This window comes from Rhodopseudomonas sp. BR0M22, assembly GCF_010907035.1.
Classification (GTDB): domain Bacteria; phylum Pseudomonadota; class Alphaproteobacteria; order Rhizobiales; family Xanthobacteraceae; genus Rhodopseudomonas.
In genome coordinates this window covers 1-54,378 of the sequence record NZ_QUMK01000035.1, presented here as the reverse complement: position 1 = coordinate 54,378, position 54,378 = coordinate 1, and the positions used below count along the sequence as shown (strand labels likewise).

Sequence of the window (54,378 nt, the reverse complement as noted above, 5' to 3'; positions counted from 1 at the left end):
CCTTCTTCCGTGATCCTCACAGCCCCTGGCAGAAAGGCGGCGTTGAAAACTCGATCGGTCGCTTGCGACGCTGGTTACCTCGCAAGACGGATCTCGACGACCTCACCACGGCGGACATCAGAAAGCACGTCGAACGCCTCAACAACACTCCGCGCAAATGCCTGGACTTCAGAACGCCCGCCGAGGCATTCTCCAAACTCAAATCAACCGTTGCACTTCAACCGTGAATCCATCCTCCGCTTTCGCGGAGGGTGACGGCTATGGAGATATGACGGCCGCCTCGTGTAGTCTCAACGCGCTAAGTCTTCTTCGGCTTCACCGGCCGCTTCGGCTGCGGACGTTTGGCGGCGACCCGGCGGGGGGAGCGGGCGACGCGTTTGTGAACGCCGGTGGCGACTTCGCGCTTGGCCTTGGCTGGCGGCTTCGGGCCGCGGGCCAATTCCAACAGCATCCGCAGCGCTTCCACGACCGAGCGCTGGCGAACGTTGCTGCGGCCGATCGCGCCGAAACGCTGCTCGCGATGCGAGATCCGCCCGTCGCGCGCCGCCACGGCGAAGTGCACCAGGCCGACCGGCTTGCCGGGCGTTGCGCCGCCGGGACCGGCGATCCCGGTGATCGACACCGCCAGATCGACGTCGGCGTTCTCCAGCGCGCCGACCGCCATGGCGATCGCGGTTTCCTTGCTGACGGCGCCGAAGGTTGTGAGCGTGGCGTTCTCGACGCCGAGCAGGTCATGCTTAGCGGCGTTGGAATAGGTAACGAAGCCGCGGTCGATCACGTCGGACGAGCCGGGGATGTCGGTCAGAGCACCGGCGACCAGACCGCCGGTGCAGGACTCGGCGGTCGCGATCATCAGCTTCCGCGAACGGCAGAGGTCGAGCAACGAGCGGGCGAGGGCGCGGGCGTCGTTGCTGCTCATCGTCAGCCGGCCAGTCCGTCGGCGCCCCAGGGCAGCCGGATGGTGGCGGATGCGGTCGCCGCGATCCCTTCCTCGCGGCCGGTAAAGCCGAGCTTCTCGCTGGTGGTGGCCTTCACCGCGACGCGCGACACCGGCACGCCGGTGATCTCGGCGATGCGCTGACGCATCGCGTCGCGCAGCGGGCCGATCTTCGGCCGCTCGCAGATCATCGTCACTTCGAGATTGGCGACGCGGCCGCCGCGCGCGGTGACGCGGTCGATCGCGTATTTGAGGAACTTGTCCGAGGCCGCGCCCTTCCACTGCGGGTCGGTCGGCGGGAAGTGGGAACCGATATCGCCGTCCGCCAGCGCGCCGAGGATCGCGTCGACCAGCGCATGCAGGCCGACGTCGCCATCGGAATGCGCCAGGAAGCCGCGGGTGTGCGGCACCTTCAGGCCGCACAGCCAGACGTGGTCGCCTTCGCCGAACGCATGCACGTCGTAGCCGGTGCCGGTGCGGATATCGCCGAGCGCGGCCATCAGCCGGCTTTCCTCGCGCGCGAAATCTTCCGGGGTGGTCATCTTCATGTTGTTAGCATCGCCCTCGAAGGTCGACACCGTCAATCCCGCCCACTCGGCGATTGCGGCGTCGTCGGTGAAATCGTCCCGGCCGTCACGCGCGGCGCGGCGGTGGGCGTCGAGAATGACGTCGAAGCGGAACGCCTGCGGGGTCTGGGCGATTCGCAGCGCTGCCCGGTCCGGCGTCGCGTCGACCGCGCCATTGGCGTCGACCTGCTTGATCGTGTCGGTCACTGCGACGACCGGCAGCGCCGCGCCGGTAGCGCTGGCGGCGGTAATTGCGCGCGAGATCAGATCGGGGGTGACGAAGCAGCGCGCGGCGTCGTGGATCAGGACGATCTCGGGCTTCAACTCGGCCAGCGCCTCCAGGCCGGCCCGCACGGAAGCCTGCCGAGTTGCGCCGCCACCGACGGCCGGGCGGAAGTTCAGGCCCGCGACGGCCGAGTTGAACATCTCGGTGTCGTCCGGATTCGTCACCGGCTGTACCGCCAAGATCCCCGGATGGGCGCAGAACGGCTCCATCGCCCGGGCGATGACCGGACGGCCTGCAAGGGTGCGGTATTGCTTGGGGCCTCCCGCGCCGGCGCGCAGGCCGCGACCGGCGGCGACGATGATGGCAGCAGTACGTGGTGAGTTCGGCATCGGATCAATTGATACGGAATTGGGATAGCCAACGCTGGCCGCGCCGGCTCTCAGCCCTTACCACGCCAAGCCAGGAAAGCAGCATGATTCCATCGCAGCAGCCGCGAGCGTCCGGGGACAATTGCTGCAATGCACTTGCATGTCAGATATGATTGGCTAAACTGTAGGCAATCATCTACAATGCTTAAACATTGAGCGAAGCCCGGCCTGCAACTGAGCTGGCTATAGAATGAGCAACTTGTGACGCGCCCGACTGTAACAGGTTCGCCGCCTTTGAGGATCGGCAATATTGCGGTGCCTGACCCGGTGTTTCTGGCGCCGATGACAGGCATTACCGATGCGCCGTTCCGTCGGCAAGTCGCGGAGCTTGGCGTCGGTTTGGTGGTATCGGAGATGACTGCCAGCGAAGATCTGGTGGCCGGCCGTCGCATGTCGGTGCGTCGCTGCGACAAGGTCGGGCAGGGGCCGCACGTTGTGCAGCTCGCCGGCTGCGAGGCGCGCTGGATGGCCGAGGGCGCCCGGATCGCAGAAGCCGGCGGCGCCGACATCATCGACATCAACATGGGTTGCCCGGCGCGGCATGTGACCGGCGGCCTATCCGGCTCCGCGCTGATGCGCGATCTCGATCATGCGCTGACGCTGATCGAAGCGACGATCGGCGCGGTACGGGTGCCGGTGACGCTGAAGATGCGGCTTGGCTGGGACGATCGCTCGCGCAATGCGCCGGAGCTGGCGCGGCGTGCGCAGGATGCTGGCATTCAGCTCGTTACGGTTCATGGCCGCACCCGGCAGCAGTTTTACAAGGGCGAAGCCGATTGGGACGCGGTGCGCGCCGTTCGGGACGCGATCTCGATTCCACTGGTGGTGAACGGCGATATCACCTGCCACGCCACCGCGGTCGAAGCGCTGACGCGCTCCGGCGCCGACGCCGTGATGATCGGGCGCGGCGCACAGGGACGGCCGTGGCTGCCCGGGCAGGTCGGCCGCCAGCTCACCACCGGCCTGGCCGAAGCCGAACCGCCGCTCGCCGTTCAGCGCGATTACTTGCGCACTCTCTACGACGACATTCTGACGTTGTACGGCGTCAAGATCGGGCTGCGTCACGCGCGCAAGCATCTCGGCTGGTCGCTCGAAGTCGCCGCCCTGACTGCCGGCGCCTCGCCGGAAGTACTCAAAAGCTGGCGCGGCGCCATTCTGACTGAAGAAAATCCGGCCCGCGTGCACGGCGCGCTCGCCGCTGCCTACGATGATTTCGCCTGGAGGGCCGCCGCATGAACGCCATCGTCGAACCGCGCCGGGCGCAGCCGACCGACAGCGACGCGATTCTCAATGCGCTGCCGAATCCGGTGCTGCTGGTCGGTCCCGACGGCAAGATCGTCGATGCCAACATGGCGGCGGAATCGTTCTTCGAGATTTCAGCGCAATTGCTGCGTCGTCAGTCACTGACCGATTTGGTGCCGTTCGGCAGTCCGCTCCTGGCGCTGATCGAGCAGGTGCGGGTTGGGCATTCGCCCGTCAACGAATACAAGGTCGATCTCGGCACGCCGCGGATCGGCGCCGACCGCCAGGTCGATCTGCACGTCGCGCCGCTGAACGAGCGGCCCGGCCATATCGTGGTGATGCTTCAGGAGCGCACCATCGCCGACAAGATGGACCGCCAACTCACGCATCGCAGCGCGGCGCGCTCGGTGATCGCACTTGCCGCGATGCTGGCGCACGAGATCAAGAACCCGCTGTCCGGCATCCGCGGAGCCGCGCAACTCCTCGAACAGCAGGCTTCCGCCGAGGATCGTATGCTGACCCGGCTGATCTGCGACGAAGCCGATCGCATCGTCACGTTGGTCGACCGGATGGAAGTATTCGGCGATGACCGCCCGGTGGCGCGCGGTCCGGTCAACATCCATTCGGTGCTCGATCATGTGAAGCGGCTGGCGCAGTCGGGTTTTGCCCGCAACATCCGGTTCATCGAGGACTACGACCCGTCGCTGCCGCCGGTGCTCGCCAATCAGGATCAACTGATCCAGGTGTTCCTCAACCTGGTGAAGAATGCGGCCGAGGCCGTGGTCGATCTCGGCTCCGACGCCGAAATCCAGCTGACCACGGCGTTCCGTCCGGGCGTGCGGTTGTCGGTGCCGGGCAAGAAGACGCGGGTGTCGCTGCCGCTCGAATTCTGCGTCCGGGACAACGGCCCGGGCGTGCCCGAAGATCTGCTGCCGAATCTGTTCGATCCGTTCGTCACCACCAAGCCGTCCGGATCCGGCCTCGGCCTAGCGCTGGTCGCGAAGATCGTCGGCGATCACGGCGGGATCATCGAGTGCGAATCCCAGCCGCGCAAAACCACCTTCAGGGTGCTGATGCCGATGTTCAACACCGCCAAGGCCCTTCAATCCCCGAACGGCGAGGACGCGCCGGCGTCGTCCGATGCCTCACAGACTGCAAGATGAGGACTCCCAATGCCAGCAGGTAGTATTCTCGTCGCGGATGACGACACCGCGATCCGCACGGTGCTCAATCAGGCGCTGTCGCGCGCCGGCTACGAGGTGCGGCTGACCGGCAACGCCGCGACGCTATGGCGCTGGGTGAGTCAGGGCGAGGGCGACTTGGTGATCACCGATGTGGTGATGCCGGACGAAAACGCGTTCGATCTGTTGCCGCGGATCAAGAAGCTGCGGCCGAACCTGCCGGTCATCGTGATGAGCGCGCAGAATACCTTCATGACAGCGATCCGCGCTTCCGAGCGAGGCGCCTACGAATATTTGCCGAAGCCGTTCGATCTCAAGGAGCTGATCGCGATCGTCGGCCGCGCGCTGGCGGAGCCGAAGGAGCGCATCTCCAGCGCCAACGACGACGGTGAATTCGATTCGATCCCGCTGGTTGGCCGCTCGCCCGCGATGCAGGAAATCTACCGGGTGCTGGCCCGGTTGATGCAGACCGACCTGACGGTGATGATCACCGGCGAGTCCGGCACCGGCAAGGAATTGGTGTCGCGTGCGCTGCACGACTACGGCAAGCGCCGCAACGGACCGTTCGTGGCCGTCAACATGGCGGCGATCCCGCGCGACCTGATCGAGTCGGAATTGTTCGGTCACGAGCGCGGCGCCTTCACCGGTGCCAACACACGGGCTTCCGGCCGGTTCGAACAGGCCGAGGGCGGCACGCTGTTTCTCGACGAAATCGGCGATATGCCGATGGAAGCCCAGACCCGGCTGCTGCGCGTGCTGCAGCAGGGCGAGTACACCACGGTCGGTGGCCGCACCCCGATCAAGACCGACGTCCGCATCGTCGCGGCCTCGAACAAGGATCTGCGTGTCCTGATCCAGCAGGGCCTGTTCCGCGAAGACCTGTTCTTCCGGCTCAACGTCGTGCCGTTGCGGCTGCCGCCGCTGCGCGAGCACATCGAGGACCTGCCGGATCTGGTGCGGCACTTCTTCGCGCTGGCCGAAAAGGATGGCCTGCCAGCCAAGAAGCTCGATGCCGCTGCGCTCGAGCGGCTGAAGCAGCACCGCTGGCCGGGCAATGTCCGCGAACTTGAGAATCTCGCCCGCCGGCTGGCGGCGCTCTACCCGCAGGAAGTGATTACCTCCTCGGTTATCGATGGCGAGTTGGCGCCGCCGCCGGTCGTCGCGGGCGGGAGCGCGCCGCAGACGGTCGATAATCTCGGCGGTGCGGTCGAAATGTATCTCTCGTCGCACTTTTCGGGCTTCCCGAACGGCGTGCCGCCGCCCGGCCTCTATCACCGGGTGCTACGGGAGATCGAGGTGCCGCTGCTCACGGCCGCCCTGGCTGCGACTCGCGGCAATCAGATCCGCGCTGCCGATCTGCTCGGCCTCAACCGGAACACGTTGCGCAAGAAGATCCGCGACCTCGACATCCAGGTCTACCGCACCGGCGGCTGAGACGGGGCGACAAAGGGTTTTGTCGTTTCCGAGATTGACTGTGGACACGCCCGAGGTTGCTCGGGCGTTGCGCCCCGATATTGTCGCAATTGAGCAACATTGTTGTAGGAATGCATCACATGGCCTGCCGCCGTCGGCAGTTGCCGCTCGCATTCATTGATTATTGCCGGAATGAGCAGCGCAGAGACGTCGACCCAACCCGTTGACGACCCGTCGATCGCGGAGCCGCGGATGCGCACTTGGCGCAAGCTGCTGGCGCCGATCGCGGTCGGCGTGGCGCTGCTGTCGGCCTTTCTGACGTTCATCGTTCTGACCGGCCTGACCCCGATCTCGCCGAGTCGCGAAGTCGTCGTCACCTTCCTGCTGATCAACGGCGCCACGATTTTGTTGCTGGTGGCCATCATTGCGCGCGAGGTCTGGAAGGTGATCCAGGCCCGCCGGCGGGGCCGGGCAGCGTCGCGGCTGCACATCCAGATCGTCAGCCTGTTCTCGGTCATCGCGGTGCTGCCGGCGGTTCTGGTTTCGATCGTCGCCAACGTCACGCTCGACCGCGGTCTCGATCGGCTGTTCTCCGGGCCGACCAAGGCGGTGATCCAGAACTCGCTGATCGTCGCCAATGCCTATCTGCATGAGCACGGCCAGTTGATCCGCGGCGACATTCTCGGCATGGCCAGCGATATCTCGCATGCCCGCGCGCTGTTCGACCTCGACCGCAAATCCTTCCGCGAGTTCCTTACCAACGACGCAGCCACCCGCAATCTGCCGGGCGCGATGCTGATCGACAAAGATCGCCACATCCTGGAAGCGGCGCAAAACGGCTTCCGTCGCGACTTCGACGTGCCGGCGCCCGAGTTTCTGAAAAATGTCGATGACACCGAACCGCAGATCGCGGTGTTCATTGAGGCCAATTACGTTGCCGCCGTGATCCGGCTGAAGGGGTTCGAGGACACCTTCCTGTATGTCGCGCGATTCCTCGATCCGCATGTCGTGGCCCAGTTGCGTCAGACCCAGGCCAGTGTCGCCGAGTATTCCGAACTCGAAGCCCGGCGGCTCGGCGTCCAGGTCGCGTTCGCGCTGATGTTTACGGTGATCGCCCTGACCGTTCTGATGTCGGCGGTGCTGATCGGCCTGAATTTCGCCAACTGGCTGGTTGCACCGATCCGCCGTCTGATGGGCGCGGCGCATCTGGTCTCGACCGGCGACCTGCACGTTCAGGTGCCTGTCTCGAAATCCGAGGGCGACCTGTCGCAGCTCGGCATGACCTTCAACAAGATGACCCAGGAGTTGCGCACCCAGCGCGACGAGCTGGTGAGCGCCAGCGAGCTGATCGACAGCCGCCGCCGATTCATCGAGGCGGTGCTGTCGTCGGCCAGCGCCGGCATCATCGGCGTCGACGGATCGCTCAGCATCGGCATCCTCAACCGTTCTGCCGAAAAGCTGATCGGGCATGCCGAGGCCGAGGCGCTCGGTCATCCGCTGTCCGAGGTGATTCCAGAGCTCGATGAGATGATGGCGAACGCGCGCGAAGGCGCGCAACGGCTGGTGCAGGGCCAGATCACCATTACCCGCGACGGCCGCGAGCGTATCCTCAACGTTCGCGTCACCGCCGAACAGACCGGACACACCAGCGACAGCTACATCATCACCCTGGACGACATCACCGAGCTGGTGTCGGCGCAGCGCACCTCGGCCTGGGGCGACGTTGCCCGCCGGATCGCGCACGAGATCAAGAATCCGCTGACGCCGATCCAGCTCTCCGCAGAGCGGATCAAGCGCAAGTTCGGCAAGGTCATCGTCGACGACAAGAGCATCTTCGAGCAGTGCACCGATACGATCGTGCGCCAGGTGGACGACATCCGGCGCATGGTCGATGAATTCTCGCGCTTTGCGCGGATGCCGAAGCCGGTGATCGAGGGCGAGGACGTCGGCGACACCGTGCGGCAGGTGGTGTTCCTGATGCGGGTCGGTCATCCCGATGTCGACATCGAGGCTGAGATCAAGGACGAGCCGCTGCATGCCCGGTTCGACCGCCGCCTGATCTCGCAGGCGCTGACCAACATCATCAAGAACGCCACCGAAGCGATCGAGGCTGTGCCGGAGGAGGAACTCGGCAAGGGGAAGATCGAGGTGGTTGCGGCGCGCGAGGGCGACGACGTTGTCATCGACGTGATCGACAATGGCATCGGTCTACCGAAAGAAAGCCGCTCGCGGCTGCTCGAGCCCTACGTCACCACGCGTGAGAAAGGCACCGGCCTCGGTCTGGCGATTGTCGGGCGCGTGCTGGTCGATCACGGCGGCGGAATTGAACTCAACGACGCATCCCACGTTCGTCCTGGCCAGCGTGGTGCATGGATGCGCCTCCGATTCTCGATGTCCGGTCAGCCGGCATCGCCTCCCGGATCGGGTGAACCAAAACAGCAGGCCGAGAACGAACCAAGGATAGCGGCTGCCAGCGGCAGCTAAAGCGACAGGCGCGACCATGGCGAATGACATTCTGATCGTCGACGATGAAGCGGATATCCGCGATCTCGTTGCCGGTATTCTCGAAGACGAAGGCTTTTCCACCCGCACGGCGCGTGACAGCGATTCGGCGCTGGCCGAGATCGCCAACCGGCGGCCCAATCTGGTTTTCCTCGACATCTGGCTGCAGGGCAGCAAGCTGGACGGTCTGCAGTTGCTGGAGCAGATCAAGAAGGATCACACCGACGTGCCGGTTGTGATGATCTCCGGCCATGGCAACATCGAAACCGCGGTCGCGGCGATCAAGCGCGGCGCCTACGACTTCATCGAGAAGCCGTTCAAATCGGACCGGCTGATTCTGGTGGCGACGCGCGCGTTAGAAACGTCGCGGCTGAAGCGCGAAGTGCGCGAGCTGAAGCAGCTCGCGCCATCGGCGTCGACGCTGGTCGGCCGCTCCGCCTGCATCAATCAGCTCCGGCAGACCATCGATCGCGCCGCCAAGGCCAACAGCCGCATCCTGATCGTCGGGCCGTCCGGCGCCGGCAAGGAGCTCGCGGCGCGGACGCTGCACAATTCGTCCTCGCGCGCCGAGGGGCCGTTCGTTGTGATCAACGCTGCGGCGATCACGCCCGAGAAGATGGAAATCGAACTGTTCGGCGTCGAAGCCAACGGCGAGCATTCGCGCAAAGCCGGTGCGCTCGAAGAAGCGCATGGCGGTACGCTGTTCATCGACGAAATCGCCGACATGCCGCGCGAGACCCAGAACAAGATTTTGCGCGTGCTGGTCGAGCAGACCTTCCAGCGCTGCGGCGGCACCACCAGGGTCAATGTCGACGTCCGCATCATCTCCTCGACGGCGCGCAACCTCGAAGAAGAGATCGCAGCCGGGAGGTTCCGTGAGGATCTGTATCACCGGCTGTCTGTGGTGCCGATCCGCGTGCCGCCGCTGTCCGAGCGCCGCGACGACATCCCGGAGCTGATCGAGTACTTCATGGAGCAGATCTCGGCGGCGACGGGCCTGCCGCGTCGGCAGATCGGGCAGGACGCGATGGCGGTGCTGCAATCGCACGTCTGGCCCGGCAACGTCCGTCAGCTTCGCAACAACGTCGAGCGGCTCATGATCCTTGCTGGCGGTGGGCCGGATGCGGTGATCACCGCCGATATGCTGCCGCAAGACGTCGGCTCGATGGTGCCGACGATGCCGACCGGCAACAACGGCGAGCACATCATGGGACTGCCGCTGCGCGAGGCCCGCGAGGCGTTCGAGCGCGACTACCTGATCGCGCAGATCAGCCGGTTCTCCGGCAACATCTCGCGCACCGCCGAATTCGTCGGGATGGAGCGCTCGGCGCTGCATCGCAAGCTCAAGGCGCTCGGCGTCGGCTAAATCGTCCTTCCGTTCCGATCTCAGACCCGGATTCAACCGATGTCGCGCATCGCCTATGTCAACGGCCGCTATCTCGACATGCGCGATGCGAGCGTGAATATCGAAGATCGCGGCTATCAGTTCGCTGACGGCGTCTATGAGGTCTGCGAAGTCCGTGGTGGCAGACTGGTCGATATGCCGCGGCACTTGGCAAGGCTGCAGCGTTCGCTGGGCGAATTGCGGATTATCGAGCCGATGCCGCTGGCGGCGCTATCGGTGGTGATGCACGAGGTAGTGCGGCGCAACCGGGTGACGCACGGCATCGTCTATCTGCAGGTCTCCCGTGGCGTTGCCCGGCGCGACCACGGCTTCCCGACTCAGCCGGTGAAACCGGCCGTGGTGGTGACGGCGCGCAGTCTCGATCCGGCCAAGGGCGAGGCGAACGCGGCCCGTGGCATCAAGGTGATCACGCTGCCGGAAAACCGCTGGCCACGGGTCGATATCAAGTCGACGGCGCTGCTCCCGAACGTGCTGGCCAAACAAGCGGCTCGCGACGCCGGCGCCTACGAAGCGTGGTACGTGGATCGCGACGGGTTCGTCACCGAAGGCGCATCGAGTAATGCCTGGATCGTCACCAAGGAGGGGCGGGTGGTGACCCGCTCGGCCGACTCCGGCATCCTGGCCGGCGTGACCCGGGCGGTACTGATCGATGCGTTCGAAGCGCTCCAGGTTCGGTTCGAGGAACGGCCGTTCACGCCGACCGAAGCGGCCGGTGCCGCCGAGGCGTTCGTCACCGCGTCCAGCCAGATCGTGATGCCGGTTGTAGCGATCGACGGTCAGCCGATCGGTGACGGCGCGCCAGGCCCATTGGTCAAACGTCTAAGAGAGCAGTTTCACCGGTTTGCCGAGTTTTCCTGAGTTTTGCGGGGCAGAGAGCGCGGCTTCCGGGTTTTAGTTGCTTGCTTAAAAGCCATGCCTACCCTCTAATCGGATCGTGGGCTTCTGGAGGGGGATCTCGGAAGGAGCCGGCAACCGGTGTGAAACTCCAACAGAGAGACGCGCACCGGCAAGAAAAGACAAAACCAATTGCGGGATAAAAAATGGCGGCAGACCGCGCACAAAACCTTCAAGACACTTTCCTCAACCATGTACGCAAGACGAAGACTCCCCTGACGATCTTCCTGGTCAACGGGGTGAAGTTGCAGGGTATTGTCACCTGGTTCGATAATTTTTGCCTTTTGTTGCGGCGCGACGGTCATTCGCAGCTCGTCTACAAGCATGCGATCTCAACGATCATGCCGGGTGCGCCGATCCAGTTGTTTGAAAGCGGCGAGGACTCGCCAGCTTGAGGCGGGCCTGATTGGAACCGCGCAGCCTTGACGGGAGCGCCGATCGTCCGCGATCGGGGCAGGGTGGTGAGACCGGGCGAGTCATCGTCGTCGGTCCGTACTTGCGTGGACGCCGGGGCGATCCCGACGCATCCGAAACGGCCGTTCGAAACAGCGATGCACGGCTGGACGAAGCCGCTGGTCTGGCACGAGCGATCGACCTCGATGTCGTCGAGGCGGTGCTCACCCCGATCAGCCAGATCCGCCCGGCGACTTATCTCGGCAAAGGCAAGGTCGAGGAGATCGTCGGCCTGATTGCGGGACATGGCGCCGATCTGGTGGTGATGGATTGCGCGCTGTCGCCGATCCAGCAGCGCAACCTGGAGAAGGCCTGGAACGCCAAAGTGCTCGACCGCACCGGGCTGATCCTGGAAATCTTCGGGCGTCGCGCCAAGACCCGCGAAGGCACGCTCCAGGTCGAGCTGGCACATCTCAACTATCAGCGCTCGCGCCTGGTACGGTCCTGGACCCATCTCGAACGCCAGCGTGGCGGCTTCGGATTCATGGGTGGTCCGGGCGAGACTCAGATCGAGGCGGACCGCCGGCTGATCGGCGAACGCATCACCAAGCTCGAATCCGAGCTGAAGAAGGTGCAGGCGACGCGCCGGCTGCATCGTGCCGGCCGGCAGCGCGTGCCGTATCGCGTGGTTGCGTTGGTCGGCTACACCAATGCCGGCAAGTCGACGCTGTTCAACCGGTTGACGCGTGCCGACGTGCAGGCGGCCGATATGCTGTTCGCGACGCTCGACCCGACATTGCGCGCGATCCAGCTTCCTCACGGCGGCAAAGCGATGCTGTCCGACACGGTCGGCTTCATTTCCAATCTGCCGACGCAACTCGTCGCCGCGTTCCGCGCGACGCTGGAAGAGGTGCTGGAAGCCGATCTGATCCTGCACGTTCGCGACATCAGCCACGAGGATGCGGAGGCCCAGCAGCACGACGTCGACAACGTGCTGCGCCAGCTTGGCGTCGACGTCGCGAGCGGGCGAGTCGTCGAGGTCTGGAATAAGATCGACCGGTTCGAGCCCGAGCAGCGTGACGAGTTGAAAAACATCGCGGCCCGCCGGCCGGCGGAGCACCCGTGCCTGCTGGTGTCGGCGGTCAGCGGCGAGGGAGTCGACGACCTCCTGCTTGCGGTCGAGCAGCGTCTGGCGGCCACCCGGACCGTGCTCGATTTGTCGATTGATGCGGCGGACGGTGCGGGCGTGAGCTGGCTACATCGCAACACCGAGGTGCTGGCAAAGGATCTGATCGACGGTCGTTACGCCATGACGGTGCGGGTCGAGGACAACAAGCGAGACGTCGTGATCGACCGTTTCGGCGCCGTGCCGCGGCCGGATTGAGGGCGCGAATCGGCGCTTGCCAAGAGCGCCGCCGGCACCGATTTCGACACCTTGCACGAAGGCTTTTCGGGCGCTCCGAAAATTCCCCATAAGCCCTTGGAAAAACGGGCGGAAAAACCTTCGAAAACAGCGTCCGAAAGGGTGGTTCACAACACCCCGATACGCTATACGAATCCGATCAGATTCTGACCGGAATTCACCCTTGTCCGACAAAGACGACGAGAAGCCCGGGGAGCCGCAGGCGCCCTCGGATATTCGCCCCGTATCCATTCTCGACGAGATGAAGCGCAGCTATCTCGATTACGCGATGAGCGTGATCGTGGCGCGAGCGCTGCCGGATGCGCGCGACGGGTTGAAACCGGTGCATCGCCGTATTCTCTACGGCATGTACGAGAACGGTTTCGAGTGGAACAAGCCGTATCGCAAGTCGGCGCGAACCGTCGGCGACGTTATCGGTAAGTATCACCCGCACGGCGACCAGTCGGTGTACGACGCGCTGGTGCGCATGGCGCAAGACTTCTCGATGCGGGTGCCGCTGATCGACGGTCAGGGCAATTTCGGTTCGGTCGACGGCGATATGCCGGCGGCGATGCGGTACACCGAATCCCGCCTGACCAAGATCGCGCAGACGCTGCTCGACGATATCGACAAGGACACCGTCGACTTCCAGCCGAACTACGACAATTCGGAACGGGAGCCGCAGGTTCTTCCTGCCAAATTCCCGAACCTTTTGGTGAACGGCGCCGGCGGCATCGCGGTCGGCATGGCCACCAACATCCCGCCGCACAATCTCGGCGAGGTGATCGACGCCTGTGTCGCGCTGATCGACGATCCGGCGCTGTCGATCGACGACCTCAACAAGATCGTGCCGGGTCCGGACTTCCCGACCGGCGGCATCATTCTCGGCCGCGCCGGCATTCGCTCCGCTTATCAGACCGGCCGCGGTTCGATCGTGATGCGTGGCAAGGTCGAGATCGAGACCGTCCGCAAGGACCGCGAAGCGATCATCGTCACCGAGATTCCGTATCAGGTGAACAAGGCCACGATGGTCGAGCGCATCGCCGAGCTGGTGCGCGAGAAGAAGATCGAGGGCATCTCCGACCTGCGCGACGAGTCCGACCGCGACGGCTTCCGCGTGGTGATCGAGCTGCGCCGCGACGCCGTGCCGGAAGTGGTGCTCAATCAGCTCTACAAGTTCACGCCGCTGCAGACCAATTTCGGCGCCAACATGGTGGCGCTGGAAGGCGGCCGGCCGCAATTGATGAACCTCAAGGATCTGCTGACGGTCTTCGTCGCGTTCCGTGAACAGGTCGTCACCCGCCGCACCAAATTCCTGCTCAACAAGGCGCGCGACCGCGCCCATATTTTGGTCGGCCTCGCGATCGCGGTGGCGAATATTGACGAAATCATTCGTGTGATCCGTAACTCGCCCGATCCGAACACGGCGCGAGAAACCCTGATGTCGCGCGACTGGCCGGCGGCCGATGTCGCGGCAATGATCACGCTGATCGACGATCCGCGCCACAAGCTCAACCCGGACGGCACCGCGAGGCTGTCGTTCGAGCAGGCCAAGGCGATCCTCGATCTGCGGCTGCAGCGCCTCACCGCGCTGGGACGCGACGAGATTTCCGAAGAGCTCGACAAGCTCGCGGTCGAAATCGCCGACTATCTGGAAATCCTGCGCTCGCGGGCGCGGGTGCAGACGATCGTCAAGACCGAGCTCGGCGAGGTCAAGGCCGAGTTCGCAACGCCGCGACGGACCGAGATCGTCGAGCAGGAAGGCGAGGTCGAAGACGAAGACCTGATCCAGCGCGAGGACATGGTGGTGACCGTGTCGCACGCCGGCTACATCAAGCGGGTGCCGCTGTCGACCTACCGGGCGCAGCGCCGCGGCGGCAAGGGCCGGTCCGGCATGGCGACCCGTGACGAGGATTTCGTCAGCCGGCTGTTCGTCGCCTCGACCCACACGCCGGTTCTGTTCTTCTCGTCACGCGGCCAAGTTTACAAGGAGAAGGTCTGGCGGCTGCCGCTGGCGCCGCCGAACGGCCGCGGCAAGGCGCTGATCAACATTCTTCCCCTCGAGCAGGGCGAGCGCATCACCACGATCATGCCGCTGCCCGAGGACGAAGCCTCCTGGAGCGAACTCGACGTGATGTTCGCCACCACCGGCGGCAACGTCCGCCGCAACAAGCTGTCTGATTTCGTCGACGTGCGCCGTTCCGGCATCATCGCGATGAAGCTCGACGCCGGCGAGGCGATCGTCGACGTGCAGATCTGCACCGAGCGCGACGACGTGCTGCTGACCGCCGCCGGCGGCCAGTGCATCCGCTTCCCGGTGCCGGATGTCCGCGTGTTCAGCGGTCGCACATCGATGGGCGTGCGCGGTATCGCGTTGTCTTCGGGCGACAAGGTGATCTCGCTCTGCATTTTGCGTCACTTCGAAGCGACGCCTGCGGAGCGCTCGACCTATCTGAAGCAGTCCGGTGCGATTCGCCGCGCCGCGACCGGCGAAGAGAACGAGCCGATCGAGGCACCCGAGGTCGAGGCCGAGGAGGGCGATACGTCTGCGGCGCTGTCTCAGGAGCGTTACGCCGAGATGTCGGCGTCGGAGCAGTTCGTGCTGACGATCTCGGAGAACGGCTACGGCAAGCGGACCTCGTCGTTCGAGTACCGCACCACCGGGCGCGGCGGCAAAGGCATCGTGGCGATGTCGGTGAACGGCCGCAACGGCAAGCTGGTGGCGTCGTTCCCGGTCGAGGATTCCGACCAGATCATGCTGGTGACCGACAATGGTCAGCTCATCCGTTGCCCGGTCGAAGGCATCCGGGTCGCCGGCCGCTCGACCCAGGGCGTGATCGTGTTCGACACCGCAGACGACGAGAAGGTCGTTTCGGTCGAGCGCATCCCGGAGACCGACGACGGCGAGAACGGCAACGGCGTTTAGTCCGCTTTGCCGCTAAGCTCACGCGAGGCGAGGGCGCTCAGCAGCGCCTTCGCGGTGTCGTCGGGAAATTCCTCGTAGAACGACAGCTTACCTCGCGTCAGCACGGTGGTGCTGACGTTGTCCAGCGTCGCAAGAGCGGCCATCTCGGCCTTCGATTTGCGCGGAGTGGCCTCGCCATACAGCAGCAGGATCTTTCCTGGTACGCGCCGTGCGGCGGCCAGGTAATCGTCGCGCGTCGTGAACAAGTCGAGCTCGCCGGTGACGAAGCGGAACGACGCATGGCGTGCACCGCGAGCTTCGGTGACCCGGCGCTTATCCGCCATCCTTTCGCCGGTGAGCCATGCCGGATCGACGTAGACATGTCCGCGCGCCATCATGCCGATCACCGGCCGGTTGACGTTGAGCCCATAGAACGCAGCGCCTGCGACCGGCAGGTCTACGGCCTTGGCCAGCCTGCCGAACAGCGGCATTCGTTTGCCGGCCATGGTCGGCAGCGGCCCGCGCCAGGTCGGCGCCAGCAGGCCGAGGCGGCCGAGCGAGCCTGGACGATCGGCAGCTTGTGCCAGCGCGTAACCCGCAGCGTGTCCTGCGGCCACGGTGACGTCGGGCTTCGTGACTGAAGTCAGCACGAACTGCAGAAATTCAGCGTAGAGAGCTGGGCGCCAGTCCACCTTCGGACGCGGCAGATCGCCGAAGCCGGGCCAGTCGATCGACGTGGTTGAAAAATGCGCACCGAGCCGACTTTGAAGGGCACGCATTTCGCGACGGGTCGAAATCGAACTGAGTGCGGGCAGCAGCAACAGGGGCGGCCCGGATCCGCACCGGGTTACGCCGAGCTGCACCAGCCGACCATCGGCGCGCCAATCGATAACTTGTTCGGACCATTGCATCGCGTGACCATGCTACCGGTTCCATGATGGTGATCCAACGCATCTCGCGATGGCTGGCCCCAGAATCGAAAGACCCCCGAGGGGGCAACTCGGGGGTCTTCGGTACAGAGCGCCCTTGGAGGGAAGCGCTTTGCTTGAACCTAGCGTCTGGATAACGCCAAAACCTTAATTGCGTTCCGCGGTCACCAACCGGGCCTGACCGATCGGCGCGTGGCTGGAATTGGCGTTGCGCAGGCAGGACGGTTCGAAATTCGGCCAAGCCTGCTCCGAGCAGGCGGTTCCAAGCGGGCGGATGTCGAGCCGGTCACCCTTGGCCAGAGCCTGGGGAACGCTGGCCTCGACCTGAGGGGCAAAGCCCGGAAGAATAGTGACGGCCGCAGCCGCGAAGGCGGCGATTGCGATCACGGAAAGAGCCTTGATCATGGCGGTGTCCCCTGTTTTTCGATGTCCGGCCGTTTCGGCCTGGATTGCTTTGTCGCTTCCCAATGAGGCTGGTCTAACCAGCGCCCGTTTCAGAACGTCTTCTTCGCAGCGCAATTCAGGTTTCATGCGCCTTGCTTTTGTTTCTTGGCTTTCGGCCACACGAAACAATCCGGTAAAAACGTGAGTGTTTTCAGTCGCCTCGCGTTACCATTCAGAAGACGCGCGAACCTGCGATCCGGTTCGGTTCGCAGCGCGAAATAAATCGGCCGCTTCGGCGCGGTTTTGAAGGAACCACCGCCGCTTGCTCCATCCGGCGCGCCGCGCTAGACGGGCCGAATGTCACGCATCGCGCTTTATCCGGGTTCATTCGATCCCGTCACCAATGGCCATCTCGACGTCGTCCGCCACGCCGTGGCGCTGTGCGACAAGCTCGTCGTGGCGATCGGCATCCACCCCGGCAAAACGCCGTTGTTCACCACCGAGGAGCGCCTCGCGATGGTCGAACGGGTGTTCGGCCCAGTCGCCAAGGCGGCCGGCTGCGAGTTCGGCTGCACCACCTACGACAATCTCACGGTGACCGCGGCCGAGAAGGTGGGCGCCACCCTCATGATCCGTGGTCTCCGCGATGGCACCGATCTCGACTACGAAATGCAGATCGCCGGCATGAACGAGACCATGGCGCCGGCAATCCATACCGTCTTCCTGCCGGCTTCAGTCGGCGTGCGCCCGATCACCGCCACACTGGTGCGGCAGATCGCGAAGATGGGCGGCGACGTCTCGGCCTTCGTTCCGGCTGAAGTTGCTGCCGCCCTGACATCCAAGTTTGCCGCCGGCTAGCCGGCTTAACCGACCCGGAGTTTACATGACCCGTCTGATCGGCATCTTCGCAGCGCTGCTGTTCGCGCTGCCGGCGCTGGCGCAGCCGCTTCCCGCCAATCTCGACAAGCAGAACGCGCTCGTCATCGACACCACCAAGGGCCGTATCGTGATCGCGCTGCGTGCCGACATTGCGCCCAAGCACGCCGAGCGGCTGAAGCAGCTCGCCCGCGAAGGATTCTACAACAACGTGCCGTTCCACCGCGTGATGGGCGGCTTCATGGCGCAGACCGGCGACGGCCAGAACTTCAACGGCACCGGCGGTTCAAAGTACCCGAACCTGAAGCAGGAATTCTCCAACGTGCCGTTCACCCGCGGGGTCGTCGGCATGGCCCGGCGCGGCGACAGCGTCGACAGCGCCAACTCGCAGTTCTTCATCATGTTCGCCGACGGCCCGAGCCTGAACGGTCAGTACACCGTGATCGGCAATGTCGTGTCCGGCATGGATGTGGTCGACAAACTGAAGAAGGCCTCTCCGACCTCGCCCGGCGGCGCGGTGACCGATCCGGACAAGATGGTGAAGGTCCAGGTTGCCTCCGACGTCAAATAATCGACCTCAATGCTGCCGCGCCGGCGGAGTGCCGTTGCGGTAGCGTTGGTCGCCGTAGCGATCGGTGTCACCGATCGCCCCTCGTTGGCACAGAAAGCGCCGATCGAAAATCTCAACGCATTGTTTTCGGCGTTGAAGCAATGCTGGCGTCCGCCGCATCTGCCGGCCGGTGATCCCGGAAGGCAGATCACGGTGAAGGTCAGCTTCAAGCGCGATGGCGAGATCCTCGGCAAGCCGCGGATCACCTTTGAAAGCCCGGAGGCCGGCCGGGACGACAGCCTGGCCTATCGCGTCGCGGTGATGGAGACGCTGCAGCGGTGCACGCCGCTGCCGTTCACGCCCTCGATGGGGGGCGCCGTCGCCGGACGTCCGTTCACGCTGCGGTTCGACGACCGCAGGCAAAGTCCCAGAGCAACAGAGAAGAGAGCATGGCTGATAACGACAACATCCTGATCCTCGAGACCACCCAGGGCACCGTGAAGATCGAGATGCGCCCGGATCTGGCGCCGAACCACGTCGCCCGGATCAAGGAGCTGGTGCGCGATGGCTTCTACGACGGCATCGTGTTCCACCGCGTGATCGAAGGCTTCATGGCGCAGACCGGCTGCCCGCAGGGCACCGGCATGGGCGGGTCCGGCACGAAGCTGAAGGCCGAGTTCAACGCCGAGCCGCACGTCCGCGGCACCGCCTCGATGGCCCGCGCCGCCAATCCGGACTCTGGCGACAGCCAGTTCTTCATCTGCTTCGACGACGCCCGCTTCCTGGACAAGCAGTACACTGTCTGGGGCAAGGTGATCGAAGGCATGGAGAACGTCGACAAGATCAAGCGCGGCGAGCCGGTCAAGGATCCGGACAAGATCGTCAAGGCGACCATCGCGGCCGACGCTGCCTAAGCGTCGCTCGCGTCAGCCAACTAAGGCTGACATCACTACAATGAAGGTGTCATGCCCGGGCTTGACCCGGGCATCCATCTTTCGAAGAGGATGGATCGCCGGATCAAGTCCGGCGATGACGGGTACCGTATGCGCACCGATCTGTTCGACTTCGATCTGCCTGCCGAGAACATCGCACTGCGGCCGGTGAGCCCGCGCGATGCCGCGCGGATGCTGGTGGTGCGCCCGGGTGCGCCGCTCGAGGATCGGATTGTGCGCGATCTGCCGTCGCTGCTGGCGCCCGGCGATCAACTCGTGGTCAATGACACCCGGGTGATCGCAGCGCATCTGATTGGCCGCCGGATCGGCCGCGGCCCTGAGCCGAAGATCGAAGCGACGCTGATCAAACGGCTCGACGGCGGGCGCTGGCAGGCGCTGGTCAAACCCGCCAAGAAGCTGCTGCCGGGCGATGTCGTGCGCTTCGGTCACGACGGCCGGGTCTGTCTGCTCGGTCATCTCGACGCGACCGTCGAAGCCAAGGGCGAGGCCGGCGAGATCACGCTCGCGTTCTCGTTCCACGGCCCGGTGCTCGACCAGGCGATCGCGGAGATCGGCGCCACGCCGCTGCCGCCCTACATCGCCTCCAAGCGCGCGCCCGACTCGCAGGACGTCGCCGATTATCAGACGATGTTCGCCGCCAATGAGGGAGCTGTCGCGGCGCCGACCGCGGGGCTGCATTTCACCGCCGATCTCGAAGCTGCGCTGGCTGCGCGGGGCGTCGGGCTGCACCGGATCACGCTGCATGTCGGGGCGGGGACGTTCCTGCCGGTGAAGGCCGAGGACACCAGCGAGCATCGCATGCACGCCGAATGGGGCACGATCAGCTCCGGCACCGCGGATGCGCTGAACGCAGCGCGTGCGGCGGGAGGCCGGATCGTTGCAGTCGGGACTACCTCGCTGCGCTTGTTGGAAAGTGCGGCGCGCGATGACGGCCGCATCGCGCCGTTCGCCGACGAGACCTCCATCTTCATCACGCCGGGCTATCGCTTCCGTGCCGTCGACGTGCTGATGACCAATTTCCACCTGCCGCGGTCGACGCTGTTCATGCTGGTGTCGGCGTTCTGCGGCCTCGACACCATGCAGGCGGCCTACGCCCACGCCATTCGGACCGGTTATCGGTTCTACTCCTACGGCGACGCCAGCCTGCTGTTCCGGAACGACATCACCCCATGACCGTGCCCAATCACTTCGAACTGCTCGGGACCGACGGCGCCGCGCGCACCGGCCGGCTCACCACGCCGCATGGCGTCGTTCGCACCCCGGCCTTCATGCCGGTCGGCACCGCAGGCGCCATGAAGGGCCTGCACTGGCGCGAAGTCCGCGACGCCGGCGCAGATATTGTGCTCGGCAACACCTATCACCTGATGCTGCGGCCCGGCGCCGAGCGGATCGCGGCGCTTGGCGGCTTGCAGCGCTTCACCACATGGAACGGCCCGATGCTGACCGACTCCGGCGGCTTCCAGGTGATGTCGCTGGCGCAGCTGCGCAAGGTCAACGAACAGGCGGTGACGTTCCGCTCGCACATCGACGGCGCAGCGATCGAATTGTCGCCGGAACGCGCGATCGAGGTGCAGCGTCTGCTCGGCTCCGACATCGCGATGCAGCTCGACGAATGCGTGCGGCTGCCGGCGGACCACGCCGACATCGAACGGGCGATGCAGTTGTCGCTGCGCTGGGCCGAGCGCTGCAAGCGCGCGTTCGAGACCGCGCCGGACGGCTACATGCTGTTCGGCATCGTGCAGGGCGGCGACGTGCCTGCGCTTCGCCACGCCTCGGCGCGGGGATTGATCGACATCGGCTTCCACGGCTATGCGATCGGCGGCCTTGCGGTCGGCGAACCGCAGGAGGTGATGCTGGAGATGATCGAGGAGGCGGCGCCGATCCTGCCAACGGACCGGCCGCGCTATCTGATGGGCGTCGGCACGCCCGAGGATATTCTGGAAGCGGTGGCGCGCGGCATCGACATGTTCGACTGCGTGATGCCGACCCGCAATGGTCGCCACGGCCTGGCGTTCACGCAATACGGCCCGATCAACCTGCGCAACGCCAAGCATGCCGACGATCCGCGGCCGCTCGACGAAGAGAGCGACTGGCCGTCGACCCGCAACTACTCGCGAGCCTATCTGCATCATCTGGTGAAGTCGAGCGAAACCCTTGGCGCAATGCTGCTGTCGGAGATCAATACCGCTTACTATCAACGGTTGATGCGCGACATCCGCGCCGCGATCGCCGCGGGTCAGTTCGAAGAGTTCAGGCTCAGCACCCGCGCCGGGTGGGAGCGGGGCGACATCGCGGCGCGGGCGTAACGGACAGGTTGCCGCAGCGCTTAAGCTGCGGCCTTTTGAACAGCCGCACGCATTCATCGGGCCCTGCGTCGGTCATTCCCGACACCCGGCGGTTAATGCCCAGCGCTGAGTTTCCCAGGGTTAGAGAAGTCCTGCGCTTGATGGCATCGGGGCCGTGCCTGGGGGCTCGCAACAGGTGCTGCCTCATGGTGAGGAGGCGCACAGCGCCGTCTTGAACCACGCGCCGCAGGTGATGCGGCCCCCTCATCCTTCGACACGCCCGGCTTTGTCGGGCTCATCAGGATGATGACTTTTGGACCCGTGGCAAGGGCCAAGTTCGCTTCCGTCAATCAATGCAACGCTTGAGATGGTGGGCGCCGCAGAACACCGAGAAGCGGTCGCCGTAGCCATTGTCAACGTCGGCGACGCGGTGGATGTCACCGCTCTCTTCCTCGATGCAGACGAGCTCGGGCGTGGCCGCGAGCTGTCCGAGAACGTCGGGTATGCAGTCGAGGTTGGCCCTCTTTTGGACGATCTCGTTCGCTTCCGAAAAAGCATGGTGCTGGCCATTGCGGCCAGCGTTTGGACGTTGGCCTTCGCCTTGGGGGGCTATCGTTTGGCTCCGGCGGAGATTCCGTGAGCCCTCCAAACCCTCAGCAGCTCATTGTCATTGCGTCGCGTGTCTGCCTAAAATATAAACCGACTCGTCGGTCTATTAATTCGGCCGATCGCGCATGGGAGACCGCAAGATGTTCGAATTCGCCGAGCCAGCTTTGCCGGAAGGGGATCTGGCGCTCGTGAGAGCTCAGCTCCGCCGGTATGTGGACGAGCGGATTTCGCCGGTGGCTCAGTCGTGGGAAGAGGCCGGCGAGATTCCGCGCGAGATCTTTCGTGAGATGGGAAAGCTCGGCTTTCTCGGGATGCGGCATCCGACCGAATATGGCGGCGGCGGCATGGGGGCATTGTCGTCCGTGATTTTGGCGGAGGAGCTGTCTCGCTCGTCGTTCGGCGGAGTCGCGAGCGCGTTGACGGTGCATTCGGACATGTCGATCTCGCACATCGCGTATCGCGGCAGCGAACAGCAGAAGGAGCGCTATCTCCCGCCAGCCTGTGCCGGTGAAAAGGTCGGTGTCATCTGCGTGACCGAGCCGCATGCCGGCTCCGACGTTGCCGGCCTCAAGACCCGTGCGACGCGGGTCGATGGCGGGTGGTTGATCAACGGGTCGAAGACTTTCATTACCAACGGCGTTCTCGGCGACATTTACATCGTCGCAGCGCGTACCGATCCGGATGCGGCGGGCGCGCGCGGCATCTCTTTGTTCGTCGTGGAGCGCGGCACGAAAGGGCTGTCGGTATCCGGAAAGTTGCGGAAGCACGGCTGGCTCAGCTCCGACACGGCGGAACTGTTTTTTCAGGACATGCTGGTCCCCGAGGACGCGCTTCTGGGCGAAGAGGGCAAGGGCTTCTACTACATTATGGGCACGTTCCAGAACGAGCGCCTCGTGATCGGCGGGCTCGTCTCGGGCGCCTGTGCGAAGGCGATCCAACTCACGTTGGACTATCTTCGTCAACGAAAGGCGTTCGGGAAGTCGCTTTGGGATCAACCGGTGGTTCGCAACAAGATGGCTTGGGTGGCTGCGAAGGCCGCCGGTGTCCGGGCTCTCACCTACCAATGCGCGACGATGATCGACGACGGGCAGGACGTCGTCCGCGAAGTCTCCATGTTGAAGGCGCTTGCCGGCGAGACGCTGCAGGAAGTGGTGCACACTTGCCTGCAGCTTCACGGTGGCATCGGCTACATGTCAGGAACTCCGATCGAGCGGATGGTGCGTGACGCGCGGATTTTGACGATCGGCGGCGGCGCGACCGAGGTCATGCTCGAGGAGGTCGCCAAGCGGATGTGATCCGTCGTGTTCTGCTGCGCCGGTTGTGATCGTCGGCGCAACCGCGGTTGCGATTGACATAATCCGACTGGTCGGTCTATTTATTGATGGCGCGGATCTGGTGTGACCACTGCCGCGACGACCACTCACAAGAGTGGCGACAATGCTGAAAAGGGAGGAGCCGATGCAGACCGAACACGAGACGACGGTCGCCACATCGCTGCTGGTCGCCACGGGACCAGTCACAGCGGAGCTCCATCCCGACGGCGTTGCCCATGTCCGGTTGAACCGACCCGAATCCGCCAACGGGCTGAACATCGAGCTGCTCACTGCGCTTCATCAGACGATCATGCTGCTCCATGGCGACGACCGTGTGCGCGTCGTTCTGCTGACGGGCGAGGGCGCTAATTTCTGCGCGGGCGGCGACGTTCACACCTTCCTCGCCAAGGGCACGGAATTGCCTGCCTACATTCGAGTGGCGACGGCTTATCTCGGCATGGTTGCAAGTAGCTTGATCCGTCTGAAGGCGCCGGTCGTGACTGCCGTGCAGGGATACGCTGCAGGCGGCGGAGGCATGGGGCTGGTATGTGCATCCGATTTCGTCGTGGCCGCCGAGTCCGCAAAATTCATCGCCGGCGCGACGCGGGTTGCGATGGTTCCGGACGCCGGCGTGACGGTGACGCTGACGCAGCTCGTCGGCTTCCGGCGCGCGATGGAGATCCTGATGCTCAATCCGGTGCTCGATGCGCCACAGGCCCGTGACATCGGCTTGATCACGCGCGTCGTGCCGGATGCCGAGTTGCTCGATCAGGCATGGGCCTTGGCGCGCACGCTTGCCGGCGGTGCCCCGGCTGCGCTGGCGAACACGAAACGCTTGCTCTGGAATGGTCTTGGAGAAGGCGTCGAAGCTGCCATGCCGGAGGAAAACCAAGCTCAGGAAGTGCTGTCCGGGATGGCCGATGCTCGTGAAGGTCTCTCGGCCGTGATCGAAAAGCGCAGCCCGAAGTTCACCGGACGCTGAACGATGACGGTGCAGACCAAGCGACACGCACTAGTGGCGGGCGGCGCAAGTGGCATCGGTGCCGCCGCGGCGTCGCACTTGGCGGCGGATGGCGTCGCGGTGACGATCGTCGACCTTGATCAGAGCGGTGGCCGGCGCGTGGCCGAAGAGATCGGTGCCTGCTTTCTGACGGCCGATCTGACGAACTACGCGGCGGTCCGCGAGACCATCGCGACCCGCGGACCGTTCGACATTCTGGTCAACAGCGCGGGCGTCGATCAGCACGCCTTCTTCACGCGAACCAGCCCGCAGGAGTGGGCCAAGCTGATCGCCGTAAACCTGATCGCGGTGCTCAACACGACGCATGCTGTGCTGCCGTCGATGCAGGAGCGCCGCTACGGCCGCATCATCAACGTGGCGTCGGAGGCCGGTCGCCTCGGATCGCGTGGCGGGGCGGTTTACGCCGCGGCGAAGGGCGGAGTGATCGCCTTCACGCGGTCGATCGCCCGGGAGAGTGGCGCGATGGGGGTGACGGCCAATGTCGTGACGCCTGGTCCGATCGACACGCCGCTGCTTCGGCGTGCGGTTTCCGAAGGGGGCGACAAACTGATGGGGGCGATGACCTCCGCGACGCTGCTGGACCGTCTCGGCTCGCCCGATGAAGTCGCCGCCGCCATCGCTTTTCTAGCGTCTGAAAGGGCAGGCTACATCACCGGCGAAGCGCTCGGCGTCTCCGGCGGCATGGGATGCGGCGCGTGACGCAGGACTCGGTCGATGCGGTTGTCGCCAGGATCCGCCGGGTGTACTCGCGGTGGCGCCGAGATACTCCAGTTTCGCAGATGCGCGCGGATTGGGATGCTCTGTTCGATGTCGAGATCGATGCAGAGGTCGAGCCGGTCGACGCAGGCGGCGTGCCGTGTCACTGGATCAGGCCTGCACGACAACGAGCTGACGCCGTCATCGTCTATCTCCACGGCGGCGGCTATCGGGTCGGCTCCGTGGCGTCGCACCGTGACCTGATGGCGCGGCTTGCGACCGCGGCCGGCGTGCAGGTGATCGGGATCGACTATAGGTTGGCGCCCGAACATCCGTTGCCCGCGGCGATCGATGATGCCGTGGCGGTGCTGGATTGGCTGGAGCAGACCGGCTTCGCCGCCACGCAGACGGCCGTAGCAGGCGACTCTGCGGGGGGCGGCCTTGCGGTTTCAGCGATCCTGTCTCGACTGAAGGATGGAAAGCCGCGGCCCGCAGCCGCCTATCTGATGTCGGCATGGACCGATTTGACCGCGTCGGGCGTGAGCTACGCCGAGCGCGCTGAGCTCGATCCGATTCATCAGCGCCATCTCATCCAGGCGATGGCGCAAGGCGCGCTCGGGCCGGATGGCGCGACCGATGATCCCAGATGGTCGCCGTTACGGGCGCCTCGCGAACTCCTCAGCAGATTGCCGCCGATGCTGCTTCAGGTCGGCGAACGCGAAACGCTGGTCAGCGACACGGTCGATTTTGCGGCGTTGGCGCAGGCCGAGGGAGTGCCGGTGCAATTCGAAATCTGGCCGGGAATGATTCATGTGTTTCAGCAATTCGCCCGCGATCTGCCTCAAGCGGAAGAGGCGATCGCTGCCGGCGGCCGCTTCATCGCAGCGCATCTCGGCTCGGCCGCGAAGATCGAATGATGGCGGCCGCACCTGACCATATGGCCAAGACAGCCAGGAGGCTCACTTGAGTGATACATCAGCTCTGCATTTCGATGCTCTCGTGATCGGCGCCGGCGCCGGCGGCCTGACGGCTGCAGCGCGCCTGGTCGCTGCGGGCAAATCGGTGCTGGTTGCCGAACGTTTAGACCGCCTGGGAGGCCGCGCCTCGAGCGAAGTCATCGACGGGCACATCGTCAATGTCGGCGCGATTGCGATCGAGCGAGGCGGAGTCTTCGAGGAGACATTCGATCTGCTTGGCGTCCCTCTGGATATTCGTGAACCCAATCCTGCCACGGTGTTCCTCATCGACGGCAAGGTCATCAACGTCGCCAAAGGCGGTTGGGGAATGCTGCTGGGCACGTTCACCAAGCAAGCCGCGAAGATCGGGGCGAAATTCTCCGACGCCCGCGCCGGCGATCTGCCTGAAGCCAAGCTGACGACCAAGCAGTGGCTCGAGCAATACACATCCAATGCCACGGTACATGCGATCTTCCGCAACCTTTGCGCTGCCATCTTCGCCGTCAACGCGGACGAACTGCCGGCGCGCGCCTTTCTCACTTATTTCGCGGTGAAGGGAGCGTTCAAACGTTTCGGATTCTGCCCACGGGGCACAGTAGGCTTGTGGAACGACTTGGCGGAGGGCATCCGAAGCCGCGGCGGCGACGTGTGGACCGGAGCGGCGGTCACCGGCCTCGAGGTGCGCAGCGGCCGGGTCGTCGCGGTGACGATCGAGCGCGCGGGCTCGACCGTTCGAGTTGAGCCCGGCGTCGTGATCAGCAATATCGGTCCAGCAGCAACGGCCTGTCTGCCGGGCGCCGATGCGATGGGGACGGCCTATATCGATCAGGCCAAGGCGCAGCCGAAGCCGGCCGCCAACATCGTCATCAACTTTGCCACGCGCGAGCGTCTACTCGACGTGCCCGGTCTGGTGACCTTCGGAAAGACCCGGCGGCTGTGCAACATGGGCGAATTGACCGCGACCTGTCCCGAACTCGCCCCGGCAGGCTGGTATCAGTACGTCGCCTACGCCGTTCCGCGGCCGGCAATCGGCGATTTCGACGATCAGTCTGAAATCGATGCGTCACTGGCCGATCTCCGCGACCTGTTTCCGGCATTCGTAGATGCCAAGATGCTGTCGGTCCGTGTCATGAAGGGCGAGTGGCCGGCACAGCGGTCCTGCGCCGGGTTCGACTTGTCGCAAGACACCCCGCTGGCAAATCTCTGGCATGTAGGCGACGCGGTGAAAGACTATGGCGACGGCGGCACGCAGGCCTGTGCCTTCACGGGCCGTGAGGCTGCAAACAAGGCGTTGGCCGAACTTGCCGCTACCGAGGTCGCATCCCGATCGGTTGGCGGTCAGCGCCTGGCGGTGAAGACGTAGCGATCCTGTCGTGATACGACGTCGAGAATCCCGCGTCGCACCAGCCGATTGGCATGTGCGAGCGTCTCGGCGAACGCGAACCCCATTTGGTGGGGGTCCAGCGGACGGCTGAACAGCAGCGGAACGAGCTCCGCAATCGAATGCTGATGGGCGCTGCACGCTTCGGCCAGAATGCGGCAGCGGTTCTCGTGATGGTCCACCAACTCCTGCGCGCGCTGATGGAGACCGTAGAACGGTCGCCGGTGTCCGGGAAGTACGAGGACATCGTTGGGGATCTGGCTCGCCAGCAGACGGAGGCTGCGCAGGAAGTGCCCGAGAGGATCGCCGTCCGGCTCTCCGGCCCAGACGGCGACGTTCGGCGAAATCCGCTCCAGCACTTGATCCGCGACGAACAGCAGCCGGTCCTTCTCGCAGTAAAGCATGACTTGCTCGGCCGAATGACCGTCGCCGGTGAGCACGCGAAAGCTTCTGTCGCCGAGCGTCAGCATATCCCCCATCACCAGGCGCAGAAACGTGTCGGGCAAAGGGCCCACTTGTCGTAAGTACTCGTGGCCCTGCGTGCTGACGATGCGCGCAGCATCGTCGTCCATACCGTGACTCTCATAGAACAGCCGGTTCGCCGGCGATTCGAAAGCCTGCGGGTCGAGCGAGATCACCCGGCAGCTCATATAGCTCGACAGGCTGGTGAGGAGCGGCGCTTGAAAGCGTTTGCACAGCCATCCCGCAAGGCCGATATGGTCTGGATGGTGGTGTGTGACCACGATCCGCGTGATTTTGAATCCGCGCAATGCGCCGCCGAAATAGCCGTCCCAGACTGCGAGTGCCTCGTCCGCCGATAAACCGGTGTCGAGGATGGCCCAGCCGTCCGCATCTCGGATCAGGTAGATGTTCACATGATCGAGCTGGAACGGCAGCGGCAGACGTAGCCAGAGCAGGCCGGGACGCACCTCTGTCACCTCGCCAAACTGCGGCGGCTGGGGAAAGGGAAAGTCCAAGTGGGCCGGAGCAGGCGCGGCGGTGTCGGGCTGCATCATCGTCCTTCCGTGTTTGCTCGGTCCACGATCATTCAGTGTTTCGAACGATCGTCGATCTTCGTGCCGGTGGCGCAGATCAGAAATCCGCCTGACGGCGCGCCGGCATTGGCTCGTGCACCGATTGCGCGGCAGGACAATGTCGCGTCCATTCGGACAAGTGGCCCGCATGTTTGATCTGTGGCAAAATATAAGACCGACGGGACGGTTTATGTCAACGCGTTCAGCCGCGCTGGTGCGCGCTCACCGATGCACCAGATGACGCGCTCCGGACCGCAAGCTGCGATTGCAAATGCAAGAGGGGGCAGGAATGCCACGCGTTCGAGCCGACAACTACGATGACAAGTACCGAGCGATTCTCGACAGTGCCGCGGCTCTGTTCGCGAAGGTCGGCTACCCGAGCGCCAAGCTGCAGGATGTCGCGAAACTATGTGGCGCAACCAAGTCGATGCTGTACCACTACTTCCCCACCAAGGATGATCTGCTACTCGCGCTGCTGATCGATCATCTCGAGCGTCTTCTCGCCGAGATCGATCAGGCGCTGACCGAAAGCCGAGCTCCGGATGAACAGCTTCAGCGCTTCATCGACGTATTCGTGACGAAATCGGCGCAATCGCGTCAGCGTCATGTGAGCGCCATGAATGATGCCAAGTTCCTGCCCACTGAAAAGCGCGCGCAGGTCTTGCGGCTGGAACGAAAGGTGAGGCGAACGCTGGGCGGATTGCTTCGCGACGTCAATCCTGGCTTGCCAGACGAGGTTTATGCACCCTACGCAATGCTGTTGATCGGAATGCTGAACTGGACCGATCTCTGGTATCGGCCGGCGGGAAAGATGAAGCCTCGTGAGCTTTGCGACCGGATTGCGCGGCTCTATCTCGGCGGCTTTCTGGCCGAGACGTCGGAGGGGCGGTCGCCGGAGGACGAGGGACGGGCGCCGCGCGGCCACAAGGCGCGTGCTCACAAACTATCTCGAACTTGATCTCCGCTGCTGCTTAGAGCGCCGGTTGCGACCGTTGCTGTCACGCTCGCGATTGACAATTGTTTGCATTCTATTTATAGACCGACTGTCCGGATTATAAAGAAGAGACGGGAGAAGCGCCGGTGGAAGTTGGTCTGCACAGCCCTTGGGAGAAGCTCATTCGGCCAGGAATGGTCCATGGCTCTCTCTATTCCGACGCCACGATCTTCAAGGAGGAACTGGAGAAGATCTGGTTCAAGACCTGGGTCTACGTCGGGCATGACAGCGAGGTGCCCAACCTCAACGACTTCGTTACCAAGTCGATCGGACCGATGCCCGTCCTGATGGTTCGCAATCAGCACGGCGAGATCAATCTCCTTCTCAATCGCTGTCCTCATCGTGGCAATGCGGTGTGTGTGCAGGACAAAGGAAATCGCAAGTCGTTCACCTGCCCATATCATTCGTGGACATTCGCGAACGACGGCAAGCTGATGAACTACGCCTTCCCAGAAGGATATGCCGGAACCGACAAGTCGGGCCTCGGTCTGGCGAAGGTGCCGCGCGTGGCAAGTTACCGCGGCTTCGTCTTCGCCTCGATGGCGCAAGACGGACCGTCGCTCGAAGAGCATCTCGGCGGTGCGCGCCGAACGCTCGATCAAGCCTGCGAAAACTCACCGACCGGCGAGCTGGATCTCAGTGCCGGCTTCCTGCGTCATCGCGCGCGAGCCAATTGGAAGTTCATCCTGGAGAACGAGTGCGACGGCTATCATCCGGCATTCGTGCACTCTTCGATTTTCTCGGTCGCAGACAGTGCCATCGGCAGCCTGTATGGCAACGACGCTGTCGCTGTCACGCGCGGCTTTGGAAATGGCCACACCGAGGTCGACCCGCGGCCGGAATTCCGCCGCCGCGATCAGCCGATGAGCTGGTTCGGCACGACGGCCGAGAAGCTGCCGGAATACACCGCGCAGATGAAGTCCGCCTATGGCGACAAACGCGCCCGGCAGATCATGATCGATGGAATGCCACACGTCATGATCTTTCCTAATCTGTTCATCGCCGAGATCCAGATATTCGTCATTCAACCGGTGTCGGCCGTGGAGTCGATCCAGCACGTCACTGCGATCCAGTTCAAGGATTCGCCGGAGATCAACCGGCGGCTCAGGCAGCAGACGATGGGATCGGTCGGCCCGGCGGGATTCCTGCTCGCGGACGATACCGAGATGTACGAACGGAATCAGCGAGGGCTGGAGATCCGTTCGCCCGAATATCTCTATCTGAAGCGGGGCGAGCATCGCGAGCGGCGCGACGACGACGGATTCGTCGTCGGACATTCGACCGACGATCTGCCGTCACGTGAAATCTGGAAGCACTACCGCACGCTGATGGAGGCCTGCTGATGGATGCCGAGACGAGCGAACGCCCTGCACAGGACATCCTGAAGCAGTGGAGCGGCCGGGATCTGAGCTACGCCGACAAGGTCGACGCCGATCTCCATCATCGGGTGAGTCAGTTTCTCTATCGCGAAGCGCACCTGCAGGACACTCACGAGTACGATGCGTGGGAGGCCCTGTGGACTGACGACGCGGTGTATTGGGTGCCGGCCAACGGCGCCGATACAGATCCGGAGCGCGAGATGTCGCTGATCTACGACAACCGATCGCGTATCGCATTGCGTGTCCGCCAGTTGAAGACCGGCCGACGTCATTCGCAGACACCACCGTCACAGCTCGCACGTATCATCGGAAATATCGAATTGTTGCAGTCCGAAGGCGAGGACATCGGGGTCGCATGCAACAGTCAGATCTTCGAAACCAATCTGCGTGGCGACACGATGTGGGCGGCGCGCTGTTGCTATCGACTGCGACGACAGAATGGAATGTTGAAGATGGCGTTCAAGAAGGTCGTCCTCGTCAATAACAACAAGCCGATCTATACGATCTCGTTCCTGATCTGATCGCAACGTCGGTTCTCGCGTCCGATGATCGCGACGGGTGGGGAATCCGCGAAATTGAACGCGGTGCGACCGGTCGGAATGCGCGACAATTAAGCCGCGGCTTGCAGGCCGACAGGACGGAAACCGCGGCCAGGAATTAGACCGACGCGTCGGTCTAATGATGTGCCCCGTTAAGAGGGCCAATGATCGCCGCGCCGAGGCACCAAGCTCGGAATTCGCGTGATCGAATCGAGGGAGAACGACCAGGTGAAACTCAACTTGACCGATGGACTGCATCGTCAGATCCGATGCGCGCCCGACGCCGTGGGGACGATCTTCGGCGATCGGCGTCGAACATGGCGGGAACTTGCGGATCGGACTGCGCGGCTCGCCGCGGTCCTCCAACAGATCGGCATGGCGCCGGGCGACCGCGTTGCGATGCTCGCGCTGAATTCGGATCGCTATCTGGAGTACATGCTCGGCGTCTGGTGGGGCGGCGGTGCGCTCAATCCGGCGAATACCCGCTGGAGCGCGGCCGAAGTCGCCTTTTCTCTCGACGATTGCGACACCAACATCTTGCTCGTCGATGATCATTTCCTATCGTGGTGCGACGACCTTCGGGCGCTCAGCAGGTCGCTGAAGACGATCGTTTACTTCGGCGACGGTATCGCGCCCGAAGGCGTGCTGCACGCTGAGCAATTGATGCGGGAAGCCCGGCCGGTGGGAGATGCACGGCGCGGAGGCGATGATCTCGCCGGCGTGTTTTACACGGGCGGCACCACGGGGTTTCCGAAAGGCGTCATGCTGAGCCACAACGCGCTGCTCGGGAACGCGATCTGTAATCTGCTCGACGTGGCTTACGGTTCCGACGAGGTCGTGCTCGCCGTTGCGCCGATCTTTCACCAAGCCGGGATGTGTATCCTGATCCGAGCATTGGTGCGAGGTTGCAGAACCGTCTACGTAGAGGCGTTCGAGCCCGCGCAGGTGTTGCGGGCGATCACGACGGAGCGGGCGACGTTCACACTGCTGGTGCCGACGATGCTGCAGCGGCTGATCGAACATCCCGAGTTCGGCGAGTTCGACCTCGGCAGCCTGCGAAAGATCGTGTACGGCGCGTCGCCGATCAATGAAGAGCTTCTTGGGCGGCTGTTGAAGGCGCTGCCACAGGTCGACTTCTACCAGGGTTACGGCATGACCGAGACAGGAGGGCCGTACACGATCCTGCCGCCTCATTGCCATCGCTCGGACGATCCCGCCGACAAGGCCCGTCTGCGGTCGGCCGGGAGACCGGCGTGGGGCATCGAGATGCAGATCCAGGATCTCGACGGCGCGGAGAACCAAGTCGGAGCGGTGGGCGAGATCGTCGCTCGCGGCATCGGCGTCATGACCGGCTATTGGAATCGAGAGCAGGAAACGACGGACGCCTTTCGCAACGGGTGGCTGCGCTCTGGCGACATGGGCTACGTCGATCCCGAAGGTTTCTTGTTCATCGTGGACCGGCTGAAGGACATGATCGTTTCCGGAGGCGAGAATGTCTACTCCGCGGAGGTGGAGAACGCGTTGGCGCGGCATCCCGCGATCGCGAGTTGCGCAGTGATCGGCATTCCGAGCGCGCGGTGGGGCGAGCAAGTCCATGCCGTCGTCGTCCTTCGCACAGGCGCCGAGGCGACATCAGCCGAGCTGCGCGACCATTGCCGCAAGTACATCGCCGGCTACAAGTGTCCGGCGAGCGTCGAATTCCGCGACGCATTGCCGGTGTCGGCGGCTGGTAAGCTGCTCAAGCACGAGTTGCGTGGGCCGTACTGGGCCGTACGCGAGCGCGCCGTTGGTTGATGGAGCGTGGCGGCCGCAACAGCGGCCGTCCGTGACTGGCAATTAAGACCGCATTCGTCCCGTTAGGAGGTGCACCCATGCAACCAAGGAGTCGAGCGGATCTGGCGCGCTCGTTGTACGACGCTTTGTCTGCCGGAGACCGCGAGCATCTCGACCGGATTCTGCATCCAGATTTTGTCGGAGAGATCGCAGAAGGCATGCCGTTCCAGGTCGGCGGCAAGCACGACGGCGCGGCCGCGATGCGTCGCAACGGCTGGGGCGGAATCGCAAGGCATTTCGATGCTCGGGCCGAGCCGGACAATTTCCTCGAGATCGGCGACGATCGTTTGCTGGCAACTGGCCGTTATCGCGGGCGTAGCCGAAACGGTGGAGCGCTCGACGCTGCCTTTGCGCACATCCTGACATTCGACGGTGAGCGGATCAGCGCGCTCCAGCAATTCACCGACACCGCGCGTTGGCGTGACGCAGCCGGCCCGACGACGGGCGTGGTGCGGCTCGATATCGTGGAAGGCATCGCCACGCTTCGGCTGAACCGGCCAGAACAAGGCAACGCCATCAATGAAGCGATGGCGTCCGAATTGAATGCGGCCGTGAAGGCGATTGCGGACGCCAGCGGCGTGCGCGCAATCGTGATCGCAGGGTCGGGAGCCAACTTCACTGTCGGCGGCGACGTCGCATTGTTCGCCGGCACCGAGCCGGCCGAACTGCCCGCCCGTTTGCGCTCAATGATCGACGGATATCATCTCGCCATCGAGAGGCTGACGGGCTTCGATGCGCCTGTGATCGCAGCCGTTCGGGGGGCGGCGGCAGGGGGAGGCTTGGGCCTTCTTTACGCCGCCGACATCGTGGTCGCAGCCCACGATTCTCGGTTCGCGCTCGGCTACGCCGCGCTCGGCCTGACTTCTGACGGCGGCAACACCTGGTTTCTGCCGCGGATGGTCGGCATGCGCCGGGCTCAGGAACTCTTTCTGCTGAACCGCCGCCTGACCGCCGATGAAGCCCTCGCATACGGCATCGTCACCCGGGTTGTGGCCGATGGCGAGGTGGAAGACGAAGCCTATGGGATCGCCAGAAAGCTCGCGGCTGGTCCGACCAAAGCTTACGGCGCGATGCGCCGGCTGCTCCGCCAATCCTTTGAAACCGGGCTGACGGAGCAACTCGGCGAGGAATGTGAGACCATCGTCGTTTCGGCCCGAACCGGTGACGCACAGGAAGGTGTGGTGGCCTTCGCCAGTAAACGTCGTCCTCATTTCCGTGGTCTGTAAGCCGGCGTTCGTGCGCGCCTCAGGTTTCGTCTGTCTGCTTCCGCATGGGCTTCGGGCAGGGCGGTTCGAATGCCTCCCTAATCCGGTCGGCCGTTCGATAAATGATTGCACCGGCCGCGTCTGGGCAGTAACGGAGGCGCAAACAGACAACCGGTCCGACTCGCGGTCGGACGGCTCGAAAGGCTGTAATGGCGCGGACCCGCTCAGAAAACTACGACGACATCCAGAATGGGATTCTGACCGTCGCTTGCGAACTATTTGCCCGGCAGAGCTACATGCGGGCCTCGATCGCCGAGCTCGCGGACGCCTGCCGGTTGTCCCGTGGAGCGCTCTATCATTACTTCCAGTCCAAGGAAGCGATCCTGTTCGCCATCCTCGATGCCCACGTCCGGCGCATGATCGCGGACGTCGAGGACGCGATCGCAGCCGAGACGGACACGCTTGCTCAGTTTCGTGCCGCGATCCGCGCGATCGTCGAGCTCAACGCGCGTTCTCCTAACGAGCAGCGTCTCATCCTGAACGATATGGCCTTTCTCAGCGAGGCCGAGCAGACGTCGATCAGAGCGTTGGAGCGGCAGATCGTCGAGATCGTTTCGGAACTTCTGATCCGATTGGACAGCCGGCGCAAGATCGTGAAGCGGACCAAGACGGTCTACACCATGATGCTGTTCGGGATTCTGAACTTCAGTCACACTTGGTTCGATCCAGCCCGTGGACTGAGCCCGACCGAATTCGCCGACACGGTCGTCGACCTGTTTCTTTATGGGTTCACCAGCCCAGCTCCGGGCGAGGGGTGAGTGCAACTGAAGCGGCTGAGCGGGCCAGTACGGATACTCTCAGGCAATCTCAGGGTGGATTGAGCGTCTATGCTCCGTCATCGACGGCTGGCGGCTGGCATCGGTGCCGCTGCTCGCGTGGCCGGCGGCGTCGCTGCACGGCTCGGGAATTGCGCTGCGGTTGCGGTCAGCGCTGAACTCGGAGGTCTCGGCGGTATCGTTCAGATCCGGGCGTTCTGGGGCGGGCGTCGGAGCCGTTCCGAGCGAGCCACCCCAGGACTCGTATTTCTGCTCGCGAACAACATTCTCTGAGCGATAAGCGAGACTTTCACCGAGACCCTCGAGGCTTACCCCGCCGTTGCCGAACAGAACGTCTCCTCTATGTCGACCTACACGCGGTTGTATCGTTGGCTGACAAGTAGCTCCTTACTCCCAGACGAAGCACAGCTGTTCGCGAAATGCGAAGCGTTCGATATGGCTCACGACGACCTCCTGGAAGGTGGTCATGTTGGCCGCATTGGTCGCGGTCAGATCGATCATCAAAGCGTCGGACGTGGCGGTCAGCCGAGCCTCTCCCAGCGGCAAAGAAATCCGGCCCTGGCTCAAATCGAACTCGGTTTCGAATTTATGCGACCAGTGCTTGCAGAGTTGCTGAAGATAGCGGCTGGCGTGGACCGTCGGCACGGAGGCGTGGGTCGTTTGTGAGCCGGAGGTCGGGGATGAGTTCATGCACGATCTCGATGTTGATTGATTGATGAACGGCTCAGGCGGGGCGCTGCCTGAGCCGTTTCGTTTTGTTTGCACGGCGTCGCTGAACCGCGCGCCGCACGATCGGCGATCAGAAGTTGAAGGTCGCCGACACCATGTAGGTGCGAGGCGCGCCGACGGCCAGATAGCCGCGCGCAGCCGACAGATAATAGGCGGTATCTGCGACGTTCTCGATGGTGGCGCGCAGCACGGCGGGTTTTCCGTTCGGAGCCGTGAACGTGTAGCGGGCGCCGAGGTCGACCCGCGTCCAATCGGACACGGTCTGGGTGTTCGCCTGATCGTAGAATACATCAGCCGTGTGGATGACGCGGCCGGTGAGGGTGACGCCCGGAGCCATCCAGGCCGGCAGATCGTATTCGCCGTAAAGGGTCAGCGAGGTGGTCGGCACGCCGGGCACGTCGTTGCCGTTGTAGCGGCCGCCGATCGTCGATACCAGTTTGGCATCAATCAGGGCGATGCCGCCAAGCAGCCGGAACCCCTTGAACGGTTCGCCGAAGACGTTGAATTCGGCACCGCGGTTGCGCTGCAGCCCGTCGACCGAGAGGATGTTGGTGGTGGGGTCGGTGTAGGCACTGGGCTGCTCGATCTGGAACAGTGAGGCCGTCAGCGCCACGAAGCCGAAATCATACTTGGCGCCGACCTCTTGTTGCTTGCTGACCATTGGCGGAAACACCGTGTCGGAGTTTCGCGACGTCGGTCCGGCGTCGAGCGATTCGATGTAGTTTGCGTAGATCGACAGCTCGTCCGTCGCACGGATCACGGCGCCGACGGCGGGGCTGAAGCGAGCTTCGTTATAGTAGGACGAGCGGGTGCCCTGCGTGGGCCCAGCCGCGGTGACGAAGCCGGCGAGTGCGATGTCCTGCCAACGGCCGCCGAGGGTCAGAAGCAGCCGGTCGTTGAACAATGAAAGCGTGTCGGAGACCGCGACGCTGCGAGCGGTCAGCCGCGACAGCAGCGGCCGGTCGTCGGACTGCGCGAATCCGCTGGTCTGAAAAGCCCCGGGCAATGGGCGGACCGGATTGTAGATGTTGGTCGCGTAACTGTACGACTTAAAGCCGAGCGTTCCGCCGCGATACAGCTCGTTGTTGGCCTCCACTGCCGAGATGTTGAGCTGGTGGCCGATCACGCCGGTCCTGAATTTCGACCGCAGCCCGATCTCGCCCGTATAGCCCTGCAGCTCCTGCGGCTGGATTGCGAGCGTGTTGGTCGCCGTCCCGTTGTAATTGGTGATCCGGTAGGACGAGGTGAGAAAATCTTCATTGTAGATGCTGCCGCCACCGGCAAGATACAGCGTGGTGTCCGGCAGAATGTCGTATTCGGCGCGGCCAGCGATCATCTTGTAGCGGCTGTCGATGTACTCGTCCTTGCTCGCGGTGTTGATGCGGCCGTTCGGTGCGGGTGGGATGACGATGTTCGGCACCGCCGAGTTGAACAGCGACGTTGGGGCATTGATGTGCTGGACCGAGCTGTTGAGATCCAGCGAGGCGCGGAAGTCTTCGCTGCGATAATCGAGGCCGAGCGAGGCGACGCCGACCTCGACCGAATTGAGCTCCAGCGGCGTATCGCCATTGCGGTAGGAGCCGTTGAAGCGAACGCCCCATTCCTTGAAGTCGCCGAAACGGCGACCGACATCGATGTGGTTCCAGAACTGAGAGTCGCTCATCCAGCCGGTCGTCAGGCGCGTCAGCGGTTCGTCGCCGGCCCGCTTCGGGATCAGGTTGATGGTGCCGCCGACGCGGGCGGTGCCGCCGCTGAGCAGCGCGCTCGGGCCTTTGAGGATTTCGACCCGCTCGATGCCCTCGAGGAAGCTCCGCCGCGGATTGGCCAGATAGAACAGCCCGTCATAGGCGGTGTCGAGGTTGGTCACCGAAAAGCCGCGGATGAAGAACGAGTCGCGCTCGCTGAACGGGGGGGCGTCGTTGCGAACCGACGGATCGTTCGACACGACGTCTGCGATGCTCCGTGCCTGCTGATCCTCCATCAGTTTGGAGGTGAAGCTGGTGATGTTGAACGGCGCCGAGAAGATCGAGGTGTTGCCGAGCAGGCCGAGGCGCGCACCGCTGGCAACCTGGCCACCGGCATAGGGGACCGGCGGCTGTCCGACCGTTCCGGTCTGCGGCACCCCGGGGGTGGGGAAGACTGACGGGGGCGCGTCGGCTTGCCGCGCGCGAGGACGGGATGCCACCCGGCGCGGATTGGCGGCAGTGCTCGCAGGCCGGCTCGCTGCGCGCTGACGCGCTTGCGGTTCGAGGATCTCGATCGGAGGCAGGTTCGTCGAGCGCGCCGACGACGTTTGCGCCAAGGCGCCATCGGCAAGCGGCATCACGCCGAAGCCGGAAACGACCAGAGCGACCTGACCAACTTTCTTTCTCATCAATATCTCCGAGATGTTCTTTGTGGAATGTCGTGGAGGGCTATCGTCGCGCCGCGGAAGCTTGCGGGCGATCAGCTGTGATCTGGGGCCAGGTTTCGCTGCCGCGTTGAGCAGCGGGTCGAGGCCGCATGCGAGGGAGGGAGCGGCGGTTCATCGCAGCCGCGCCATGCAATGGGCGTCGACGAACTCACCGTCTCTAAAGCTGGCGGCCTTGTGGGTGCCCTCGATCGTGAAACCGAACTTCGCGTACAGCGCCAACGCTGCGACATTGTCGGTGAACACCGTCATCTCCAGCCGTTTGATGTTCAGCCAGTTGTCGGCGGTGTCGATCATCGCGGCGAGCAGCTTCGAGCCGACGCCGATGCGCGCGTAGTCTTCGTGAACGCCGATCCAGAATTCCGCTGCGTGGGCGCGGCGCCCGTAAAACGGGCGCAAGGCTGACGCTCCGATGATGCGTCCATCCAGCTCGGCCGAGTAGTGCAGGTCGCGCGGGGACTGCGGCTCCAGCCATTTGGCGATGGTTTCGAACGACTCGAAGGGAAGGGCGAGAGTCCAGAACCGAAAGGCGTGTTGATTGACGATGTCGTAGATGTCGGCGGTATCTTCCCGGCGCATCGCTCGAATGATCACATGCATGTCGTTGTCCATGGCGCGGGCCTGCTAGAACGTCAGCTTGGCGCTGACGAGGTAGGAGCGGCCTGGGTCATAGAGTGGCCGCACGACGCCGCTGCCGTATTCGAGGCCGTAGGTGCCGCGTGCCGCATAGGTCTGGTTCAACAGATTGCGAACCTCGCCGCGCAGCGTGAGCGAGGGCAGGGCGAACGGATGGTGTTCGGCAAAGACGTTGACGACCTCGTAGCCGTCGAGCCGTCCGATCCCGGTGAAAGGGTTCAGCAGGCTGTCGTCCTCGAAAGCGATCTCCACATCACCGCCGATCGTCAGGCTCGATGACGCGAAGCTGTGCGCGACCTGGACCGTCAGGATGTCGCCGATCGGAGCGGTCAGGTACTTGCCGAGGTAGCTGTCGGCGGGCCTGCCGTTGATCGTCGCGTCGGTGCGAACGAACTGCAGGCGAACAGAGCCAGCGTCCCAAGAGTAGGCGCCGGCGACGTGGAAGCCCTCGCTCTGCACATCGAAGGCGCGCAGCGCCATGTCGGCGCCCCACAGTGGGACGCGGGCATCCCGGATTCGAGTCCGGAATACGCCGCCCTCGATCCGGAAGCTCGTAAAGTGCGCCACCAGGCCGGCGGTGGCGTTGTCCGAGGTGACCGAACGCGGTCCGGTGCCGTAGTTCCAGGCCGGGTTCTGGACGTAGTTTTCTGCAAGCGGAACGCCGGCCCAGACGTTGGAGTAACCTGCTTTCGCGGTCAGGTGACTGGTCAGGGCGTAGTCGCCCGATACGTTGCTGCTCAAGCCCTGGTCGCTGGAGCGGAAGCCGTTGATGCCGCCGAACTGCTGATGGTCGCCGCGTAGCCCGAACGACAGCTTGGCGTTGTCCAGGAATGTCAGGCGGGCCTGTGCGTAGGCGCCGACATTGTTGGCGGTCTCGGCAGTTCGGTAAGTCCGTTCGATCGATCGGGCGCGGTCGCGATAGAAATCGATGCCGGCAACGATGTCGCCGATCGGCAGCGCGAACTTGTTCTCCAGCTTCCCGTTGAGACTGTCGGTGACGCCTTCGCTGGTGTAGCTGTAGGTCTCAGGCGTGGCGCCGGCGTACTGATCGACCGCGACCTGAGTGCGGTTGTAGCCAAGCACGACATTCGGATTCCACCACCCCTCCGGAGAGACATTAGAGTAGCTGACGACGGTGTTCTGCCGGTCGAGCTTGTAGGGGCGGACGGGCGGCGTCGTCTGGGGGCCGTAGATCTGCACCGCATTGGCGCGGAACGGCCGGATGGCGTTGTCGCGGATCTGCTCGTGGCTGATGGACAAGCGATGTCCGTCGGCGTTCTGATAGGCGAGCTTACCGAGCCCGCTCAAGACATTGGTGGCGCTGCCGAGCACCTGTTCGCCGTTACCGGCTCGAAACTCGCTGCCTTTGCCGTAAGTGAACGAGCCGAGCGCCTCGAATTCGCCCTGGCGGCTGTAGCTGGTGAGGTTGGTGGTCGAGACGTTGCCGTTGAAATTGAACGTCGACTTAATCGAGCCCCCGAAACCGTCCGCGGAGAGGAAGTCTCGTGCGTCCTTGGTGAAGTAAGCAATCGCGCCGCCGAGCGCGCCGGGGCCGGCATCGGCTGGTGCCACACCGGCATCGACGCGGACCGCCCTGAGCAAGCTGGGGTCGATCATCGTGGTGGCGTTGTGGTGGAATACCTTGTTGTTTTGGCGTGAGCCGTCGATCGAGATCGCCAGATTGGTTTCCTCAATGCCCTGGACATAGAGCTTCTGGGACATCGGCAAGGATGATCCGACCACGATGCTTGGTTCGCCGCGGAACACGCCTCTCAGGTCGGTCGCATTTCGGCGTTCGATATCGGCGCTGGTGATATCGATTTCGCTGATGCCGCCGCGCCCGATGCTGACCTCAGTCACACTGATTGTTTCGAGCGCGATGGCGGCGTCGGGCGCCGACTCGATGGTGACGGTGCGGGGGCCGGTGAAGCGATAGGCGAGGTTCGACCCAGCGAGAATCTCGCGCAGCGCGGTCTCGGCGGCGAGGCGGCCGCTGACGGCGGGTGAGGCACCACTGATTGCGCCTTCGCCGAGCCGAACGACCTGAATACCTGTTGTCGTCGTGAAGTCGGCCAGCGCCGACAGGCGCGGCTTGGGCTCGATCCGGAAGTCGAACGTCGCGTCCGCTTGCGGCCGGGCTTCGGACGCGGTCACGAGAAGTGCCAACGCACAGAGGGAGGTCCCGCACCTCGATCCGGCGACACTGGCAAATCTTCGCATGGTCTTGACGTCCCCCACGACGGTCGAGGGGTACGCGTTCAGAGCCCTCGCTGATCAACGTGCGTGCGAGGCAAAACCCGTAAAAATACTGAGAAGCATTACCGGTAGATCAGCGTGGCCACGCCGGGCACCGACAGGGTACGCACGCCAAGGGTGGCGCGCAGCGCCTCCAGCACCGACTCCCGATCGTCGGCGCGAAAAGTACCGGACAGCGTCGTCCTTTCGAGTTGCCGATCGACGATCAGCACGTGACCGGGCGCCATCTTGTCGAGTTCTTTGACGACCTGCGACAGTGGTGCGCGGTCGACGATGATCAGGCCGCGCCGCCACGCGAAAGCCTGGTCCGGTTCGATCGCGGTTGGCGTGCCCAGGCGCCCGTTCTGGAACGCGACCCGTTGCCAATCGGTCAGATCGACTTGGAGATCTGTCGTCTGAGGGTCTGAGACAGCGACCCGGCCGTGCTCGACAGTCACCGCCGCAGCATCGCGATCGACTTCGAAGGCGGTGCCGCGAACCTGAACGTCCACCTGTCCAGCGTGGACGGTGAAAGGACGTGCGGAGTCGGCAACGACGTCGAACCAAGCGCGGCCGCGCAGCAGGGTCACGACGCGGCGACCGCCCGCCATGTCGCTGTTCAGCGCCGTGTCGCCGTCGAGCACCGCCAACGAGCCATCGGCGAGGCGCACGTCGCGCCGTTCACCAGGGCGCGTGGCCGCATCTGCAAAGGCCCGGTCGATGAGGCCGGGATCACGCCACATGAAGATCGCCGCCACCAGCGCCACCACCGCCGAAGCGGCGGCGAACTTCACGTCGATTTTTGCTGGCTGGCGAGGGCGCGGAGTCGGGACTGGCGCCGGTGCGTCGCGGTGCCATCCGGAAGCGGCGAGCTGCGCCGCCGGCTGATCGAGCGCACCCCAGAGCTCCGAGACTTCGTGCATCGCCGCAGGATGCGCGGCATCCGACGCGAGCCAGATCTGGTAAGCGCGGCGGGTCTCGTCCGATACGAGCGGATTGTTGAGGCGGACGAACCACTCGGTCGCCTCCGGGAGCGCCCGCTGACGGTCGTCGTCATTCGATGCGGTGTTCATCTCCACGCCATCTCTCGCGCTGTGCGGGGGCATGATCGAGGTCGCGCGTCTCCAACGCGCGGCCGTCGCCGCATTCTCGCGTGGGATCGTAGGATGCCGTGTTTCAATGCATCAAGACTTCATAAGTGGTTCAGAACGATCGGCTTGCCGTGATAGCTTTCGACCGGCATCTCATAGCCGAAGATCCGCTGCAAGCTGGTTGTGTTTGCGATCAGCGCCGGAGGGCCGTTCGCGACCACCGCGCCGTGCTTCAGGGCGACGATGTAATCGGCGTAAGTCACCGCCTGATTGATATCGTGCAAAACGATCACGATGGCCCGCCGTTCGCTGTCGGCGATCTCGCGGAGGGCGCGCATCAGCTCGCGGGCATAAAACATGTCGAGATTGTTGAGCGGCTCATCCAGCAGCAACCATCGCGTGCCCTGACAGAACGTCATCGCCACCAATACGAGTTGCCGCTGTCCGCCGGACAGCGTGTCGATGAAGCGGTCGGCGAATGACGTCAGATCGAAGCGTTCGAGCGCGGCCTGGGTCAGTGCCCGATCTTCGTCGGTGATGCGGCCGCCATTGTGCGGGAACCGGCCGAAGGCGACCAGCTCACGCACGCGCAGCCGGCTGGCAATCGCCGGATCCTGCCGCAGGATCGCGAGCGTGCGGGCGAGTATGCGGCTCGGCGTCGCGCCGACGGTCAAGCCGTCAACCGTGATGGTGCCTTGCTGCAATGGCTGAAGCCGGGCGATCAGCGATAACAGGCTCGATTTGCCGGCTCCGTTCGGCCCGATCAACGCGGTGACGCCGGTCTCCGGGATTTCCAGATTGATGTCTTGGAGGATCGGCGCGCCCTGATGGGCGAGCGAGACGTTGTTCACGACGATCATCGCCGGACTCCGTGCAGAAGCATTACGAGGAACACCAGACCGCCGACGAACTCGATGACGACGCCAAGTGTTGAGGCGCCGCCGAGAACATGCTGCAGGATCGTTTGGCCGCCGACCAGCACGATCACGGCGACCAGCGCCGCGGCCGGAAGCAGGATCGCGTGGCGCCGCGTATCGATCAGCCGTTCGCCGAGGGCGACGACCAGCAGGCCGAAGAACGCCACCGGCCCGACGAGCGCGGTCGAGACCGCGACCAGCGCTGCGACCAGCATAATCATGCCCGCAACGACGCGCGGCCATTCCAGGCCAAGGCCGGTCGAGACATCGCGGCCGAGCGCCAATACGTCGAGGACGTGGCGCATCCGCCAGACGATGGCGATGCCGACCAGCGTCAGCGCGCAGGCGGCGATCAGAAGCTCGCCGTGGATCTTGCTGAAATTGGCGTAGCTGGCGCCCTGCAGCACCACGAAGTCGTTGGGATCGATCAGCCGGGCGAGCAGCGACGACAGGCTGCGGAACAGCACGCCGACGGTGACGCCGGTGAGCAGCATCAGGATCAGGTCCATGCGGGCCTTCAGCAGCGGCAGAAACAGCAGCGCCGCGAGGATCACCATCACGGTGGCCTCGCCGGCGAACTTGAGCCGCGGGTCCAGCACCGCGAAACCAAGCCCGCCGATGGCGAAGACCAGCAGCGACTGGCTGAACACGTAGAGCGCGTCGAGTCCCATGATCGACGGCGTCAGGATCCGGTTGGTCGTCACCGTCTGAAACACCACCGTCGAGACTGCGATCGAGACCGCAACTACGATCAGCGCAGCCAGGCGGACGGCGCGCAGTTCGAGCGCGAACCAGACGTTTCCACGCAGCCCGACCGTCATGTAGGCTGCGATGCAAGCGAGCGCGACCACGCCAAGCGAGGCCAGGACGATCGTCGATCTGTTACGCATGGGACGGACGGCGCAATAGAAGCCACAGGAATGACGCTGCGCCGACGACGCCCAGCACGGTGCCGACGGGGATCTCGTAGGGGAAGTGCAGCAGCCGGCCGATGATGTCGCAGGCGAGCACCAGCGCGGCGCCGCTCCCCGCGACCCAGGGGATCAGCGATCGCATATTGTCGCCGATCAGCCGCGAGACCATGTTGGGAACCACGAGACCCACGAACGGGATCATCCCGACGATCACCACGGTCAGCGCGGTGACGATCGAGATGATCAGCAGCCCGATTTGCATCATGCGGGCATAGTCCAGCCCCAGCCCGACACTGACGTCGCGTCCGAGCGACATCAAAGTGAGGCGGTCGGCGAACGCCCAGGTTACGGCGAGGACAGCGGCCGAGACCCACAGGAGTTCGTAGCGACCGCGCAGCACGCCGGAGAACTCGCCGTTGGTCCAGATCTCGATGAACTGCAGCAGATCGGTGTGCCAGGCGACGAAGGTAACGGCGGCGCCGACCACGCCGCCGTAGACCAGCCCGAACAGCGGCACCAGAAACGGCTGCGTCGGCGGCAGCCGATGGGCGATCGCCAGGAACAGCGATGTGCCGGCGAGGGCGGTCAGGCTCGCGACCAGTGTCTTGGTGGCGATCGAGGCCGAAGGGAGCAACAGCGCCACCAACAGGATGCCGAGCGCGGCGCTCTGGCCGGTCCCCGCCGTGGTCGGCTCGACGAACCGGTTGCGAGCCAGCGTCTGCATCACCAGACCGGCAATCGCGAGGCCGGCACCGGTCAGAACGGCGGCCAGCGTGCGTGGCAGCCGGCTCGCGGCGACGAGATAAAGCGTATCCGGATTGGTCAACACGTCGCGCGGCGCGACATCGCCGACGCCGACGAAGATGCTGACGGCGAACAGGGCGACCAGCGCCAGCAGCGCGGTCGTCCCGGCGGAGCGCGAAGCGGCTCGCTCGACTGCGATCATCGCGGCTCCGAGAAGCCGCGGGTGAGAGCCGCCAGAACGCGGGTCATCGCCTGGATGCCACCGCCGGCGATGTAGAGATCGGCGGAGGGAAGATAGATCACGCGTCCGCTCTTCCAGGCCTTGGTGTCACGCACCAGCTGGTTGTCGAGCGTGGCTCGCGCTTGATTGTCGCCGGCCCCGATCGCCATCGCGCGATCGACCACGATCAGCCAGTCCGGATCGGCCTTGCGGACGAACTCGAAGGAGACCGCTTCGCCGTGGATCGAGGGGGCCATGGTGGTTACCGCCGGCTCGATCTGGAGCGTGCTGTGAATCCAGCCGAACCGCGATCCGAGGCCAAAGGCGGAGATCTTCGGCCCGTTGGTCATCACGATCAGCGCGCGTCCTTTACCCTTGGCCGCATCGCGTGCCGCGACGATTGCCGCGTTGAACTTCTGCTTTTCTTGCTCGGCGGTCTGCTCGCGGCCGAACAGCCGGCCGTAGGCCTGAAGCCGGGCTTCTGCATCCCGGACCAGTTCCTGTCCGTCGATCGTCATGTCGATCGTGGGGGCGATACGCGAAGTGAACTTTGCCTTGGGCGATGAACGACCACCGAGAATGATCAGATCCGGATCGAGCGCGCTAAGGGCTTCGAGATTAGGTTCAAACAGCGTGCCGACGACCTCGCCGGCGGCAGCGGCTGATTTCAGTTCGGGCAGGAATACCCGATCCGGTACGCCGGCGGCCTTGACGCCGAGCAGGTCGAGCGTGTCGAGCGCCGCCATGTCGAAGACGGCGACGCGAGACGGTTTGGCCTGCACTCTGACCATACCTTGGGCGGTCTGGATCTCGATGGTTTCCGCGGAGGCCAGCGCAGGCAGAGCAAACGCGGCGAGCATGGCGATCATACGGATCAAATACATGAAGGTCCTTTTGAAGAGGCGACGTGCCCGGCGGCACGCGACACTGCCCGCCGCGCCTGCTGCGTGGCCGCCGAGCCGCGGCGGCCTCTCGTCGATATCGAGCGGGCGAGTATGGCTAGCCGATCCCGGGCCAGGGTTTCGAAGCAATCGTGACCGAACCATTCGAGCGACGCTTCCGCATCGGTCTCGCCCGCCAAGGCCGAAAGGAAGCTATCGTAGTCCATCGCGCCGTCGAACAATGGCACCATGCCGTCACGGCAACCGGCTGCGGAATAGACGTTCTCAGGGGCGAACACACCGAGCTCGGCGCGCGATCGAACGTTCTTGAGATGATAGTGCCCGATGAATTCGGCGAGCGTCCGGCGCGCCAGGACCGGATCATCGCCTGCTTCCCAGACATGCAAAGCATCGAAATTGATACCGAGGCCTGGGTGATCCGCATCGGCCAACAGGCACAGCGTCGACTCGACACTGTCTGCCAGCGTGTTCGGGTGTGTTTCGACCAGCAGGCGGATGCCGTGATCTTGGACGATGCCGGCAATCTCGCCGATCCGGCGGGCCAGGGCTCTGCGCTCGTCGCGCGAAAGTGCGGCACTTGGCCTGTTACCGGCGAAGGTGCGGATCTTTGGCGCCGACCAATGCTGTGCGATCCGGCAGAGCTGGATGGTCCGGTGGCGAATGTCAGCAAAGTCGCCGTCTGTCGGCAGGTAATCGCTCAGCATCGGCACCGACAGACCGCAACTGCGAATCCAGTCTGCACCGTATTCCGGGTGCGTCCGCATCAAGCCGCGCGCGTGAGCGCCCCACAGTTCGACACCGTCGAAGCCGTTGCGTTGTGCCCACTCCACGATCTCGCTGAAGCAGAGCAGGTGATGGCGGAACGTGATGGTGCAGACCGAGAGTTTCATCACCGCGCACCGACACGGCGTTCACGGGGCATCGCCTGGGTCAGACCTTTTAGGGCGCACCAGGCGATGAAGACCTCGTGCAGCTTGGCCTTGATCGCGGTCTCCAGAGCATCCAGGTGATCCAGCGCCTGATTGATGTCGGCGGCGCAGGCGCGATCCTCGGTCTGGGCCAACCGCAGGATCTTCAGATGCAACGCCGGGAGGCCGAGCGCGAGCTCTTCGATCCGGTCGCACCACGTCAGGAATGCGTCGTTCGGCAACTCCAGTTCGCGCCAGAAGAAGGCGAAGCCGTGCTCGTAAGCCCATTTCCGGATCGACAGCACGGGAAGCTCACGTACCGCATCGCCGAGCGCCTGAAGGCGCAGGCCGTCGCGGCAGCCGAGATGGGCATCGACGACTTCGCGGATGCGGCGGATCAGCGGATTGTCGTCGGATATGAAGCACGCCAGAAAATAGTCGCCGATGTCGGCGGCGGTTGGCAGCCGTATCGAGCGGCGATCGAATACGTAACCGCCGGCGACGCTCGGCTGAGCGACGGCGTTGAGGATACGGTCTTTTGCGATCGGTCCCTCCCAGCGGAAGTCGGGATCGCGAATCTGCCAGATCTCCGGATCCTCCGTCGCTTCGACCATCAGATAGTGCGGAAATGGGTTCTGGTTGAACTTGTTCTCCCGCTCCGGCAGATGGAACATGTCCAACATCACCATCACGCTTTCGGGCGGCTGTCGGGCGGCGACCAAAGCCATCAGCCTGTCGAGATTGGCATGTTTGGGTGCCGAGTGATCGTACCATTCGGTGACATGCACGCCGTAGAGTCGCTCGAACCATTGGCAGAAGAAGCCGTGGCTGATCTGATCGCTGTGATAGCGCAGTTGAAGCTTGTCCGAGACGGCGAAGTCGGCGTCCCAAAGACCGAAATACATCGGGCGATGATCGAGGCCGGCGGCCTTCACAGCGTCGCAGAGACACGACACGACGCAATGCACTTTGATGTCCGGATAGACGTCGGCATGGACGTCAGGAGAGTCCGCGACTGCGGTATCACTGGCGCTCGAGGTAGCCGGGGAAGAACCGGCTAACAACTCCACCAGATCGCTCACTGTCTCGATCGCCGTCGCTGCGACGGCCGCTTCGGGGACGGGGATGCCGTGATCGAGCTCCAGATGCAAAAGCAGGTCCAGCATCAATACCGAGTCGAGATAGAGGTCGGCATTCAGCCGTGATTTTGGGCCAAAGCCGTCGAGATGCTGGTTGTTTAACCGCTCGGCAAGCACTTGGCGGATCGCGGCCGTAATCTGCTCGCGAGTCACGCGGCGGTCTCCTCTGCCAAAAACGCGAGGCGTCCTTCGGCATGCAAGGCGGCGATCTCTCGCCGGTTGATCTTGCCGTTCGCCTGCCGTGGCAGCCGGGGTAGGCGCACCGTCTCCATGGGGACCTGATGGGGAGCCAGGTTCTTGATACACCAGTCGCGCAGCTCCGCCGGCGCAATGCTGCGGTCCGCGCTGAATGCCACAGCGACCCGCTCGCCCGCGAGAGAATCCAGACGTCGGAATACGACCGCGTCGGTCACACCCGGCATCGCCATCACCACGTCCTCGACCTCCTTTGGATAGACGTTGAGGCCAGAGACGTTGATGGTGTCGTCGAGGCGACCGACGAACACCAATGTGCCATCGTCCTTGGTGTAGCCGAGGTCGGCCGTCCGGATTTCGCGGTCGCCGACGTGGACCACGATCTCCCGCGGCTGACGAGCATCTCCGGCCTCGACCCGTAGATGGGGCAGCGGCAAGCCCATGTCGCCCGATGCGGCCAGGTTCGGGTTGATCGCCACGCATCCGGCTTCCGAGCAGCCATATTGCTGAAACAGATGCGTCGTCCGGGCTCGGATCGTCATCAGCCATTGGTCTGGCAGCAGGGTGCCGGACGTCATCGCAGCATGGATCGTCTCGCCTGCGGGCAGCAGGCGGGCGATGGTGTGGAGCATGGCGGGCGATGAATACAGTAGCGGCCGGTTGGTCTGGCGCAGGCGAGCGATGAGATATTTTGGATTGGCCGTGCCGAGAATGTGCGGAATCTGGCCGCGGCGGAGCCCGATCAGAACGCCGCAGATCAGTCCGTAGGAATGCGTGATCGGACATGCGATCAGCGGCGTCATGTCCTGCGGGGCGGTGAAGGTCGTCACATAGCTATCGATCTCGCGATCGATCTCAGCCCAACTGCGGGCGACCCGCTTCGGTTCGCCAGTGGTGCCGGATGTGGTCTGCATCAGCCCGCCGGGACCGGGACCTTCGCCGCCGAGATCCTCGATGGCGAGCCCATCTGTCACCAGCCGGTGGCAGCCGAGGTCGATTGCCAGCCGGCGCGCTGCAGCACGCGGCGTCGACGGATGGATCGGCAGCACGCTGGCGCCGGCATCGCGGATGGCGAGCAGCAGCGCCAGGAATTCTGCCGGATCGGACAGGCAGACTGCAATGCTCAGCTTGGACCGGTCATTGAGGCCGACTGCCTCAGCGGCGCGAGCGCCCATCGCCTGCAGCAGGGCCTGATCGTAGAATTTGTCGCCGACCTGAATCATGCGTACTCCCGTGCGATCGGCGCGACGGCCGCAAGTGGATTTGGGACTTTGTGTTGGAGAGCGTCGCCCGGCAGGCCGAGCTTTCGGGCGAGCAGGCTTTCGATCACGATCTCAGGTGTGCCGAAGCCGAGACGGGCGACGCGCTCACCGAGGCCGTGTTCGGCGATGTCGGCGGCCAGACGCAACGACACCCGATGCCAGAAAGCCCCCTCGCTGAGGCCGTAGAAGCTCTCCACCAGATGCGAGATCTCGGATAGATTGAACACGAACAGGCAGTCGACGAACAGATCGCGCAGGTCCTCCGGCCGTTCCATCCAATAGTACTGGTTCGGCAGCGCGCGACGATAACGAGGATCGAGCGCTGGAAAATCCGGCGCCAGATTGGGATCGGCGAGGAAGTCCGGCACGAACTCCAGACTGTCGTGGAAGTCGCGCAGGATCAGACGTTCGGGCCAGCCGTCGCGGTGGACCAGCACCATGTTTTGGCCGTGCGCTTCGGTGGCGATGCCATGGACGACGAGCAGCCGCCACACCGGCAGCACTGCGACGTCGATCAATCGGTCGAGCCATGGCTTGATGCCGTAGCGCTGCAGCCACGGATCGATGAAGGGCAGGCCATCTGCTTCGATCGCCATCAGCGTATTGAGCGGTACTGCGCGCTCGCCATCCGCAAGCTTACTCTCGACGCTCTCCCGCCAGATCGCCGCGACGTCTCCCCCGAGTGGACCATCCCGATCGACGATCGCGCCGGCAAATTCGCGGACGATGTCGAGCCGATAGCGGGTTTTGAACAGCGGGTCGCCGTCGAGAACTGCGTCGAGCCAACGCGACAGCAGTGGGGCGGTCGCGACCGAATGCGCCTCGATGTTGCGGCGAGTCGAAGTGTTGACGATGCCGAGCGACAGCTTCACGCTGCTCCGGCATGGGCTCTGAGCGTTACTGAGCGTCCGAACGGATTGGCTGGCGCGATAGGCGTCACCGGCGACTCCGAGATGGTGAATTCGGCCGGACTCGAGCAGGGGACGCAGCCGATCGGCCGACAGATCATGCCATTGCCATGGATGGATCGGCATCAGGCCGAAACGTCCGTGTTCGAGGCCGAGGGCAGTCGCGCGCGCTTTGATCTCTGCGAGTCCGAGGCCGCCGAGTTCACGCTGCCAGAACGTCTCTTCGGCGTCTGGCAATGACAGATGGATGAGATCCCGGGTGACCGCGAGCCAGACCAATTGGAACGAGCCACCGGCTTCGGGGCCGTAACAACGGTGGTCGTGCTCATCGAAACCGGTGCGCGACTTGAAGCAGGGATGGTAGGGGTGCCCTTCGTCGATTGCAGCGTCGAGTGCGGAGAACGACATCAGTCGCCGGTCGCGGCGCGGAGCATGGAGCCGATTCCAACGCACCAGTGCCTCGGTCTGACCGAGTTCCTGAGCGAGCCGCGCTCGCTCACGCGAGCCACCGGGAAGGGCCGCAACCGCATCGCCGATCGACGCCGGACGCCACGCGCTGCCGGTTCGGCACTCGACCGTTCCCGGCTCGAGGCGAGGCCGGCCGAACGCGCCGAGGCGGCCGCGCGCTCGCCAGGCTTGCCTGCCACTGCGCCACTCGAAGGGCCGCGCCGGGGCGGCCGCCGATGCTAAAGGACCGAACAGATTTTCGTACAACGCCGCGGCAATGAGCTGGCGCACGATCCGCTCATCCGGTCGGGCAGGGATGTCACCGGGAAGCGACACGAGCTTCTCCCCGTCGCGCCGGACGGCGATTGCCGAACAGCGGATTTGCCAACTGCACATAGATCGCGCGGCCGTCCTCGGCCTCCAGCTCGTCGATGTCGAACATCCGTGTCAGCAGATTGGCCTTCGCGGCAACAGTCGGACGCTCGACAATGCCGATGGCGAAGTCGCGTCCGACGCCGCCGAGTTCGTGCGCCAAATCGTTGAGGCGATCGCGCAACATAATCAGCAATGCTTCTTCGTCGATCAGTCGATCCTGCCCCATGCGGGCGATCACCGAGCAGAGCTGATTGACGATTAGGTAATAGGCAAAGCGCTCCTGGATCACGCGATCGTCAAAATACAAGCCGCCGATCTCGGCGGTGTCCGGCACCAGCGCGACCAGCCGATCGCGATGGGCATTGGACAGGTAGAAGCCCTGATTGTCCCGATAATAGGACGCGGTCGGCAGCCCGGCCGAGACGTCGAGCAGGACGTTCTGCTGATGCGCTTCCAAGGCCACGCCCAGTTCGTCATAGAGCTTGACGAGCGGGTCCAGCGCGCAATCGAGATAGGCCGAGAACCATTGCCGGGCAGCGCTCGCCACTGGCACGCCTTGCTGCGCAGCATGGTCGCGCACCAACAGGTCGAGCCGTGAGCGCGCGCAAGGCGGAGGATCGGCGGTCAGGGCCGCGATCGTGATGCCCTTGCTCTCGTTGCCCGCTGTGAATGGATTCTCGCGGAAGATGACTTCGAACCCACTCTCGGTGCGGCCGGGAAGCGCGAGCGTCAGGTAGGCTGGATCGCGGATCAGGCGGAAGCAAGGATGGCGCGCCAGGAAATCGGTGCGCGCAAACAACCGCGACATTGCGACCCCGGCCTCGAGTTCGGGCATCCGATTGATCCGCAAGGAATTGGTGATCCGTACCGGCAGGGAGAATTTCAGCATCCACGGAATCTCCGGGCTGTACAGCGTGCGGACCGAGGACGTCGGCGAGAACTCCGCCCCGAACGAACCGAGGCGGCGAAGCCGGCCTTGCCTGGCGAGGTCGGCGATGTCGGGATCGAGCATCACGGCTTCTGCCTGCAGCGGATGGAGGGGCAGAAGGGCTTCGCCGGGACGCAAGGTCGGGCGATCGGCCACCGGGAGGAGTGTCTCGATAATGTCAGAGACGGAAATGTCTTCGGTACCACCGTGACGTAACAACGCAGCGTCGACGGCGAAGTATGTGAGCGGAAATCGGCCATGATGCTCCGGCGCATAAGCAGGCTTCTGCCAATCGGTCATGCCTTGCCGACTCTTCGGCGTCGGGTGCAGCCAATGCCCGAATATCAGGCTCTGTTCGCCGTCGAGGAAGGTTCGGCCTGCCTCCCCGGATGACCGCTGCAGGCTTTCGGCAATGCACTGATAGCTCGCGAGTACGCGGCCAAGCAGCTCTACCTCCTCATTGCGCAGCGTTTTCGTCCGTGCGGCGCCGATTCCAGAATAGCATTCCTGCACCATCAGATAGAGCGCGCGCAGCGGTGCGATCTCATGCCAGGCATTTTCCGGTGCTCGGCAAATGAAGACGCGCCCGAAGCGGAGCGGACCGCACAGCGACTCCCGTTCGATTTCGGCGCGTAATGTCGCAGCCGACATCGGACAGGACCACTCGACGTAGGTCCGCCGATCCCCGCACCCCGGCCGTTCCTGACAGGGCATTCCGGGGTCGATTTCGCGCCGGTAGCAATTGGCAAAGCTTTGGAACGTAGCGCGTTCGGCGATCTCGCGCATGGATTCGGGCATCGGTATGTCTTCCGCATAGCGGCCCGACTTGCTGGGCCGTATGGGTTCAACGGTCGACAGCGCCCAACCCCGTAATCGTAGCCGGGTGCATTGTTTAGAATTCAACCAATCATCGATTGCAAAGACCGGGCGGCGTTGACAGATCCGCGAGGAATGCGGTTAGAAGAATGACCGGCGGTAATGCCTCCGAGCTTCGAATTTCGTCGCGATCGTCTCGGTGGTTACTTCGGACGCTTGGCGTTCGGTCGGGGCTGATGCGCTACGATGGGGATCTCATGTCGTCTGCGACAGAACTGCTCAGTATATTTGGAGCGGAGCAGGGCCAGCTCAAACGGATGGTGCGTCGCATCACCGGCAATGCGCATACTGCGGAAGACGTCGTCCACGAGACGTTCATCAAGTTGATGAATCGCAAGGTGACCGAACGGGACGTCGGACTCGTCGTCACGACCGCGCGCAATCTCGCTTGCGACACGATCCGGGCAGAACGCGTCCGCGCCTCTTATGCCAGCAATGTTTCGTCGGAGCAGTTGCAGACCGGCGTGGTGGACCCCGAAGATGCGGTGGCGAGCCGGCTGGATCTCGACGCGCTGCTACGTGCGCTGCAGACGTTGCCGGTGCGCACCCAGCGGATCTTTTTGCTGAGCAAGGTCGACGGCATGACCTATCCGCAGATCGCGCGCAGCCTGAACATCTCTGTCTCGACCGTGGAGAAGGAGATGATCTCCGCTCTCGAATTCTGCCGGACTTGGCGGCAACGGCGTGAGACTATTTAACTCTCGCGCCCGTTCAGAGCGCTCCTGCCGCGATTGATCATCGGTACGGCTAAGACGCACGATCGATGTTGCTCGCAAATACAGCATTTGCCAAAGACAGCTAGAAGCTGAGTCCGTTCGCGGCGGCTCCGGATGTTCTCGCTCCTGTTGGATTTGAGCTTCCACTGAATGTTGACCGAGCCACAGTCAGAGCCTCAGCGGTTACGCTGCAGTGAGACTGAACCTTCAATTGCCTGACCTCTGACCTGCCGCTGAGTTTTTCCTGCAGTTGGAGTTATAGTCCGGCCAGATGGGGAGGGACTGACCTGCCACTGACCTTTCATCTAGCTGCAGTTGGAGACTCGGCGGCTTTTGTGCCGGTCGGCGTATGTCGAGCACCGGGTGATCGGCGAAGCTGGTCGGTGTTGCGGAGTGGATCGCCCGTTGCGGTGAAGGTGGCGGCAGAGGCCGCTGGGGTGAGGGATGGATTCACGGTTGAAGTGCAACGGTTGATTTGAGTTTGGAGAATGCCTCGGCGGGCGTTCTGAAGTCCAGGCATTTGCGCGGAGTGTTGTTGAGGCGTTCGACATGCTTTCTG

Annotated in this window: 48 protein-coding genes and 1 pseudogene; 29 read left to right on the top strand and 20 right to left on the bottom strand. The window is 63.9% G+C overall.

Translation table 11 applies throughout. The features are described from left to right. The coding region (locus DY468_RS13290) for an IS30 family transposase (RefSeq protein WP_164605275.1) at positions 1–227 on the top strand (227 nt) is incomplete at its 5' end. A gap of 71 nt (positions 228–298) precedes the next feature. Here DY468_RS13290 and DY468_RS13285 read toward each other — a convergent pair. Together DY468_RS13285 and DY468_RS13280 are read right to left on the bottom strand one after the other, a co-directional pair. Then, positions 299–919: a CinA family protein gene (locus DY468_RS13285; RefSeq protein ID WP_164605274.1), complete on the bottom strand. Its 621-nt coding sequence runs from the start codon at positions 917–919 to the stop codon at positions 299–301. 2 nt (positions 920–921) lie between these two features. Then, positions 922–2,118 carry a bifunctional 2-C-methyl-D-erythritol 4-phosphate cytidylyltransferase/2-C-methyl-D-erythritol 2,4-cyclodiphosphate synthase gene (locus tag DY468_RS13280; RefSeq protein WP_164605273.1) on the bottom strand — a complete coding sequence of 399 codons (1,197 nt, stop codon included), beginning with the start codon at positions 2,116–2,118 and terminating at the stop codon, positions 922–924. 273 nt (positions 2,119–2,391) lie between these two features. Here DY468_RS13280 and dusB point away from each other — a divergent pair, with 273 nt between their 5' ends. The 9 genes from dusB (at position 2,392) to gyrA (ending at position 15,515) form a co-directional block, all read left to right on the top strand. Then, on the top strand, positions 2,392–3,393 hold the full coding sequence (gene dusB / locus DY468_RS13275; RefSeq protein WP_164605272.1) for a tRNA dihydrouridine synthase DusB: 1,002 nt from the start codon (positions 2,392–2,394) through the stop codon (positions 3,391–3,393). Continuing rightward, positions 3,390–4,562 carry a two-component system sensor histidine kinase NtrB gene (locus DY468_RS13270; protein WP_164605271.1) on the top strand — a complete coding sequence of 391 codons (1,173 nt, stop codon included), beginning with the start codon at positions 3,390–3,392 and terminating at the stop codon, positions 4,560–4,562. Before dusB ends, DY468_RS13270 begins: the two co-directional genes overlap by 4 nt. 9 nt (positions 4,563–4,571) lie before the next feature. After that, complete coding sequence (ntrC, locus tag DY468_RS13265) at positions 4,572–6,014, top strand: nitrogen regulation protein NR(I) (RefSeq protein WP_164605270.1); 1,443 nt, start codon at positions 4,572–4,574, stop codon at positions 6,012–6,014. Positions 6,015–6,185: 171 nt separating this feature from the next. After that, a complete protein-coding gene (locus DY468_RS13260) occupies positions 6,186–8,477 on the top strand; it encodes a sensor histidine kinase NtrY-like (RefSeq protein ID WP_164605269.1) in 2,292 nt (763 codons plus the stop codon). Positions 8,478–8,493: 16 nt separating this feature from the next. Then, a complete protein-coding gene (ntrX, locus tag DY468_RS13255) occupies positions 8,494–9,861 on the top strand; it encodes a nitrogen assimilation response regulator NtrX (RefSeq protein WP_164605268.1) in 1,368 nt (455 codons plus the stop codon). A 39-nt stretch (positions 9,862–9,900) separates the two neighbouring features. After that, positions 9,901–10,758 (top strand): D-amino-acid transaminase, encoded by an 858-nt coding sequence (locus DY468_RS13250; RefSeq protein WP_164605267.1) that lies wholly within the window; start codon positions 9,901–9,903, stop codon positions 10,756–10,758. Positions 10,759–10,940: 182 nt separating this feature from the next. After that, positions 10,941–11,189 (top strand): RNA chaperone Hfq, encoded by a 249-nt coding sequence (gene hfq / locus DY468_RS13245; protein ID WP_011158147.1) that lies wholly within the window; start codon positions 10,941–10,943, stop codon positions 11,187–11,189. Between the two features lie 11 nt (positions 11,190–11,200). Further along, positions 11,201–12,571, top strand: a complete 1,371-nt coding sequence (gene hflX / locus DY468_RS13240) for a GTPase HflX (protein WP_164605266.1) — start codon at positions 11,201–11,203, stop codon at positions 12,569–12,571. Between the two features lie 202 nt (positions 12,572–12,773). After that, positions 12,774–15,515, top strand: coding sequence for a DNA gyrase subunit A (gene gyrA / locus DY468_RS13235; protein WP_164605265.1), 2,742 nt, complete (start codon positions 12,774–12,776; stop codon positions 15,513–15,515). Here the strand turns inward: gyrA and DY468_RS13230 are convergent. Next, on the bottom strand, positions 15,512–16,405 hold the full coding sequence (locus tag DY468_RS13230) for an alpha/beta fold hydrolase (protein WP_164605264.1): 894 nt from the start codon (positions 16,403–16,405) through the stop codon (positions 15,512–15,514). The two genes, gyrA and DY468_RS13230, sit on opposite strands and share 4 nt — an antisense overlap. A 165-nt stretch (positions 16,406–16,570) precedes the next feature. After that, positions 16,571–16,828 (bottom strand): hypothetical protein, encoded by a 258-nt coding sequence (locus tag DY468_RS13225; protein ID WP_164605280.1) that lies wholly within the window; start codon positions 16,826–16,828, stop codon positions 16,571–16,573. Positions 16,829–17,164: 336 nt separating this feature from the next. On the opposite strand from DY468_RS13225, the gene coaD reads away from it, so the two are divergent. The 12 genes from coaD to DY468_RS13165 all read left to right on the top strand — a co-directional run bounded on the left by coaD (position 17,165) and on the right by DY468_RS13165 (position 27,429). Then, positions 17,165–17,665 carry a pantetheine-phosphate adenylyltransferase gene (coaD, locus tag DY468_RS13220; protein WP_164605263.1) on the top strand — a complete coding sequence of 167 codons (501 nt, stop codon included), beginning with the start codon at positions 17,165–17,167 and terminating at the stop codon, positions 17,663–17,665. A gap of 25 nt (positions 17,666–17,690) precedes the next feature. Beyond that, the gene (locus tag DY468_RS13215; RefSeq protein WP_164605262.1) at positions 17,691–18,254 is read left to right on the top strand and encodes a peptidylprolyl isomerase; all 564 of its coding nucleotides are present in this window, start codon (positions 17,691–17,693) and stop codon (positions 18,252–18,254) included. Positions 18,255–18,263: 9 nt separating this feature from the next. Continuing rightward, a complete protein-coding gene (locus DY468_RS13210) occupies positions 18,264–18,707 on the top strand; it encodes a UCP034077 family protein (RefSeq protein ID WP_164605261.1) in 444 nt (147 codons plus the stop codon). After that, positions 18,683–19,147 carry a peptidylprolyl isomerase gene (locus DY468_RS13205; RefSeq protein WP_164605260.1) on the top strand — a complete coding sequence of 155 codons (465 nt, stop codon included), beginning with the start codon at positions 18,683–18,685 and terminating at the stop codon, positions 19,145–19,147. The genes DY468_RS13210 and DY468_RS13205 overlap by 25 nt, the downstream gene beginning before the upstream one ends. A 129-nt stretch (positions 19,148–19,276) precedes the next feature. Beyond that, complete coding sequence (gene queA, locus DY468_RS13200; RefSeq protein WP_164605259.1) at positions 19,277–20,359, top strand: tRNA preQ1(34) S-adenosylmethionine ribosyltransferase-isomerase QueA; 1,083 nt, start codon at positions 19,277–19,279, stop codon at positions 20,357–20,359. Beyond that, positions 20,356–21,492: a tRNA guanosine(34) transglycosylase Tgt gene (gene tgt / locus DY468_RS13195; RefSeq protein ID WP_164605258.1), complete on the top strand. Its 1,137-nt coding sequence runs from the start codon at positions 20,356–20,358 to the stop codon at positions 21,490–21,492. Before queA ends, tgt begins: the two co-directional genes overlap by 4 nt. A 292-nt stretch (positions 21,493–21,784) precedes the next feature. Beyond that, the gene (locus DY468_RS13190) at positions 21,785–22,111 is read left to right on the top strand and encodes a hypothetical protein (RefSeq protein WP_164605257.1); all 327 of its coding nucleotides are present in this window, start codon (positions 21,785–21,787) and stop codon (positions 22,109–22,111) included. Between the two features lie 109 nt (positions 22,112–22,220). Beyond that, positions 22,221–23,375: an acyl-CoA dehydrogenase family protein gene (locus tag DY468_RS13185; protein ID WP_246700971.1), complete on the top strand. Its 1,155-nt coding sequence runs from the start codon at positions 22,221–22,223 to the stop codon at positions 23,373–23,375. A gap of 163 nt (positions 23,376–23,538) precedes the next feature. Next, a complete protein-coding gene (locus DY468_RS13180) occupies positions 23,539–24,375 on the top strand; it encodes an enoyl-CoA hydratase/isomerase family protein (RefSeq protein ID WP_164605255.1) in 837 nt (278 codons plus the stop codon). 3 nt (positions 24,376–24,378) lie between these two features. Then, positions 24,379–25,113 (top strand): SDR family NAD(P)-dependent oxidoreductase, encoded by a 735-nt coding sequence (locus DY468_RS13175; RefSeq protein ID WP_164605254.1) that lies wholly within the window; start codon positions 24,379–24,381, stop codon positions 25,111–25,113. Further along, positions 25,110–26,027, top strand: coding sequence for an alpha/beta hydrolase (locus DY468_RS13170; protein WP_349644276.1), 918 nt, complete (start codon positions 25,110–25,112; stop codon positions 26,025–26,027). The genes DY468_RS13175 and DY468_RS13170 overlap by 4 nt, the downstream gene beginning before the upstream one ends. A gap of 46 nt (positions 26,028–26,073) precedes the next feature. Next, entirely contained in the window at positions 26,074–27,429 is a 1,356-nt protein-coding gene (locus DY468_RS13165) for a phytoene desaturase family protein (protein WP_246700970.1), read from the top strand. Here DY468_RS13165 and DY468_RS13160 read toward each other — a convergent pair. Beyond that, a complete protein-coding gene (locus DY468_RS13160; protein WP_246700969.1) occupies positions 27,405–28,463 on the bottom strand; it encodes an MBL fold metallo-hydrolase in 1,059 nt (352 codons plus the stop codon). The genes DY468_RS13165 and DY468_RS13160 overlap by 25 nt on opposite strands. A 289-nt stretch (positions 28,464–28,752) precedes the next feature. Between DY468_RS13160 and DY468_RS13155 the strand changes: the two genes are divergently transcribed. From DY468_RS13155 to DY468_RS13130, 6 genes are all read left to right on the top strand, one after another. Then, a complete protein-coding gene (locus tag DY468_RS13155) occupies positions 28,753–29,439 on the top strand; it encodes a TetR/AcrR family transcriptional regulator (protein WP_164605252.1) in 687 nt (228 codons plus the stop codon). A 170-nt stretch (positions 29,440–29,609) separates the two neighbouring features. After that, a complete protein-coding gene (locus DY468_RS13150) occupies positions 29,610–30,818 on the top strand; it encodes an aromatic ring-hydroxylating oxygenase subunit alpha (RefSeq protein ID WP_164605251.1) in 1,209 nt (402 codons plus the stop codon). Continuing rightward, positions 30,818–31,375 carry an aromatic-ring-hydroxylating dioxygenase subunit beta gene (locus DY468_RS13145; RefSeq protein ID WP_164605250.1) on the top strand — a complete coding sequence of 186 codons (558 nt, stop codon included), beginning with the start codon at positions 30,818–30,820 and terminating at the stop codon, positions 31,373–31,375. Before DY468_RS13150 ends, DY468_RS13145 begins: the two co-directional genes overlap by 1 nt. A 219-nt stretch (positions 31,376–31,594) precedes the next feature. Then, a complete protein-coding gene (locus DY468_RS13140) occupies positions 31,595–33,187 on the top strand; it encodes an acyl-CoA synthetase (protein WP_349644275.1) in 1,593 nt (530 codons plus the stop codon). A gap of 113 nt (positions 33,188–33,300) precedes the next feature. After that, the gene (locus DY468_RS13135) at positions 33,301–34,452 is read left to right on the top strand and encodes an enoyl-CoA hydratase-related protein (protein WP_164605248.1); all 1,152 of its coding nucleotides are present in this window, start codon (positions 33,301–33,303) and stop codon (positions 34,450–34,452) included. 188 nt (positions 34,453–34,640) lie between these two features. Then, positions 34,641–35,249, top strand: coding sequence for a TetR/AcrR family transcriptional regulator (locus tag DY468_RS13130; RefSeq protein WP_164605247.1), 609 nt, complete (start codon positions 34,641–34,643; stop codon positions 35,247–35,249). A gap of 405 nt (positions 35,250–35,654) precedes the next feature. Here the strand turns inward: DY468_RS13130 and DY468_RS13125 are convergent, their stop codons facing one another. The 14 genes from DY468_RS13125 to DY468_RS13060 all read right to left on the bottom strand — a co-directional run bounded on the left by DY468_RS13125 (position 35,655) and on the right by DY468_RS13060 (position 53,025). Continuing rightward, the gene (locus DY468_RS13125; RefSeq protein ID WP_164605246.1) at positions 35,655–35,957 is read right to left on the bottom strand and encodes a DUF2218 domain-containing protein; all 303 of its coding nucleotides are present in this window, start codon (positions 35,955–35,957) and stop codon (positions 35,655–35,657) included. 109 nt (positions 35,958–36,066) lie between these two features. Then, positions 36,067–38,370: a TonB-dependent siderophore receptor gene (locus DY468_RS13120; protein WP_164605245.1), complete on the bottom strand. Its 2,304-nt coding sequence runs from the start codon at positions 38,368–38,370 to the stop codon at positions 36,067–36,069. A gap of 150 nt (positions 38,371–38,520) precedes the next feature. Then, positions 38,521–39,006, bottom strand: a complete 486-nt coding sequence (locus DY468_RS13115; RefSeq protein ID WP_246700968.1) for a GNAT family N-acetyltransferase — start codon at positions 39,004–39,006, stop codon at positions 38,521–38,523. A gap of 24 nt (positions 39,007–39,030) precedes the next feature. Further along, complete coding sequence (locus DY468_RS13110; protein ID WP_349644274.1) at positions 39,031–41,196, bottom strand: TonB-dependent receptor; 2,166 nt, start codon at positions 41,194–41,196, stop codon at positions 39,031–39,033. A 164-nt stretch (positions 41,197–41,360) separates the two neighbouring features. Then, positions 41,361–42,350, bottom strand: a complete 990-nt coding sequence (locus tag DY468_RS13105; RefSeq protein ID WP_164605242.1) for a FecR family protein — start codon at positions 42,348–42,350, stop codon at positions 41,361–41,363. Between the two features lie 119 nt (positions 42,351–42,469). Then, the gene (locus tag DY468_RS13100) at positions 42,470–43,228 is read right to left on the bottom strand and encodes an iron ABC transporter ATP-binding protein (protein ID WP_164605241.1); all 759 of its coding nucleotides are present in this window, start codon (positions 43,226–43,228) and stop codon (positions 42,470–42,472) included. Then, the gene (locus DY468_RS13095; RefSeq protein WP_164605240.1) at positions 43,225–44,175 is read right to left on the bottom strand and encodes an iron chelate uptake ABC transporter family permease subunit; all 951 of its coding nucleotides are present in this window, start codon (positions 44,173–44,175) and stop codon (positions 43,225–43,227) included. The genes DY468_RS13100 and DY468_RS13095 overlap by 4 nt, the downstream gene beginning before the upstream one ends. Beyond that, complete coding sequence (locus tag DY468_RS13090) at positions 44,168–45,145, bottom strand: ABC transporter permease (protein WP_164605239.1); 978 nt, start codon at positions 45,143–45,145, stop codon at positions 44,168–44,170. The genes DY468_RS13095 and DY468_RS13090 overlap by 8 nt, the downstream gene beginning before the upstream one ends. Next, on the bottom strand, positions 45,142–46,047 hold the full coding sequence (locus DY468_RS13085; protein ID WP_164605277.1) for a siderophore ABC transporter substrate-binding protein: 906 nt from the start codon (positions 46,045–46,047) through the stop codon (positions 45,142–45,144). The genes DY468_RS13090 and DY468_RS13085 overlap by 4 nt, the downstream gene beginning before the upstream one ends. Next, entirely contained in the window at positions 46,038–46,955 is a 918-nt protein-coding gene (locus DY468_RS13080) for a sugar phosphate isomerase/epimerase family protein (RefSeq protein ID WP_164605238.1), read from the bottom strand. Before DY468_RS13080 ends, DY468_RS13085 begins: the two co-directional genes overlap by 10 nt. Next, positions 46,955–48,265, bottom strand: a complete 1,311-nt coding sequence (locus tag DY468_RS13075) for a DUF6005 family protein (RefSeq protein WP_164605276.1) — start codon at positions 48,263–48,265, stop codon at positions 46,955–46,957. Before DY468_RS13075 ends, DY468_RS13080 begins: the two co-directional genes overlap by 1 nt. Then, complete coding sequence (locus tag DY468_RS13070) at positions 48,262–49,530, bottom strand: AMP-binding protein (protein ID WP_164605237.1); 1,269 nt, start codon at positions 49,528–49,530, stop codon at positions 48,262–48,264. Before DY468_RS13070 ends, DY468_RS13075 begins: the two co-directional genes overlap by 4 nt. Beyond that, positions 49,527–50,885, bottom strand: a complete 1,359-nt coding sequence (locus DY468_RS13065; RefSeq protein ID WP_246700967.1) for an IucA/IucC family protein — start codon at positions 50,883–50,885, stop codon at positions 49,527–49,529. Before DY468_RS13065 ends, DY468_RS13070 begins: the two co-directional genes overlap by 4 nt. A 358-nt stretch (positions 50,886–51,243) precedes the next feature. After that, entirely contained in the window at positions 51,244–53,025 is a 1,782-nt protein-coding gene (locus DY468_RS13060; protein ID WP_164605235.1) for an IucA/IucC family protein, read from the bottom strand. Positions 53,026–53,300: 275 nt separating this feature from the next. On the opposite strand from DY468_RS13060, the gene DY468_RS13055 reads away from it, so the two are divergent. Then, positions 53,301–53,801 (top strand): RNA polymerase sigma factor, encoded by a 501-nt coding sequence (locus tag DY468_RS13055; RefSeq protein WP_246700966.1) that lies wholly within the window; start codon positions 53,301–53,303, stop codon positions 53,799–53,801. 468 nt (positions 53,802–54,269) lie between these two features. Here the strand turns inward: DY468_RS13055 and DY468_RS25010 are convergent. Beyond that, a pseudogene (locus tag DY468_RS25010) lies at positions 54,270–54,378 on the bottom strand (IS30 family transposase); the annotation flags it as partial.

What these genes read in the sequence shown, in the direction of transcription:
- ntrC (WP_164605270.1), top strand. Translation starts at nt 4,572, where the DNA reads ATGCCAGCAGGTAGTATTCTCGTCGCGGATGACGACACCGCGATCCGC.
- DY468_RS13055 (WP_246700966.1), top strand. Translation starts at nt 53,301, where the DNA reads ATGTCGTCTGCGACAGAACTGCTCAGTATATTTGGAGCGGAGCAGGGC.
- DY468_RS13090 (WP_164605239.1), bottom strand. Translation starts at nt 45,145, where the DNA reads ATGATCGCAGTCGAGCGAGCCGCTTCGCGCTCCGCCGGGACGACCGCG.
- DY468_RS13210 (WP_164605261.1), top strand. Translation starts at nt 18,264, where the DNA reads ATGCTGCCGCGCCGGCGGAGTGCCGTTGCGGTAGCGTTGGTCGCCGTA.
- DY468_RS13060 (WP_164605235.1), bottom strand. Translation starts at nt 53,025, where the DNA reads ATGCCCGAATCCATGCGCGAGATCGCCGAACGCGCTACGTTCCAAAGC.
- DY468_RS13215 (WP_164605262.1), top strand. Translation starts at nt 17,691, where the DNA reads ATGACCCGTCTGATCGGCATCTTCGCAGCGCTGCTGTTCGCGCTGCCG.
- coaD (WP_164605263.1), top strand. Translation starts at nt 17,165, where the DNA reads ATGTCACGCATCGCGCTTTATCCGGGTTCATTCGATCCCGTCACCAAT.
- DY468_RS13105 (WP_164605242.1), bottom strand. Translation starts at nt 42,350, where the DNA reads ATGAACACCGCATCGAATGACGACGACCGTCAGCGGGCGCTCCCGGAG.
- DY468_RS13130 (WP_164605247.1), top strand. Translation starts at nt 34,641, where the DNA reads ATGGCGCGGACCCGCTCAGAAAACTACGACGACATCCAGAATGGGATT.
- DY468_RS13070 (WP_164605237.1), bottom strand. Translation starts at nt 49,530, where the DNA reads ATGATTCAGGTCGGCGACAAATTCTACGATCAGGCCCTGCTGCAGGCG.
- DY468_RS13155 (WP_164605252.1), top strand. Translation starts at nt 28,753, where the DNA reads ATGCAAGAGGGGGCAGGAATGCCACGCGTTCGAGCCGACAACTACGAT.
- DY468_RS13095 (WP_164605240.1), bottom strand. Translation starts at nt 44,175, where the DNA reads ATGCGTAACAGATCGACGATCGTCCTGGCCTCGCTTGGCGTGGTCGCG.
- ntrX (WP_164605268.1), top strand. Translation starts at nt 8,494, where the DNA reads ATGGCGAATGACATTCTGATCGTCGACGATGAAGCGGATATCCGCGAT.
- DY468_RS13125 (WP_164605246.1), bottom strand. Translation starts at nt 35,957, where the DNA reads ATGAACTCATCCCCGACCTCCGGCTCACAAACGACCCACGCCTCCGTG.
- DY468_RS13115 (WP_246700968.1), bottom strand. Translation starts at nt 39,006, where the DNA reads ATGCATGTGATCATTCGAGCGATGCGCCGGGAAGATACCGCCGACATC.
- DY468_RS13100 (WP_164605241.1), bottom strand. Translation starts at nt 43,228, where the DNA reads ATGATCGTCGTGAACAACGTCTCGCTCGCCCATCAGGGCGCGCCGATC.
- queA (WP_164605259.1), top strand. Translation starts at nt 19,277, where the DNA reads ATGCGCACCGATCTGTTCGACTTCGATCTGCCTGCCGAGAACATCGCA.
- DY468_RS13145 (WP_164605250.1), top strand. Translation starts at nt 30,818, where the DNA reads ATGGATGCCGAGACGAGCGAACGCCCTGCACAGGACATCCTGAAGCAG.
- DY468_RS13160 (WP_246700969.1), bottom strand. Translation starts at nt 28,463, where the DNA reads ATGATGCAGCCCGACACCGCCGCGCCTGCTCCGGCCCACTTGGACTTT.
- DY468_RS13080 (WP_164605238.1), bottom strand. Translation starts at nt 46,955, where the DNA reads ATGAAACTCTCGGTCTGCACCATCACGTTCCGCCATCACCTGCTCTGC.
- DY468_RS13205 (WP_164605260.1), top strand. Translation starts at nt 18,683, where the DNA reads ATGGCTGATAACGACAACATCCTGATCCTCGAGACCACCCAGGGCACC.
- DY468_RS13230 (WP_164605264.1), bottom strand. Translation starts at nt 16,405, where the DNA reads ATGCAATGGTCCGAACAAGTTATCGATTGGCGCGCCGATGGTCGGCTG.
- DY468_RS13225 (WP_164605280.1), bottom strand. Translation starts at nt 16,828, where the DNA reads ATGATCAAGGCTCTTTCCGTGATCGCAATCGCCGCCTTCGCGGCTGCG.
- DY468_RS13065 (WP_246700967.1), bottom strand. Translation starts at nt 50,885, where the DNA reads ATGTCGTTCTCCGCACTCGACGCTGCAATCGACGAAGGGCACCCCTAC.
- tgt (WP_164605258.1), top strand. Translation starts at nt 20,356, where the DNA reads ATGACCGTGCCCAATCACTTCGAACTGCTCGGGACCGACGGCGCCGCG.
- DY468_RS13150 (WP_164605251.1), top strand. Translation starts at nt 29,610, where the DNA reads ATGGTCCATGGCTCTCTCTATTCCGACGCCACGATCTTCAAGGAGGAA.
- DY468_RS13260 (WP_164605269.1), top strand. Translation starts at nt 6,186, where the DNA reads ATGAGCAGCGCAGAGACGTCGACCCAACCCGTTGACGACCCGTCGATC.
- DY468_RS13250 (WP_164605267.1), top strand. Translation starts at nt 9,901, where the DNA reads ATGTCGCGCATCGCCTATGTCAACGGCCGCTATCTCGACATGCGCGAT.
- DY468_RS13175 (WP_164605254.1), top strand. Translation starts at nt 24,379, where the DNA reads ATGACGGTGCAGACCAAGCGACACGCACTAGTGGCGGGCGGCGCAAGT.
- DY468_RS13180 (WP_164605255.1), top strand. Translation starts at nt 23,539, where the DNA reads ATGCAGACCGAACACGAGACGACGGTCGCCACATCGCTGCTGGTCGCC.
- hfq (WP_011158147.1), top strand. Translation starts at nt 10,941, where the DNA reads ATGGCGGCAGACCGCGCACAAAACCTTCAAGACACTTTCCTCAACCAT.
- DY468_RS13270 (WP_164605271.1), top strand. Translation starts at nt 3,390, where the DNA reads ATGAACGCCATCGTCGAACCGCGCCGGGCGCAGCCGACCGACAGCGAC.
- DY468_RS13085 (WP_164605277.1), bottom strand. Translation starts at nt 46,047, where the DNA reads ATGTATTTGATCCGTATGATCGCCATGCTCGCCGCGTTTGCTCTGCCT.
- DY468_RS13185 (WP_246700971.1), top strand. Translation starts at nt 22,221, where the DNA reads ATGTTCGAATTCGCCGAGCCAGCTTTGCCGGAAGGGGATCTGGCGCTC.
- DY468_RS13285 (WP_164605274.1), bottom strand. Translation starts at nt 919, where the DNA reads ATGAGCAGCAACGACGCCCGCGCCCTCGCCCGCTCGTTGCTCGACCTC.
- DY468_RS13280 (WP_164605273.1), bottom strand. Translation starts at nt 2,118, where the DNA reads ATGCCGAACTCACCACGTACTGCTGCCATCATCGTCGCCGCCGGTCGC.
- DY468_RS13120 (WP_164605245.1), bottom strand. Translation starts at nt 38,370, where the DNA reads ATGAGAAAGAAAGTTGGTCAGGTCGCTCTGGTCGTTTCCGGCTTCGGC.